General features: G+C 62.2%; 48 protein-coding genes and 1 pseudogene (2 of these 49 only partly in view). 32 read left to right on the forward strand and 17 right to left on the reverse strand.

The genetic code is table 11. The features are described from left to right. Window positions 1-337: the end of a substrate-binding periplasmic protein gene (locus AC1RTP_RS24085; RefSeq protein WP_498611174.1), read on the forward strand. 422 nt of this gene lie to the left of the window's left edge; the window shows 337 of its 759 coding nt (coding positions 423-759); its start codon lies beyond the left edge, outside the window; the stop codon is at window positions 335-337. Window positions 338-490: 153 nt separating this feature from the next. Next, a complete protein-coding gene (locus AC1RTP_RS24090) occupies window positions 491-952 on the forward strand; it encodes a hypothetical protein (RefSeq protein ID WP_498611175.1) in 462 nt (153 codons plus the stop codon). A gap of 95 nt (window positions 953-1,047) precedes the next feature. Here the strand turns inward: AC1RTP_RS24090 and AC1RTP_RS24095 are convergent. Beyond that, window positions 1,048-1,347, reverse strand: a pseudogene (locus AC1RTP_RS24095) (sensor histidine kinase); the annotation flags it as partial. Window positions 1,348-1,499: 152 nt separating this feature from the next. Between AC1RTP_RS24095 and lhpI the strand changes: the two are divergent. The 7 genes from lhpI (at window position 1,500) to AC1RTP_RS24130 (ending at window position 9,979) form a co-directional block, all read left to right on the forward strand. Further along, a complete protein-coding gene (lhpI, locus tag AC1RTP_RS24100; RefSeq protein WP_498611176.1) occupies window positions 1,500-2,417 on the forward strand; it encodes a bifunctional Delta(1)-pyrroline-2-carboxylate/Delta(1)-piperideine-2-carboxylate reductase in 918 nt (305 codons plus the stop codon). A 20-nt stretch (window positions 2,418-2,437) separates the two neighbouring features. Continuing rightward, the gene (gene lhpH / locus AC1RTP_RS24105) at window positions 2,438-3,445 is read left to right on the forward strand and encodes a trans-3-hydroxy-L-proline dehydratase (RefSeq protein ID WP_498611177.1); all 1,008 of its coding nucleotides are present in this window, start codon (window positions 2,438-2,440) and stop codon (window positions 3,443-3,445) included. Between the two features lie 93 nt (window positions 3,446-3,538). Beyond that, a complete protein-coding gene (zwf, locus tag AC1RTP_RS24110) occupies window positions 3,539-5,002 on the forward strand; it encodes a glucose-6-phosphate dehydrogenase (RefSeq protein WP_498611178.1) in 1,464 nt (487 codons plus the stop codon). 32 nt (window positions 5,003-5,034) lie between these two features. Then, window positions 5,035-5,499, forward strand: a complete 465-nt coding sequence (locus tag AC1RTP_RS24115; protein WP_498611179.1) for a thermonuclease family protein — start codon at window positions 5,035-5,037, stop codon at window positions 5,497-5,499. After that, window positions 5,496-6,128, forward strand: a complete 633-nt coding sequence (locus AC1RTP_RS24120; protein WP_498611180.1) for a glutathione S-transferase family protein — start codon at window positions 5,496-5,498, stop codon at window positions 6,126-6,128. Before AC1RTP_RS24115 ends, AC1RTP_RS24120 begins: the two co-directional genes overlap by 4 nt. Window positions 6,129-6,183: 55 nt before the next feature. Next, window positions 6,184-9,426, forward strand: a complete 3,243-nt coding sequence (locus AC1RTP_RS24125; RefSeq protein WP_498611181.1) for a PAS domain S-box protein — start codon at window positions 6,184-6,186, stop codon at window positions 9,424-9,426. Window positions 9,427-9,433: 7 nt separating this feature from the next. After that, on the forward strand, window positions 9,434-9,979 hold the full coding sequence (locus AC1RTP_RS24130) for a DUF4256 domain-containing protein (RefSeq protein ID WP_498611182.1): 546 nt from the start codon (window positions 9,434-9,436) through the stop codon (window positions 9,977-9,979). Here AC1RTP_RS24130 and AC1RTP_RS24135 read toward each other — a convergent pair whose 3' ends face one another. Both AC1RTP_RS24135 and AC1RTP_RS24140 read right to left on the reverse strand, forming a co-directional pair. Continuing rightward, a complete protein-coding gene (locus tag AC1RTP_RS24135; RefSeq protein ID WP_498611183.1) occupies window positions 9,980-10,204 on the reverse strand; it encodes a hypothetical protein in 225 nt (74 codons plus the stop codon). It abuts the gene before it with no gap. Window positions 10,205-10,258: 54 nt separating this feature from the next. Then, entirely contained in the window at window positions 10,259-12,052 is a 1,794-nt protein-coding gene (locus AC1RTP_RS24140) for a glycoside hydrolase family 28 protein (protein WP_498611225.1), read from the reverse strand. Between the two features lie 270 nt (window positions 12,053-12,322). On the opposite strand from AC1RTP_RS24140, the gene AC1RTP_RS24145 reads away from it, so the two are divergent. From AC1RTP_RS24145 to AC1RTP_RS24185, 9 genes are all read left to right on the forward strand, one after another. After that, window positions 12,323-15,235 (forward strand): TonB-dependent receptor domain-containing protein, encoded by a 2,913-nt coding sequence (locus tag AC1RTP_RS24145; protein WP_498611184.1) that lies wholly within the window; start codon window positions 12,323-12,325, stop codon window positions 15,233-15,235. Between the two features lies 1 nt (window position 15,236). Beyond that, window positions 15,237-18,980, forward strand: coding sequence for a pectinesterase family protein (locus tag AC1RTP_RS24150; RefSeq protein ID WP_498611185.1), 3,744 nt, complete (start codon window positions 15,237-15,239; stop codon window positions 18,978-18,980). Continuing rightward, window positions 18,977-20,794, forward strand: coding sequence for a glycoside hydrolase family 28 protein (locus AC1RTP_RS24155; RefSeq protein ID WP_498611186.1), 1,818 nt, complete (start codon window positions 18,977-18,979; stop codon window positions 20,792-20,794). Before AC1RTP_RS24150 ends, AC1RTP_RS24155 begins: the two co-directional genes overlap by 4 nt. After that, window positions 20,791-22,347 (forward strand): DUF5060 domain-containing protein, encoded by a 1,557-nt coding sequence (locus AC1RTP_RS24160; protein ID WP_498611187.1) that lies wholly within the window; start codon window positions 20,791-20,793, stop codon window positions 22,345-22,347. Before AC1RTP_RS24155 ends, AC1RTP_RS24160 begins: the two co-directional genes overlap by 4 nt. After that, window positions 22,344-23,552 (forward strand): pectate lyase, encoded by a 1,209-nt coding sequence (gene pelA, locus AC1RTP_RS24165; protein ID WP_498611188.1) that lies wholly within the window; start codon window positions 22,344-22,346, stop codon window positions 23,550-23,552. Before AC1RTP_RS24160 ends, pelA begins: the two co-directional genes overlap by 4 nt. Window positions 23,553-23,597: 45 nt before the next feature. Then, complete coding sequence (locus AC1RTP_RS24170; protein ID WP_498611189.1) at window positions 23,598-24,689, forward strand: SMP-30/gluconolactonase/LRE family protein; 1,092 nt, start codon at window positions 23,598-23,600, stop codon at window positions 24,687-24,689. Between the two features lie 265 nt (window positions 24,690-24,954). Beyond that, complete coding sequence (locus tag AC1RTP_RS24175) at window positions 24,955-26,880, forward strand: TOL_0244 family TonB-dependent receptor (RefSeq protein ID WP_498611190.1); 1,926 nt, start codon at window positions 24,955-24,957, stop codon at window positions 26,878-26,880. 4 nt (window positions 26,881-26,884) lie between these two features. Next, entirely contained in the window at window positions 26,885-27,484 is a 600-nt protein-coding gene (locus AC1RTP_RS24180; protein WP_498611191.1) for a TOL_0243 family YfiR-like periplasmic protein, read from the forward strand. Next, a complete protein-coding gene (locus AC1RTP_RS24185; protein WP_498611192.1) occupies window positions 27,484-29,361 on the forward strand; it encodes a sensor histidine kinase, YfiR-like protein-associated in 1,878 nt (625 codons plus the stop codon). Before AC1RTP_RS24180 ends, AC1RTP_RS24185 begins: the two co-directional genes overlap by 1 nt. A 159-nt stretch (window positions 29,362-29,520) precedes the next feature. Here the strand turns inward: AC1RTP_RS24185 and AC1RTP_RS24190 are convergent, their stop codons facing one another. Continuing rightward, window positions 29,521-29,706 (reverse strand): hypothetical protein, encoded by a 186-nt coding sequence (locus AC1RTP_RS24190; RefSeq protein ID WP_498611193.1) that lies wholly within the window; start codon window positions 29,704-29,706, stop codon window positions 29,521-29,523. A 378-nt stretch (window positions 29,707-30,084) separates the two neighbouring features. On the opposite strand from AC1RTP_RS24190, the gene AC1RTP_RS24195 reads away from it, so the two are divergent. Further along, a complete protein-coding gene (locus AC1RTP_RS24195; protein WP_498611194.1) occupies window positions 30,085-30,444 on the forward strand; it encodes a hypothetical protein in 360 nt (119 codons plus the stop codon). A gap of 51 nt (window positions 30,445-30,495) precedes the next feature. Here the strand turns inward: AC1RTP_RS24195 and AC1RTP_RS24200 are convergent, their stop codons facing one another. Next, entirely contained in the window at window positions 30,496-31,890 is a 1,395-nt protein-coding gene (locus tag AC1RTP_RS24200; protein ID WP_498611195.1) for a M16 family metallopeptidase, read from the reverse strand. Between the two features lie 4 nt (window positions 31,891-31,894). Next, window positions 31,895-33,211 carry a M16 family metallopeptidase gene (locus AC1RTP_RS24205; RefSeq protein ID WP_498611196.1) on the reverse strand — a complete coding sequence of 439 codons (1,317 nt, stop codon included), beginning with the start codon at window positions 33,209-33,211 and terminating at the stop codon, window positions 31,895-31,897. A gap of 104 nt (window positions 33,212-33,315) precedes the next feature. Between AC1RTP_RS24205 and AC1RTP_RS24210 the strand changes: the two genes are divergently transcribed. The 3 genes from AC1RTP_RS24210 to AC1RTP_RS24220 are packed head-to-tail and all read left to right on the forward strand — an operon-like array spanning window position 33,316 to window position 36,675. Beyond that, window positions 33,316-33,891: a chemotaxis protein CheB gene (locus AC1RTP_RS24210; RefSeq protein WP_498611197.1), complete on the forward strand. Its 576-nt coding sequence runs from the start codon at window positions 33,316-33,318 to the stop codon at window positions 33,889-33,891. Continuing rightward, on the forward strand, window positions 33,779-36,166 hold the full coding sequence (locus AC1RTP_RS24215) for a CheR family methyltransferase (RefSeq protein WP_498611226.1): 2,388 nt from the start codon (window positions 33,779-33,781) through the stop codon (window positions 36,164-36,166). Before AC1RTP_RS24210 ends, AC1RTP_RS24215 begins: the two co-directional genes overlap by 113 nt. A 26-nt stretch (window positions 36,167-36,192) precedes the next feature. After that, complete coding sequence (locus AC1RTP_RS24220) at window positions 36,193-36,675, forward strand: acyl-CoA thioesterase (protein WP_498611198.1); 483 nt, start codon at window positions 36,193-36,195, stop codon at window positions 36,673-36,675. Window positions 36,676-36,718: 43 nt separating this feature from the next. Here the strand turns inward: AC1RTP_RS24220 and AC1RTP_RS24225 are convergent, their stop codons facing one another. The 3 genes from AC1RTP_RS24225 to AC1RTP_RS24235 all read right to left on the reverse strand — a co-directional run bounded on the left by AC1RTP_RS24225 (window position 36,719) and on the right by AC1RTP_RS24235 (window position 40,643). Next, window positions 36,719-36,910, reverse strand: coding sequence for a hypothetical protein (locus AC1RTP_RS24225; protein ID WP_498611199.1), 192 nt, complete (start codon window positions 36,908-36,910; stop codon window positions 36,719-36,721). 17 nt (window positions 36,911-36,927) lie between these two features. Continuing rightward, entirely contained in the window at window positions 36,928-39,810 is a 2,883-nt protein-coding gene (locus AC1RTP_RS24230) for a bifunctional diguanylate cyclase/phosphodiesterase (protein ID WP_498611200.1), read from the reverse strand. A gap of 62 nt (window positions 39,811-39,872) precedes the next feature. Continuing rightward, on the reverse strand, window positions 39,873-40,643 hold the full coding sequence (locus tag AC1RTP_RS24235) for a spermine/spermidine synthase domain-containing protein (protein ID WP_498611201.1): 771 nt from the start codon (window positions 40,641-40,643) through the stop codon (window positions 39,873-39,875). A gap of 148 nt (window positions 40,644-40,791) precedes the next feature. Here AC1RTP_RS24235 and AC1RTP_RS24240 point away from each other — a divergent pair, with 148 nt between their 5' ends. The 7 genes from AC1RTP_RS24240 to moaB all read left to right on the forward strand — a co-directional run bounded on the left by AC1RTP_RS24240 (window position 40,792) and on the right by moaB (window position 46,584). Continuing rightward, the gene (locus tag AC1RTP_RS24240; protein ID WP_498611202.1) at window positions 40,792-41,067 is read left to right on the forward strand and encodes a hypothetical protein; all 276 of its coding nucleotides are present in this window, start codon (window positions 40,792-40,794) and stop codon (window positions 41,065-41,067) included. Between the two features lie 21 nt (window positions 41,068-41,088). Further along, window positions 41,089-42,258 (forward strand): GGDEF domain-containing protein, encoded by a 1,170-nt coding sequence (locus AC1RTP_RS24245; RefSeq protein ID WP_498611203.1) that lies wholly within the window; start codon window positions 41,089-41,091, stop codon window positions 42,256-42,258. 65 nt (window positions 42,259-42,323) lie between these two features. Beyond that, complete coding sequence (locus tag AC1RTP_RS24250) at window positions 42,324-43,778, forward strand: Ppx/GppA phosphatase family protein (protein WP_498611227.1); 1,455 nt, start codon at window positions 42,324-42,326, stop codon at window positions 43,776-43,778. A 39-nt stretch (window positions 43,779-43,817) separates the two neighbouring features. After that, entirely contained in the window at window positions 43,818-44,363 is a 546-nt protein-coding gene (locus AC1RTP_RS24255) for a hypothetical protein (RefSeq protein WP_498611204.1), read from the forward strand. A gap of 84 nt (window positions 44,364-44,447) precedes the next feature. Next, window positions 44,448-45,206 (forward strand): GNAT family N-acetyltransferase, encoded by a 759-nt coding sequence (locus tag AC1RTP_RS24260; protein WP_498611205.1) that lies wholly within the window; start codon window positions 44,448-44,450, stop codon window positions 45,204-45,206. A gap of 83 nt (window positions 45,207-45,289) precedes the next feature. Then, window positions 45,290-46,102 (forward strand): formate dehydrogenase accessory sulfurtransferase FdhD, encoded by an 813-nt coding sequence (gene fdhD / locus AC1RTP_RS24265; protein WP_498611206.1) that lies wholly within the window; start codon window positions 45,290-45,292, stop codon window positions 46,100-46,102. Continuing rightward, window positions 46,099-46,584: a molybdenum cofactor biosynthesis protein B gene (gene moaB, locus AC1RTP_RS24270; RefSeq protein WP_498611207.1), complete on the forward strand. Its 486-nt coding sequence runs from the start codon at window positions 46,099-46,101 to the stop codon at window positions 46,582-46,584. The genes fdhD and moaB overlap by 4 nt, the downstream gene beginning before the upstream one ends. Here moaB and AC1RTP_RS24275 read toward each other — a convergent pair. From AC1RTP_RS24275 to AC1RTP_RS24290, 4 genes are read right to left on the reverse strand one after another with little or no spacing between them, the layout of a single operon-like run. After that, window positions 46,577-47,461 (reverse strand): bestrophin family protein, encoded by an 885-nt coding sequence (locus tag AC1RTP_RS24275; protein WP_498611208.1) that lies wholly within the window; start codon window positions 47,459-47,461, stop codon window positions 46,577-46,579. The genes moaB and AC1RTP_RS24275 overlap by 8 nt on opposite strands. Window positions 47,462-47,464: 3 nt before the next feature. Next, window positions 47,465-48,427 (reverse strand): cytochrome d ubiquinol oxidase subunit II, encoded by a 963-nt coding sequence (locus tag AC1RTP_RS24280; protein WP_498611209.1) that lies wholly within the window; start codon window positions 48,425-48,427, stop codon window positions 47,465-47,467. Window positions 48,428-48,430: 3 nt separating this feature from the next. Further along, a complete protein-coding gene (locus tag AC1RTP_RS24285; protein ID WP_498611210.1) occupies window positions 48,431-49,789 on the reverse strand; it encodes a cytochrome ubiquinol oxidase subunit I in 1,359 nt (452 codons plus the stop codon). After that, complete coding sequence (locus AC1RTP_RS24290; protein WP_498611211.1) at window positions 49,782-52,100, reverse strand: FdhF/YdeP family oxidoreductase; 2,319 nt, start codon at window positions 52,098-52,100, stop codon at window positions 49,782-49,784. The genes AC1RTP_RS24285 and AC1RTP_RS24290 overlap by 8 nt, the downstream gene beginning before the upstream one ends. A gap of 112 nt (window positions 52,101-52,212) precedes the next feature. Here AC1RTP_RS24290 and AC1RTP_RS24295 point away from each other — a divergent pair, with 112 nt between their 5' ends. Next, on the forward strand, window positions 52,213-53,640 hold the full coding sequence (locus tag AC1RTP_RS24295; protein WP_498611212.1) for an aminotransferase-like domain-containing protein: 1,428 nt from the start codon (window positions 52,213-52,215) through the stop codon (window positions 53,638-53,640). On the opposite strand, the gene moaA is transcribed toward AC1RTP_RS24295, so the two are convergent. After that, window positions 53,623-54,645, reverse strand: coding sequence for a GTP 3',8-cyclase MoaA (gene moaA, locus AC1RTP_RS24300; protein WP_498611213.1), 1,023 nt, complete (start codon window positions 54,643-54,645; stop codon window positions 53,623-53,625). The genes AC1RTP_RS24295 and moaA overlap by 18 nt on opposite strands. 133 nt (window positions 54,646-54,778) lie before the next feature. Here moaA and AC1RTP_RS24305 point away from each other — a divergent pair, with 133 nt between their 5' ends. Next, window positions 54,779-55,249 (forward strand): nuclear transport factor 2 family protein, encoded by a 471-nt coding sequence (locus AC1RTP_RS24305; RefSeq protein WP_498611214.1) that lies wholly within the window; start codon window positions 54,779-54,781, stop codon window positions 55,247-55,249. 3 nt (window positions 55,250-55,252) lie between these two features. Continuing rightward, complete coding sequence (locus AC1RTP_RS24310) at window positions 55,253-55,810, forward strand: TetR/AcrR family transcriptional regulator (RefSeq protein ID WP_498611215.1); 558 nt, start codon at window positions 55,253-55,255, stop codon at window positions 55,808-55,810. Window positions 55,811-55,875: 65 nt separating this feature from the next. On the opposite strand, the gene AC1RTP_RS24315 is transcribed toward AC1RTP_RS24310, so the two are convergent. The 3 genes from AC1RTP_RS24315 to phnE all read right to left on the reverse strand — a co-directional run. Then, on the reverse strand, window positions 55,876-56,163 hold the full coding sequence (locus AC1RTP_RS24315) for a hypothetical protein (RefSeq protein ID WP_055934583.1): 288 nt from the start codon (window positions 56,161-56,163) through the stop codon (window positions 55,876-55,878). Between the two features lie 135 nt (window positions 56,164-56,298). After that, a complete protein-coding gene (locus AC1RTP_RS24320) occupies window positions 56,299-56,979 on the reverse strand; it encodes an ABC transporter ATP-binding protein (RefSeq protein WP_498611216.1) in 681 nt (226 codons plus the stop codon). 3 nt (window positions 56,980-56,982) lie between these two features. Beyond that, window positions 56,983-57,412: the 3' portion of a phosphonate ABC transporter, permease protein PhnE gene (gene phnE / locus AC1RTP_RS24325; RefSeq protein ID WP_498611217.1), read on the reverse strand. Its footprint extends 359 nt past the window's final position; 430 of the gene's 789 nt are visible here — the last part of the coding sequence; its start codon lies off the right edge, out of view; it ends in the stop codon at window positions 56,983-56,985.

The following is a 57,412-nucleotide window of genomic DNA, read 5'->3' on the forward strand; positions in this document are numbered from 1 at the left end:
CAACTTTCTGGCGCAATACAGTCAGTTGCTCAAGCCAGTAGACCGACTGGAACAAAACCTGTTGAAGCTGCAGGTGGGGCGCGTTGATTTTGTCCTGGAAGATCCACTCATCGTTCACCATGCCTTGCAACATGGGCCAAAAGGGTTTGACCAGCCTCCGCCCCAGCAATGCGCTGGTAAACCTTTGCTCACCCTGCCGTTGCACTTTGGCCTGCGCCGAGACTTCCCGAATGCCGCCGCTATCGTCGCGGCATTTAATCTGCAGCTGAAGGCCATGAAAAAGGATGGCACCTTGGATGCCGCATTGCGGCGGCTGGCGGAAGGCAACCATGGCTGAAATCGAGGGCATTGTGGCATTCGTCATTCGGTGCCGGAAGATAGAATCGCTTATGCATAGCGCTCTCACCAACGAGACCAGGCGGGGAAGCACGGCGTTATATCCATGCTGTCGCTTGCTATGGCAGTGGAAAACTGTTCTTGGAGGGATGCCATGATGGTCGAACTTTTCTTCGTGAGGCGAGCAGATGTCCCCGCATTTCCTCTGCGCCCTGATTGGCGCGCGCCGTTTCTGACCCATCCACACTTCGACCAGCTGCAGCGGTCCGTATTCAGCTATCTTGGTCAGCCCTGGAATGTCTTTGACGAATGGCTCGTTTTTGGGCCTGAACATGGCAGCCGGATCGATATCGGTTTCGAAACGCTGGTGTCGGCGGTTGTTGTATTCCGCTTTGATGTGAGATGCGGCGGCGTGCAGTTCGAGATTTGGGCCTGTGGTCTTGTCCAAGAGTTGGATGGCTTGTTCTTTTCACCCAACACGCGCACGTTTATTGAGCCAGAATTGAATGCATTACGCGCATCTATCGAGAGCGAACGAACAGCCTCCCTACTTAGGCAGTCCACTTCCAGCGGAGCAGCTGATAAAGGCAGGTTCCGTACCACTTTCGGACAATGAGCGCTTAATGCCGTTTCACGGGGGGGCTTTGAAGGTGGATAGGTCGCGAATACGAAAAGACGGCCTCGGAAACGAGGCCGTTTTTTTCGTCCGCACTATCGGGAGCGTGGTATCGAAACCCTGAAAGTCGTCCCATGGTCCGGACATGAAGTAACACTTATATGTCCGCCATGGGCATTGGCAATTTCGCGTGCGATATAAAGCCCCATGCCAAGACTGGTGCGCTCTATGCCGTCCGCCTTGGTGTGCGTGCCGATGCGTACCATGGGGTCGAAAATGCATGACAGCTTGTCGGCCGGGATTGGCGTCCCGCGGTTATTGATCGTGACGAGAATGATCTCGTCGGTGCAGCTTGCGGACACGAGTACGGGAAAGATTTCGCTGCCGTATTGGAGCGCATTACCAACGCCACGGTAATTGCCCTTCGACTTTGCATTGCCGCGTTTTGCTCGAGTTTCATCACTATTTCAGCCGAATTGATTCTGTTTCTGACTAAGTGATCGTGACCTGGTTTATATTTTGAGCCGCATTTTGGGAGGAGCGAGATATGAGTAATGCCAGCCTGACGATTTGCGACCGTGAGCGCACAGCCAGCCTGCTTGATTTTCACGAACTGGTGGATGCAATCGCCAGGGCCGCCACAGAACTGGCGGCTGGCGCTATCCTCAGTCCGGAACGAATGGTAGTCCCTCTGGGCGAGGGCGGCGTGTTACTGAGCATGCCGGCAACGGCGCAAGATATTGCGATCCACAAGCTGGTTAACGTTCAGCCGCGAAACCGCGAGCGCCAACTTCCGACGATCCATGGTGCGGTCACTGTTTGCGAAGCGGATACCGGCAGGATTTTGTGCCTGCTGGATGGTCCTGAAGTGACCGGCCGCCGCACCGCTGCGGCGACGATGCTGGCGATCCGCAGTTTCTCGCAAGAGGAACCAAAACGGATCCTCCTGATTGGCACCGGTGCACAGGCAATGTTCCACGTACAGGCAATTGCTGCGCTTTATCCGCGCTGCCAAGTATTGGTGCGGGGGCGTGGCCAGCAAGCATCGGAGGAATTCTGCGCGAAGGGCCGTGGCATTCACGCGCACCTGGAACCCTGCGGTGCGAGCCTGCCTGACGTCGATGTCGTGATCACCGTGACGACCAGCACACAGCCAGTCTTTGATGAAGTTGCGCGTGCGGGACGGCTTGTCATCGGCGTCGGCGCGTTCAAGCCTGCGATGGCGGAAATCGGTTCAGCCACGTTGAATGGCAGCGAAATTTACGCAGACGATCCTGCCGGCGCGCGGCACGAGGCAGGAGACCTGCTGCGCGCCGGTGTTGACTGGACCCGCGTCAAATCGTTGGCAGCGGCGTTGCGCGGGCCGGTCGACAAATCGAGGCCTACGGTGTTCAAGAGTGTTGGAACCGCTGCGTGGGACCTGGCAGCTGCGCGTGTGGCCCTGCGCTCGCTCGGACACCGTTAAGCCAAGCAAGGAACTGAACCATGCAAGCATCACGCACCATCAGCACCGTTGAAGTGCATACCGGCGGCGAACCATTCCGCATTGTGACTTCGGGACTGCCACGGCTACCAGGGAAGACCATCGTCGAGCGGCGCGCGTGGTTGAAGGATAACGCCGACGAAATCCGCCAGGCCCTGATGTTCGAACCGCGCGGCCACGCCGATATGTATGGCGGCTATCTGACGGAGCCGGTTTCGCCGAACGCGGACTTCGGCATCATCTTCCTGCATAACGAAGGCTATAGCGACCACTGCGGACATGGCGTCATTGCCCTGGCAACGGCTGCCGTGGAGCTGGGCTGGGTTGAGCGCCAGTCGCCGGAAACAAGGGTAGGCATCGACGCGCCTTGCGGTTTCATCGAGGCTTACGTCAATTGGGATGGCAATCACGCCAATGGGGTGCGCTTTATCAATGTCCCGTCCTTCATCTTCAAGCGTGGTGTGACGGTGCAGACGCCCAGCTATGGCGCTGTTACCGGCGATATCGCCTATGGTGGCGCCTTCTACTTTTACACCAGTGGCGAGCCGCATGGGCTGGCAATTCGTGAATCTTCTATCGATGCGCTGAAGCAGTTCGGCGCCGAAGTGAAGGCAGCTGCGAACCTGGCATTCCTGGTTGAGCACCCCGATATCCCGGAGATCAACCATATTTACGGGACCATCATCAATGGAGCGCCGCGCCATTCGGGCTCGACCCAGGCCAACTGCTGCATTTTCGCGGACCGCGAAGTCGATCGTTCTCCTACCGGCTCCGGGACCGCTGGCCGCGTGGCGCAGCTCTATTTGAAGGGCGAGCTGGCACGCGGCGAGGTCCTGGTCAATGAGTCGGTGATCGGCTCCGTATTCAGCGCCAGGGTTATTGGCGATGCGCGCGTTGGCGACTTCCCGGCAGCCATTCCCGAGGTATCCGGTTCAGCTTTCGTCTACGGCTTCTGCAATTGGATCATCAATAGCCGCGACCCGCAAAAATACGGGTTCCTGGTCCGCTGATCAGTTGTTCGAAATCGCAAAACACTGAGGTCGGATACGTCATTTCATTGTTGAGGGTATTATTATCGTTCTGACTGACCAGAACGCCTCGATATGACCTCTACACCTCAAGCTGACAATAGCCTTCCCCTCGATATGATTATCTTCGGCGGGGTAGGCGACCTGGCCATGCGCAAGCTGCTGCCGGCGCTGTACATGGCCCACCTTCACGGCAACCTGCCGCCGGCCACGCGCATTATCTCCACCGGGCGCCAGGAATTCGACCGCAACGCCTACCTGGCGTTTGTCGAGGAGCATTCGAGGTCCTTCATCGATGGCGCCAATTTCACCGAAGAGGCGTGGCGCAGCTTCCTGCAACTGCTGGAGTTCGTGCGTATCGATGTGCAGCAGGACAGCATGGCGGCCTTGGCCAAGGCTTCCCGCCCTGGCGCCGAACGCGTTTTCTACCTGTCCACCGCGCCTTCGCTGTTCACCACCATTTGCGACAAGCTGGCCGAGGCCGGTCTGGTCGACCGCAATGCCCGCGTGGTGCTGGAAAAGCCACTGGGCCGCGACCTGGCATCCGCTGTGGAGATCAACGAGGCGGTTGGCAAGCATTTCGAAGAATCCCAGATTTACCGTATCGACCACTACCTGGGCAAGGAGACCGTGCAAAACCTGATGGTCCTGCGCTTCGGTAACTCGATCCTGGAACCGCTGTGGCGTGCGCCGAATATCACCAGCGTGCAGATCACTGTGGCCGAAGAATTGGGCGTGGGCAGCCGCGCCGGCTTCTATGACAGCGCCGGCGCCATGCGCGATATGGTGCAGAACCACTTGCTGCAGCTGTTGTGCATCGTTGCCATGGAGCCGCCGGCCTCGCTGGCGCCCGATGCGGTGCGTGACGAAAAGCTGAAAGTCCTGCGCTCGCTGCGCCGCATGAGCCTTGCCAATATCGCCCGCGACACTGTGCGCGGCCAGTACATTCGCGGCGTGAGCGGCAACCAGGAGGTTCCAGGCTATTTGGAAGAGCGCAATGTTCCCGCCGACAGCAGCACCGAGACCTTCGTGGCGCTGCGGGCGTACGTGGATACGTGGCGCTGGTCGAAGGTGCCGTTCTACCTGCGCACCGGCAAACGCATGCAGCGCCGTTCCTCGAAAATCGTGATCGAGTTTGCCAACCCGCCATTCCCGCTGTTCCCTGAGAATCCGGCCGGTGTCGCCAACCGCCTGGTGATCGAACTGCAGCCGGAAGAGGCGATCAAGCTGCAGCTCATGGCCAAGCAGCCTGGCAGCGGCATGCAGATGCAGCAGGTAGCGCTGAACCTGGACTTGCAGTCCGCCTTCTCCCAGCGCCGCGCCGAGGCCTATGAACGCCTGCTGATCGACGTGGTGCGCGGCCGCCTGACCCACTTCATGCGCCGCGACGAATTGGAAGCGGCGTGGGAATGGGCCGAGCCGATCATCAACGGCTGGGGCGCGCTGGCGGAGAAACCGAATCCTTATGCGGCCGGTACCTGGGGCCCGTCGGAGTCGTTCGCACTGTTGGCACGGGACGGATTCAGCTGGGTAGAGTAAGATGCCGCTCCCGATTTTTGGAGCGGAACCCTATGAAGAAATTCGCGCTCGCGCTTGCGCTGGTTTGTACGCAAACGACTGCAGCAACTGTCATTGGCATCTCGGATGGCGACACATTGACTGTATTGAGCAATGGCCATCCAATGAAAGTCCGCCTGGCCAATATTGATGCGCCCGAAAAGAAGCAGCCGTTCGGTGCGCGTTCCAAGCAATCGCTTTCCGACCTGTGTTTCGGCCGGGACGCGACGTTGGATTCGGACAAGAAGGACCGCTATGGGCGCACCGTGGCGGTTGTCCACTGCGGCAGTGTCAACGCCAACGTGGCGCAAGTGCGCAAAGGCATGGCCTGGGTCTACCCTCAGTACAACCATGATCCGTCTTTACCTGCGGTCGAAACGGCGGCACGTTCTTCCAGGGTTGGTCTCTGGTCCGACCCTGATCCATTGGAGCCCTGGCTGTTCCGGAAGGAGCGCAAGGGCCAAACGAAAGGAGCATGATGGCGGAATACAAATTGCACTGCTTTGCAGCTTCCGGCAACTCTTACAAGGCCGCGCTGTTCCTGGCGCTGGCCAATGCGGACTGGGAGCCGGTGGTGGTGGACTATTTCGGCGGCGAGACCCGCGGCGAAGCCTGGCGCGAGAGCCTCAATGAAATGGGGGAAATCCCGGTGCTGGAACATGCGGGCCTGAAGATCAGCCAGTCGGGCGTGATTCTCGACTACCTGGCCAGCCAGACCGGCAAATTCGGTGGGCGCGACGAACAGGAGAGGCGCGATATCTGGCGCTGGATCCTGTTCGATAATCACAAGTTCACCAGTTATTACGCCACCCTGCGATTCATGTTCGGCCTGCAGAAGACCGGCGAAACGCCCGTTACCCAATTCTTGCGCGAGCGCGCGAAAACGGCCTTCGGTATCGTGGACAAGCATCTGGCCGGCACGCCGTTCCTTGTTGGCGGCCGCTTGACCATTGCGGACCTGTCGCTGATCGGCTATCTGTATCTGCCCGAGGAAACCGGCATCGACATGGCCGAATTCCCCAATATCGAGGCCTGGAAGAAGCGGATCAGTGAAATCCCGGGTTGGCGCCATCCCCACGAATTAATGCCGGGTCGCAAGGCTTTTTAATGTATATTTGGTAACTTGCAGCATCTGACTGTAGGGACCAAATATGGATCAGCTCATGAGCGCGTTCGTGGCGTTGCTCGAGACGATGTTTGCCGCGCTGCCCTTCGAATTCCTGGAGGCGTGGGGGCGCGTCGCTTATGTCGTGGGCATTGCGCTGCTGATCCTGGCCTACGGCGGCTTCACCTTCATGCCTGCCGGCCGCTGGGGTTTTGGGCGCGAACGCCAGGCCTGGGGCGCTGCCGCGTTCAAGGCCATGGCGGCGACGGCCATCCTGATCATCGGCAGCGGCTATATCGGCTCCTTCATTGTGCTGGTGCCAGGCGCCCAGACTTTCGAGTCGCTCAAGGACTGCGCCGTCTTCCTGTGCATCGTCCTGTTTGGCCGCCCAGCGCTGCTGATCACCCCAATTGCCTACGGTATCTCGGACCTGATTGAAGGCGTCCAGCCAGCCTATGAGCTGGATTGGGCGCTTGGCTACTGGATCAATCCCGCGCTTTTCTGGATGGCCTACCAGCTGATTGGCCGCATGCCGGATTTTCGGCGCGGCCGCACCTGGGGCAAATACCTGTTGTTTGTGGCGCTGTTCATGAGTACCGAGCCGCAGCTGTGGGGCTATATCTGCGCTGACAAATTCACGCCGCAGATCTCCTATCACGAGATTACGCCGGCGCTGTTCTTTACTACCTCAATTACCTGGCTGGTTTCGCCGCTGCTGATGCTGGCGGCTTACCCGTTTGCGCGCCGCATCGGCTGGTACTGGATGGAGATTCCGGGCCATGTCAAAGAGCGCTTGTTTGGCCATAAGGAGTGGCTGTGGGAGAGCGGCAAGGCCGAGCAGGGTCCGGCGGACAAAGGGCAGGGCGTGCCGCTGGTGCTGCTGCTTGTTGGCCCCTTCCTGTCGCTGACATTGGTCATGGTGATGGCCACGGCCTACGTTGGCTTTCGCAGTGCGGAGAATGCTGCGACCAAATTGGTGGGCCGGCTGCATGAAGAAGTGGCGGAGAACATCAATATCCAGCTGGACGAATTCCTCGAGCGCTCGCGGGCGTTCGACCATTCGCTGCTTTCCAATTTGCCGATCGCCGAGCATGGATTTGCTGTGGCGATTGACGCGTCGGGGCGCGTGGTTCTCAGCTCGGTCAAACCACAGCCGCCGGGCGTTGGCGCGGCAGTCGCCACCGACGGCGTGGTCAGGACCGCGATTGGCGAGCTGTATCGAACCGTTGGAAGCCTGGACAAGCTGCATGCCAGCCGGCAATTCCGCTTCACGATCGTGACGGCGACCCCGCTTTCGCGCGAGATTTGGCTGGCGCAGGCGACGGCTTATTCAGACCGCAGCGGCAAAACGCGCTGGACCCTTGTGACCGCCATGCCGGAGGCCTATTACCTTTCCGAGATCCGCTCCGGTAACAGCCATGCTGCCATGATTTATGCGGTGGCCCTGGTGCTGTCGCTTGTCACCGTGATTGTGCTGGCTGCGATCGTGTCGAACCCGGTGCGGCGCATTGCGCAGGCCAGCTCCGACCTGGCGGCAGGTAATTGGGCGCTGCGCGTTCCCGATAGCCGGATCGAAGAACTCAGCTTCCTTTCCCGCTCCTTCAATGCCATGACGAGCCAGCTGCGCGATGCTTTCCGCAGGGTGAAGATGGGCGAGGCCATTGTCGAATCGAGCGAGGATGCGATTATCGGCAAAACGCTGGACGGCATCGTGAGCCGCTGGAACCATGGCGCGGAAGCGATTTTTGGCTATACCGCCGATGAAATGGTCGGCCAGCCTATGCTCAAGCTGATTCCCCCGTCGCGCCAGGAGGAGGAAAGGCGCCTGCTGGCGGCGATCAGCAATGGGACGTCGGTACAGCACTTCCAGACCGAGCGTCTTTGCAAGGATGGACGCACTATCCAGGTTTCCGTGTCGTTCTCGCCGATCCGCAATGAAACGATGCAGGTGATCGGCGCATCGGCCATTGCGCGCGACATCACCGCCCATAAGCAGGCGGAAGCCGCCATCGTCAACCTGAACGCACGCTTGCAGGCCTTGTTCGATGCGGCGCAGGAGGTGGCGATTATCGCGACAGATGCCGCCGGCAAGATCGTGGTGTTCAACCATGGCGCCGAACGGATGCTGGGTTATCAGGCCAAAGCCATGTTCGGGCAAAGCCTGACCGCTCTTTACCGTGAAAGCGAGTTGAGGCAGCGCGAAGAGGACCTGGGGGTGAATGGCTTCGAGGCGCTGGTGGCGATGACTCGTGCCGGCAAGTCGGAGATCCGCAGCTGGACTTGCGTGCGGCATGATGGTACTGCGCTTCAGGTGTCGCAGGCGGTGAGTCCGGTGTACGACGAGAGCGGCCAGATTACCGGCTTCCTCGCGATTGCCCGCGATATCACCCAGCAGCTGGCGGCGGAGGAAAACCTGCGCATCCTTAACCAGCAGCTCGACCTGCGCGTGCAGGAACGCACCCGCGAATTGCGCCGCACGCAGGATCAGCTGGTGCAGTCGGAAAAACTGGCGGCACTGGGATCGATTGTCGCAGCCGTTTCGCATGAACTGAATACGCCGATCGGCAATTGCGTGTGCGTGGCGTCGACCATCAAGGAGAAGACGGACGACTTTGAGGCGGAAGTCGCCACCGGAAAAGTCTCGCGCAAGAACCTGCAAGCGTATATGGAGTCCTCCCGTACCGCCATGGAGCTGCTGGACCGGGGACTTAAACGTGCTTCCGACCTGATTTCCAATTTCAAGCAGGTTGCCGTCGACCAGAGCACGGAACAGCGGCGGGTGTTCCAGTTAAGTGCTGCAATCGGCGGTGTAGTCGAACTGCTGCGCGTAACGCTGCGCAAGGCGCCGTACCGCATTGAGATGGACATCGATGAATCCATCCAGATGGACAGCTACCCCGGAGCCATCGAACAATTGATCTCCAACCTGGTCAACAATGCGGTGCTGCATGGTTTCGCGGGCCGCGAGCACGGCGTAATGCGCATCAGGGCGAGTTCCCTTGGGGCGGACGTCAAACTGGTATTCAGCGACGACGGCGTGGGCATGGCCGAAGACGTGCTGCGCCATATTTTCGATCCGTTCTTCACCACGCGCCTGGGAACTGGCGGCAGCGGGCTTGGCCTGAACATCTGCTACAACTTGCTCACCAACCTGCTAGGCGGACAGGTGAAGGTCGAAAGCCGTCCGGGAGAAGGAGCGACGTTTGCCATTTCCATGCCGCGCGTAGCGCCGGAAAACACCGGCTCGGCGGAGGACGTGGCGAACGCGGAAACGCGATTCCTGCTAGGCTTGGAGGAATGAAAATACCTTGTCTGCTTATCCCCCTCGCGCCATGATCGAGATCCTCGAGCAGCGCTTCCACAAGAATATGGCACGGCATGCAGGGCTGGCGTGGGATGCGGTGCGGGCTCGCCTCGATGCGAACCCGGGCAAGCTGTGCGTGCTGGAGGAAATGGAACGCACCGCCGGCGAGCCGGACGTGGTTGGCGTGGACCCGTCAAGCGGAGAGGTTGTCTTCTGCGACTGCTCGCCAGAGAGTCCGTCGGGACGGCGAAGCCTGTGCTATGACAAGGCTGCGCTGGATGCGCGCAAGGAGAACAAACCTTCCGGCAGCGCGTTGGAAACGGTTGCCGCAATGGGCGTAACCCTGCTGACTGAAGACGAGTACCGTCACCTGCAAACGCTGGGTGAGTTCGACCGCAAGACATCCAGTTGGGTCCAGACGCCTGCCTCGATCCGGAAAATGGGCGGTGCGTTGTTCTGCGACCGCCGCTACGGGCAGGTTTTCGTCTATCACAACGACGCCGAATCTTACTACGCCGCGCGCGGCTTCCGCGGGCTGCTCAAGGTCTGATCAGCGGCGCCAGCCGAGGATGCATTCCTCAACCAGTGAATGACCTTCAATCATGGCGGCGCGTGCATTGGAAAACGGCGGCGTGGTTTGTTCGGGGGGCTGGTGCTGCCAGCTCAAGTGCGCCCGGTAGCCGTCGCCGTCGTTCGCCACTCTTACCGTGTATGTGAAGCCATCTACGGAAACGGTGCTTTCCGCTTCCGTATCGGCAGGGACGATCTCATCCATCGGTCCCTCCTTCTATAACAGGCTGATCTACTTTGCGCCTGCTTGGGCCTCCGGTCAAGCAGGCAGTACCGTATCGAGTCGCTTGCCTCCGATGCGTACGTTGTCGAGTTTGAGGTCGGCCACGTTGTACAGCCAGATAGGCTGGGCGGCGTTGACCGGATTGCCGAAGTCGCAGTTGCTGACCGTGATGCGGCGGACCGGCAGTACCGGCGGCGCGGGCTGTGGGCCGTTGTAGTCGCTGGCTACTGGGCCGAGGATGGCGATAGCCTGGTAGCAGGAGCCGCTTACGCCGCCTTTCGTCACATTTCCAACGCTGACGTTTTCGATATGGACGTCGGAGACTTCCGGCGGCCGGATGCGGACGCTGTCGGCGCCTGGCTGGTAGTCGCAGTCAAAGGAAATTACCGCGCCCGCAGCAGTGGCAAGGCCTTTGGTGTCGATCGGCGAACCTGGCAGCAGGGCGTAGTGCGAAGCGCTAAGCTGCACGCCATTCGGCACCTTCACGTTCTTGACGTAGAAGTGGCGCAGGTAACCGCCCCGGTTCATATTCGTCTTGAGGCGGATCGCGATGTTCAGCGGGTCGGTTTGCCAGTGCACGTTTTCAAATACCAGGTCGCGCGCGTAGACGTGCTCAATGCCGCCGGACATTTCGGAACCCAGGGTAACGGCGCCGTGCCCGCTGTGCATGGTGCAGCGCTGGATCACGATATTGCGGGTTGGCCCGTACTGGATGTCGCGGTTCTTGCCGGCCTTGATGGCGATGCAGTCGTCGCCCGAATCGAATACGCAGTCCTCCACCAGCACGTGGTCGCAGGCTTCCGGATCGAAGCCGTCGCTGTTTGGCCCCCGGCTTTCGGCGTGGACTTTGCGGATCACGAGCTTGCGGCAGTTAACCGGGTGGTGCTGCCAGAACGGCGTGTTCTGTACATGGTAGCCTTGCAGCAGCACATTGCTGCAGTTGATGAAGTGGATCATCGGAGGGCGCAGGTAGTGGCCTTGGCCGAACACGCGCTGCTCGGCGGGCACGCCGGCCTCGGACAGGGCGGGGAGATAGCGCTCATCGCTTTGCCACTTGTCGTCATCGCCTTCAATCAGCTTGCGCTGCGCCGCGTCCAGGCCTGGGACGCGTTCGGACAGCGGCTTGTTGAGCGGATTGGGAACGACTTGCGTGGGCTGGCCTTCCTTGTAGCCGGGGGCCGTGGTTTGCGAGACGGCGTTCTTGGTGCGGTTGCGGCCTTTCCAGGACCACCAGCAATCGCCGGTTTCGTTGAAGGCGACGCCGCCCTGGCCGTCCAGTTTCGAAGTCCAGTCTTCGCCGGTCAGCGCGAAGTTGCTGGCGTCGCGGGCGTAGACCATGGGCGAGTAGTTAAGACAGTCGTTGCTTTGCCAGCGCGAGAGCGTGAGTTTGCCATTGGCGCCGCAATCGAAATCGCCGTCGCGGGCGTAATGCTCCGGATATTGCGAAAACAGGATGTGGGCGCCGGCTTGCAGGTGCACATGCACGTTGGAGCGCAGCACGAGCGGGCCGGCGCAGTACCAATAGCCTTTTGGGATGACGACGCGGCCTCCGCCGGCTGCGGCGCAGGCCTCAATGGCGGCTTTGAAATTGGGGTAGCAGTCGTGGGCGTCATCGGCCTGTGTCGGCACCAGCTCCTGGTCATCGTGGGTGACCCAGGCCTTGACTTGCTTTGTGGCGCAAGGTTGCGCGCCAAATTTAGTTACTTGGAAATCCTGTTTGCGGAAGCGGACGGGCGACTTCAGCGCAGCGACGATGGCGTCGGCCCGGCGCCAGGCGGTGGCACGTGCGGCAGCCGCATTGGCAGGCGACGAAGCGGCGAATGCGGACATCCATTGAGGTGCGAAGAGGGCGGCGACGCCGGCTTGCAGCAGGCTGCGGCGGAGCAGTTGAGGGGCATTCTTCAATTCTTGTCTCCTTGTTTGACTGCGCACGATTTTAAAGTGGTCAGGCCAAAACGGCAATCTGGACAGGCCAAAAGTGGCTTTTTTGCACATTCCTTCAATTTTTGCTTGTGAAATTGGCCTAACCACTTTAGTCTCTGGTTATACCAAATTCGAAAATAGATCAAACCAATTTGATCGCAAACATGGAGGAGACTCATGAATTACGTTCCAGGCCCTCAAACTAAACGCGCCGTGCTGGCAACAGCAGTTGGTATGGCCGTTCTGCAGATGGCTAACCAGGCGGTTGCACAAACCGCCCCAGCGCCGGCGGATGAGCAAATGGCATCGGTGGTCGTCACCGGTTCCCTTATCCGGCGCGTTGCCAACGAGGGCGCAACCCCGCTGGTCACCACCAAGGCTACCGAACTTCTGGCGCGCGGCAATACCGAATTGAAGGACTTGGTCCTGGAGATGCCGCAATCGCTGTCGCTCGGCACCAATAGCGGCGCGGCCGGCCCGATGATCAACCTGCGCGGCCTGGGCCCAATGCGCACCCTGACCCTGTTGAACGGCCGCCGCCTGGCGAATGAGCCGCTGCAGGACCAGTATGTCTCCGTCAACGTGATCCCGCGCATAGCGCTGGACCGCGTGGAAACCCTGAACGGCGGTGCCGCATCTATTTACGGCGCGGACGCCATCGGCGGCGTGCAGAACTTCTGGACCAAGCGCGGTTTCGAGGGCGCGGATGTGAAGGTTGAATATGCGCCGACCCAAAAGGGTGGTGCGGACGGCAAGAGCTTTGGCATGATGCTGGGCGCCGGCAACCTGTCGCAAGACGGCTGGAATGCCTACGTGGCAATCGATTACCAGAAAAAGGATGCGCTGTTCCAGGCCGACCGTCCGGACCAGCACGACCCTGCAATCCTGCGTACGCTGGGCCTGGGCATCACGCCTGACGCCCGCAACGGTGTGCCGAACGCCAACTTCGGCTTCGCCCGTAACGCCAACACCAACTACAACCCGACTTTCGCGAGCGGCTGCCTGTCGCCATATTCCACGCCGACCCTGGGCAACAACAGCACCGCCGCAACGCCGGTCTATGCTCCGGGCTGCGCGCGTAATCCGCTGTTCTGGAACGCTGTCACCGACGGCAGCGAGATCATGAACATCAGCGGCCGCGCGAGCCTGAACCTGCCGGGCGGCCATAAGCTGGACCTGGATATCCTGCATTCCGAATTCACCGTGAAGAAGTACCGCGGCATGCAGGTGCCGGGCACCACCAACCCGTTCACCACCTATTCGCTGCCGGCTAACAGTAAATATTACCCGGGCAATGGCATCACCCCGGCCGTGCAGGTTGTGGGTAGCAACACCGGCAGCAATACGCCAGCCATGTTCATCGACCAGGCCAAGACGCCTGGCACGGTCAGCGACCTGAAAATGAACAACCGGACCATCTACTTCCAGTGGGGTCCCGCCGAACTTGGCTCGGCATACCGTAACGACGAACAGACCAACGACCGCATCGTGTTGACCGCCGAAGGCGAGGTTCTGGGTTGGGACTACCGCGCTGGCGTCAACGTCGGCGAATCGAAGCGCGACACCCGCGCCGGCGGTGGCTACATCCTTTACTCCAAGGCGCAGGAAGGCTTCAACAATGGCACGCTGAATCCGTTCGGCCTGCAGGACGCAGCCGGCAAGGCCTACCTGGAAAGCATCCAGGCGGATGACTACACCTACCGCCTGAACAAGGCCTTCAACCGCAGCGTGGACGTCACCCTGACCAAGGGCGTGTATGACCTGAAAGGCGGTCCACTGACCCTGGCGCTGGCGGCAGAACTGCGCCGCGACGGCGCGCAAACCTTCAATGCACCGCTGGACTATGTGCTGAAAAAGGCCAACGGCAGCTACAACATCGACGCAGCCGGCAACGTGGTGCAGTCCGACCTGGTGGGCGAAACCCCGCAAGGCGTGGCAAAGAACCTGCACCGCACCATCGCTTCGGCGCTGATGGAGGTGGATGCACCGATCACCGACACCTTCCTGCTGAATGGCGCGGTGCGTGCGGACCGCTACTACGACTTGAAACAGACCACCGTCAATCCAAAGCTGGCAGCCCGCTGGCAGCCGATGAAGCAGCTGGTATTGCGCGGTAATGTGAACACCGGCTTCCGGGCACCGTCGATCATCGACATCCAGAACCCGACGCCGGAAGTGCGTAACCAGGTAATGGACGATCCGGTCCTGTGCCCAAGCTCGCAGCCGCTGGTGGCCGGCACCGGTACGCCGAAGCAGGGCTACACCTATGACCAGGTGTGTAACGTCGCCACCAACTACTGGACCAAGTCGCCTAACAACGACTTCCTGAAACCGGAAAAATCGCGCGGCTTCTCCTTCGGCTTCGCAGTGGAACCGATGAAAGACCTGTCGATCACCGTCGACTACTGGGGCCTGAAACTGAAGGACGTGCTGGGCGCGGTCACCATCGCCGAGATCCAGCAGAACCCCGCCAAGTACGACGTGAACTTTGTGCGTAATGCCGACGGCACCATCGACCATATCGTGGCAAGCCAGGCGAATCGTGGCCAGACCCGTATTCGCGGCCTGGACGTGTCGGCCAGCTACCGCTTCCCGAAAACCAGCTTCGGCACCTTTGACGCGAAACTGGATGGTACTTATATGGACAAGTACGAGTTCCAGTCCGAAAAAGACGGTCCTTGGCTGAGCAACGTGGGCATCATCACCAATGATGGCCGCTACGGTGGCGCGGGCCCGAACTCCGGCCTGGCCGGTATGCCGCAGATTAACCCGCGCTGGAAACACACGGCGTCGGTGACCTACACCTACGGCAAGTGGGCCACGACCCTGTCGCAGCGTTATAACTCCGGCGTGACCGACATCACCCCGCGTGCAGGTTCGACCCTGACCGAGGTGGAAGCCTACAAGCAGTACAACCTGAACGTGAACTACACCGGCATCAAGAACACGACCATCAGCTTTGGTATCAACAACCTGACGCAAGAATGGCCGCCACTGACCTCCAACAGCACTTATAACGGTGGTTATGTGACTTCGCTGGCTGATATGCTGGGCCGTGTTTATCGTCTCTCGGTGGAGTACAAGTTCTAAAATGCTGCTACGCTGCCTGCTGCTGGCCTGCACCTTGCTGCTGACGGCAGCAGGAGTGCACGCCGAACCTGTTGAACAGTGGGGCACGGCCGAGATTGAGCTGGCCGGCCCCCAAGATGGCAATCCTTTCGTGGACGTGGAGTTGTCGGCTACGTTCAGGCAGGGAACGCGCAGCCTGCAGGTGGCAGGCTTCTATGATGGCGACGGCAAGTACAAGATCCGCTTCATGCCGGACGCCATCGGTACCTGGGACTACGAAACACGCAGCAACCGCAGCGCCTTGTCCGGCAAGACCGGCAAGGTGCAGGCGGTGGCGCCGAAACCGGGCAACCGGGGACCGGTGGGCGTACGCAACACCTGGCATTTCGCCTATGCCGACGGCACGCCGTTCTGGCAGGTCGGCACCACCTCTTATTCATGGACCAACCAGCCGGCCGCACTGCAGGAGCAGACCCTGCGCACCCTGGCGGCCGCACCATTCAACAAGCTGCGCATGGGCGTCTTCCCCAAGCGCTATGAATTCAACAAGAATGAACCGCCGCTGTATCCGTTCGAGGGCAAGGCGCCTTTGCAGTGGGACTTCAGCCGCTTCAACCTGGCCTTCTTCCGCAATTTCGAGCAGCGGGTAGGGCAGTTGCGCGCACTCGGCATCGAGGCGGACATCATTCTCTTCCATCCTTACGACAAGGGCGCCTGGGGCTTTGACGCCATGCCGGCTGAAGCCAATGAGCGCTACCTGCGCTACATCGTGGCGCGCCTGGCGGCCTACCGAAATGTGTGGTGGTCGATGGCGAACGAATTCGATTTCATCAAGTCCAAGTCCATGGAGGACTGGGATCGCTATTTCCAGATCGTCCAGTCCAGCGACCCATACCAGCACCTGCGTTCGATCCACAACGCCTTCGTTTTCTATAACCATAGCAAGCCATGGGTGACGCACGTCAGTGTGCAAAGCGGCTCGCTTACCACTGATTACGAACGGGCCGTGCTGCTGCGGGACGTTTACAACAAGCCCGTGGTCTATGACGAAGTCAAATACGAGGGCAATTTCCCCCAGCGCTGGGGCAACCTGACGCCTCAGGAAATGGTGCTGCGCTTCTGGGAAGGCGCTATTGCCGGCACATACGTCGGCCACAGCGAAACCTACATCTCGTCGGACGAAGTAGTGTGGTGGGCCAAGGGCGGTGTATTGCGCGGACAGAGCCCGGCGCGGCTGGAGTTCTTCCGCAAGATCCTGGCGGAGAGTCCTGCGAAGGGACTGGAACCAATCGACAAATGGCAGGGCCACCCGTTTGCGGGACAGCACGGCCAGTACTACCTGGGCTATTTCGGCACGGAAGCGCCTGCGAGCTGGCCGGTGGTGCTGCATAACAAAGGCCTGACCGAAGGCATGAAGTTCAGGGCCGAGGTCATCGACACCTGGAATATGACGGTCACGCCGGTGCCGGGCGTGTTCGAGATGCGCAAGCGTGATGCCTACAATTTTGCGGATAAGGATGGCCGCAGCATCGCCTTGCCGGGACGTCCTTACATGGCGCTGCGCCTGGTGCGTGTCGGCGACGGCGCGGCATGCGCTGGCGGGGCGGCGTGGTGCGGCAGCGCACCGGCGGCGGACGCGCAGGCCCTTGCACTGATTCCTGCTTCTGCGACCTCCGTTGCCACCTCCGGCGCTTATTTCGTCGAGGCCCGTATGCGCCCGGTGCGCGGCGCGGCCGGCGCTGCATACGTCATTGCCCGCTATACGGACGAGCGCAATTGGCTAGGCTTTGGCTTGGAGTCCTCGCCGGACGGCCGCAAGCTGGCGGTCAACATCACACGCATGATCGACGGCCAGCCTAAATTCCTGAAGCAGGTACGCATCTCGCCGGACGCCGACCAGGCCGCCTACACGCTGCGCCTGGACGTAGACGGTGCGGCGCTTACTGCCTACCTGAACGGCAACCGCCTGATCGGCGTCGACGAACCGAACCCGCTTCCGCCGCGAATCGGCGTGCTCTCTCCCGGCGGCCAATATGAGGTCGATGGCCTGCGCGCTGGCTCGATGGCGCAGCCGGCGACCAGCATTGGCCTGGTCCACCAGCACAAGCAGATCGCCATGCAGGCTGGCGACGCAGCGCAGCGCTTCGCAGTGCGTGCGGCCAGCCGTGGCGGCCTTCGTGCGTTGCGATTCTCCGCCGTTTCGAGCGATCCCGCGATCGCCGAAGCCAGCACCGAGGGCGACGCGCTGGTGCTGGCGCCTCGCAGCGCGGGCACAGCAGCCGTTACGCTGACCAGCGCCGAGGATCCGAATGTGGCGGTGATCCTGGCGGTCCGCGTCGGCCCGGCATTCACCGCATCGGCGCGCAAATACAAGCTGTCCGGCCGCGCGCTGCCCGCTGCAGGCGAGCTCAATGTGCCTGTCGACACCCGCCTGCAACTGCGCCTGGACCAGGTGACAACCCTGGGCGAAACCGGCTCGATCCGCATCGTGCGTGCGGCGGACGAAGTCACCGTCGACGTGATCCGCCCCGGCATGGAGCTCGACGAGATCGGCGCCACGCAGGACGGCGTAAAACGCGTCGTTCGCTACAAGGCGATCACCGCCGATGGCGCGACCGTGACGATCCGTCCGCATGACGGTAAGCTGGCCTACGGCACCGACTATTACGTCCTGGTGGACGGAAATCTGTTCGGTGCCGCCACGTTGGCCGGCGCCTCGTTCGACGGCATCGGCAAAACCGTCGGCTGGACGTTCCGCACCCGCGAACGCGCCCCGAACGGCACGGCGCTGCGCGTGGCGGCTACCGGCAAGGCCGACTTCCGCACTGTGCAGGGCGCGTTGAACCACGCCATGCAAAACATCCCGCGCTCGCAGCCGGTAACGATCAGCCTCGCCAACGGCCGCCATGAGGGCCTGCTTTACTTGCGCGGCAAGGACAACGTAACCCTGAAAGGCGAGAGCCGCAGCGGCGCCATTATCGCAGCCGAGAACAGCGACGGCGTGAACCCCGGCAGTGGCGTAGGCCAGGCTCCGATGGCCCCCGGCGCCAGCGGCGGCCGCTCAGTATTCCTCGTTGAAGATTCCGACCTGCTGCGCCTCGACACCCTCACGCTTGCCAACACCACCTGGCGCAGCAAAACCATCGGCGCGCAGGCCGAGGCGCTGAACTTCAACAGCGAAGGCCGGTTCATCGCCACCCGCGTCGACTTCCTCAGCGAACAGGATACCGTCCAAGTCAAAGGCTACGCCTGGTTCTATCGCAGCCTGGTCGCGGGAAATGTCGATTTCATCTGGGGCTACAACCGCGCAGCCCTGTTCGAAGAATCCGAAATCCGCTCCGTCGGCGACAGCGCCAACCCGCAAAGCGGCGGTTACCTGGTGCAAGCTCGCACCGTCGCAGAAGACGACCCCGGCTTCGTGTTCCTGAACAGCCGCCTCACGCACGGCCCTGGCCCGGCGGGCAACGACGTGCCGCCCGGCGCCAGCTTCCTCGCACGGCCAGGCGTGGTCAACGCGTGGGACAACGTCCGCTACATCAATTGCAGCGTCGGTCCCCACATCAACTCCAAAGGCTGGCACGAAAGCCCGCGTGCAGGCAAAGGCTGGGAAGAGGGCGGCAGCACCGACCTCGCCGGCAAGCCGCTCGACCTGTCGCAGCGCACCGCAGGCCGCGTGCTTGCCCCCGCAGATACCGCCCGCTACGACAGCCGCGCCAAAGTATTCGCACAATACGCAAACGGAAAAGGATGGAACCCGCAGCTATGAGTAAAGTCGTCCCGTATTCCCCGCACCGCCGCACGTTGTTGAAAGGAGCCGCCACGATGGGCGCTTTCGCCGCCGTCGGCGCCTCCGCCTTCGCCGCGGCAACGCGCGACCCATGGGCTCGCGCGCAGGACATCCAACGCCGCTTTGCCACGCCGCTCGCATTCCCGCCACGCGACTTCCCGATCACGGCATTTGGCGCCAAGCCATGCGAGCTGGTGAAAGTGCAGGGCTACCCAACGATCCGCAAGAAAGGCGAGCTGGAATCGCAAGCCCCAGGCTCGCACGACAGCCATCCCGCACTGAAGGCCGCCATCGCCGCCGCGCACAAGGCCGGCGGCGGCCGTGTGCTGATCCCCGCCGGGAACTGGTATCTGAAAGGCCCGATCACGCTGCTCTCCAATGTGCACGTCCATCTGCAGGCTGGCGCGCATGTCCTGTTCAGCGCCAACCCCGAAGATTTCGCACGCGACGGCGATTACAACTGCGGCAAGAACGGCAAGCTCGTGATCTCGCGCTGGCAAGGCAACGATTGCCTGAATTTCAGCCCCATGGTCTACGCCTGCGGCCAGAAAAATATCGCCATCACCGGCGAGGACTGGACCAGTATCCTGAACGGCCAGGCCGGCGTGCCGTTTGAAGACGGCAGCGGTAGCTGCTGGTGGGGCATGAATCCAAAAGGCGCCTTGCCCGGCGCCGTGCACCAGGGCGTTCCCAACCCCGCGAATCCAGCCTCGCTGGCCGAAGTGGCGCCGCAGCTGGACGAAGCCGCACGCATCCGCATCCAGGGCGCGGGCGAAGGCTGGCGCGCCGACGCGAACTACCTGCCTGTACTCTCCGAGGCCGGCATCGCGCTGGAAAAGCGCGTGTTCGGCCTTGGCCACACGCTGCGTCCCTCGATGATCCAGTTCGTCGACTGCACCAATGTGCTGATGCAGGGCTATTTGGTCGTCAACACGCCGATGTGGATTCATCACCCGCTCAACTCGCGCAACGTCCACATCAAGCATGTGCGCATGGATAGTATCGGTCCAAATTCCGACGGCATCGACCCCGAATCCTGCGACACGGTGCTGGTCGAAGGCTGCGACTTCAACACCGGCGACGATTGCATGGCTATCAAATCGGGCAAGAACCGCGACACGCAATTCGGCCCGACGCGCGATATGCTGATCCAGAATTGCGTGATGAACAGCGGCCATGGCGGCATCACGCTGGGCAGCGAAATGGCAGGTGGTATCGAACATATCTACGCGCAGAACATCGAATTCCGCAACGCGCACTGGGCCACGGACCCGCTGTGGACTGCGATCCGCCTGAAGACCAATATGAATCGCGGCGGCTACCTGCGCCACCTCTACGTGCGCGACATCACGCTGCCGAACGGCGTACAAACCACGGCCCGCCCATATAAACCGCTCCCCGGCACAAAGCTGGGCGACAAGCTGCCTTCGACCGGCGGTGGCGCCGTGCTGACCATCGACTGCGACTACGCGCCATCCGACGATATCGTGCGCACCCGGCCGCCAGCGGTGTCGGACGTCCACATCAGCCGTGTCCGCGCCAGCAATGTCAGCGGCCCTGATGGCGCCTACTCCTGTAACCAGATCATGGTGGTGCTTGGCCCGGTGGCGAGCAGCTTTAACGGTCCGTCCGGCACGCCAATCCTGCCGCTGACCGATATATCGATCACTGACGCCGATTTTGGCACGCCGCGCAACGCCGCCGATCCCTGGTTCGTGCACAACGTCAAACGCCTGAAGCTGTCCAACGTCCGCATCGCAGGCAAGATCATTAACACGGAGATCAACGCATGAAGAGGCTCCTCGCGCTGTTAGCGGCGGCGCTGTTCGCAGCGGCAGCACATGCGCAGGACGCCGACACCGTCGAGCGCTGGGGCAGTAAGGAAGTCACGCTGGCCGGTCCGCGCGATGGCAATCCGTTCATGGACGTGGAGCTCTCCGCCACCTTCCGTCAGGGCGCGCGCACTGTCGCCATCGACGGTTTCTACGACGGTGAAGGCAAGTACAAGCTGCGCTTCATGCCGGACGCTGTTGGCGATTGGGAGTATGAAACCCGCAGCAATCGCGCTGCGCTGGATGGCAAGCGAGGCAAGTTCACGGTAACAGCGGCGAAGGCCGGGAACCACGGCCCGGTGCGGGTAAAAGCCGTGCACCATTTCGCCTACGAAGACGGCACGCCGTTCTGGCAAGTCGGCACCACCAGCTACGGCTGGACGCACCAGCCCGAGTCCATCGAGCGCCAGACGCTAGCCACGCTCGCAGCGGGGCCTTTCAACAAGATCCGCATGCTGGTCTTCCCGAACCAGGACGTCAAACACCAGCCGCCGCGTTTCCCATTCGAAGGCGCACCGCCGCACGGTTGGGACTTCGCCCGATTCAATCCCGAATTCTTCCGTCACCTGGAGCAGCGCGTGGGCGATTTGCGCGCGCTGGGGATCGAGGCCGACGTGATCCTGTTCCACCCTTACGACAAGGGTTACTGGGGCTTTGACGAGCTGCCGGCCGAAGTCAATGAACGCTACCTGCGCTACGTCGTCGCCCGCCTGGCCTCCTACCGCAACGTCTGGTGGTCGATGGCGAACGAATTCGACTACCTGACGAAGAAGCAGATGCCTGAATGGGACCGCTACTTCGAGATCGTGCAGGCCCGCGATCCATACCAGCACCTGCGCTCGATCCATAACGCAATGGTGCTGTACAACCACACCAAGCCGTGGGTAACCCATGTAAGCGTGCAAAGCGGCGCCATCGCCGAGGACTTCGAACGGGCGGTGCTGTTCCGCGACGTGTATTCGAAGCCCGTGATCTACGATGAAGTGAAATACGAAGGCAATATTGAGCGGCGCTGGGGCCAGTTGTCGGCGCAGGAGATGGTGTTGCGATTCTGGATGGGAGCGATTGCCGGCACCTACGTCGGCCACAGCGAAATCTTTAAGGACCCGGACGATATGAGCTGGCTGGGCAAGGGCGGCACGATGCGCGGCGAGAGCCCGCCACGGCTGGCATTCTTCCGCAAGATCCTGTCCGGCAACCCTGCAGAAGGGCTGGAGCCGATCGACAAATGGCAGGAACATCCCTTCGCGGGCAAGCAAGGCCAGTACTACCTGGGCTACTTCGGCAAGCAGGCTCCCGCAAGCTGGCCCTTTGTCCTCGCCAAACCGGGCCTGGCGGATGGCATGCGGTTCAAGGCCGAAGTGATCGATACCTGGAACATGACCATCACCCCGGTCGAAGGCGTGTTCGAAATCCGCAAGCGCGACAATTACAGCTTCGCCGACAAGAACGGCCGCTGCATCGCGCTTCCAGGCCGTCCCTACATGGCCCTGCGCATCACGAGGCTGCCATGAAGCACCCGTCGCAACTCGCACCCGCCGCCCGCAGCGCCCTTGCCGCAGCGCTCCTTGCTGCCTCAACCGCCTGGCCAATGCCGGCCAGCGCCGGCGTGATCGGCCACATGACACCCGCCGAGCCGCTGACAGAACCCCGCATCGCCGCCATCGCCGATCCGGGCCAGCGCCAGTCCTGGCAATCCTATTACACAAGTTCGCGGGCCGCGATGGCCGCGGATAAAGCCGCGCTGTCTGCCGAACGCCAGCCCGGTGAGACGCCGCCGCCAGCACCCGGCGAGGGCAGCGCGAAGAGTATGCCCCTCAAAAACACCGCAAGCTGGTACGCCACGCCTGAAGCTCGCCGCATCGCGGACAACATCGTCAGCTTCCAGACCCCAAGCGGCGGCTGGGGCAAGAACGCCGATCGTTCCGGCCCGCCACGCAAGCGCGGCCAGGCCTACGTCGCAGCCGAGGGCAAGGAAGCCTGGAATTTTGTCGGTACCATCGACAACGACGCCACCACCACCGAGCTGCAATTCCTGGCCCGCGTGCAGGCAGCCATGCCGGGCGAGGCGGGTGCAGCCTACCGCGCCGCCGCTTTGAAGGGCATCCAGTACCTGCTCAACGCGCAATACCCCAACGGCGGCTGGCCGCAGGTCTATCCCCTGCAAGGCGGCTATCACGATGCCGTCACCTTCAATGACGACGCCATGGTGTCGGCAATCGAGCTGCTGCAGCGCGCAGCTGCCCGCAAAGACGATTTTGCATTCGTACCGGAAGCGTTTGCGGCATCGGCGCGAGCAGCCACGCAGCGCGGCGTCGCCGCCATCCTTGCAAGCCAGATCACCATCAGCGGCAAGCGCACCGCCTGGAGCCAGCAGCACGACGCCATCACGCTCGCCCCAGTGGGGGCCCGCAACTTTGAACCGGCTGCGCTGACCAGCGCCGAAAGCGTCCATATCCTGCAACTGCTCAAGCGCGAACAATCGGCGGAGGCGGCGGCCGCCGTCAGTGCAGGAACCGCCTGGCTGCGCAGCACCGCGCTCCCCGCACCGGGCGGAGGCAAACGCTGGGCGCGTCTGGTCGACATGTCCACCATGAAGCCCATCTTCGGCGACCGCGATCGAAGCATCCACGACAACCTCGACGACCTCACACCAGAACGCCGTAATGGTTACGCCTGGTACGTCACAACGCCCGCGAAATTCCTCGACGAGAATTAATATTTAGATAAAAATACCGGCTGATTTCGTCGTGGGGAGATTGGCTTGGAAAGTTCGAAGGGACATAAAGTAGCCGCAGGCGCCGTCCTGACGGTGGCCGGCTTGCTGGCATACCTGCTTCTGTGGCCGGTGCCGGCCGAACCGGTAACGTGGTCACCGCAACAGGCGCCGGGCTACGTGGGCGAGCACGCGCCGAACACCAGACTGGCCGGCTTGCAGAAGATCGACATCGGCGCCGAGCAGGGGCCGGAGCATATCGCCATGGGCCCGGACGGCAAGCTGTACGCCGCCGTCGCCAGTGGGAATATCCTGCGCATGGCGCCCGACGGCAGCCAGCGCGAGGTGTTCGCCAATACCGGCGGCCGCGTGCTGGGCTTCGACTTCGACGCCAACGGGCGCATGATCGCAGCAGATGCGATGAAAGGCCTGCTCGCCATCACGTCCGACGGCAAAATCACCCCGCTGACTGCAAAAGTCGCGGACAACGATCCAATCCGCTATGCAGACGGCGTGGTCGTGGCGCCAGGTGGAATGATTTACTTCACCGATGCCTCGACCCGTTTTGCGCCCGCTGAATGGGGCGGCACCTTTGAAGCCAGCGTGCTCGATATCCTCGAACAGTCCTCCACCGGCCGCGTGCTGGCCTACAACCCGGCCACCGGCAAGACCAGCATCCTCGCCAGCGGCCTGTCCTTCGCCAACGGCATCGCCTTGTCCGGCGACGGCCGCACGCTCTTCGTCAACGAGACTGGCCGCTACCGCATCTGGAAAATCGATGCCGCCAGCGGCAAGCGCTCCATCCTGCTCGACAACCTGCCGGGCTACCCGGATAACCTGATGCGCGGACGCGATGGCAAGATCTGGGTCGGCTTGGTCAAGCCGCGCAACCCGACCATCGACAAGCTGGCCGGCAAGCCTTTCATGCGCAAGCTGACGTTGCGCCTGCCGCGCGCCATGTGGCCGGTGCCGAAAGCATACGGCCATGTGTTCGCCTTCAGCGAAGACGGCAAAGTGCTGGCCGACCTGCAGGACCCGACCGGCGCCTATCCGGAAACCACGGCGGTGTTAGAGACTCCGGACCGGCTCTACATCCAGAGCCTGCACGCCGGTTACATCGGCTGGATGCAGCACCCCTGAATCAGTAGCGGGCGTGGGCACGACGATCAGGTTCGTGTCCACCGCGCCAGTTACGCGCTGCTGAATAATCTGCATGGCGACCGCCTTGCGTGGCGGCTCCGGGCGGGGCGGTTTGGGGAACATGGCATCTCCAGTGTGGTCAATTCCGCTCCAGATTGGCCCGGATGGCAATTTTTCAACGGTCTAATGTTGTCAAAACACACAATGTGAATCGTGCGATCAATAGTTGTGTTTATAATTCCTTACGACAACTTGCCAACTGACCATGACTCGGAAAACTAGCCCTGTATTGTTGCTGGCCCTGCTGTCCCTGGCGCCTGGTGCGCACGCCGCGGGAGCGGCGCCGGATGGCGACATCGCCGACCTCACGCTGGAACAGCTCAACGAAATTGTCGTCACCTCGGTCTCGCGGCAAGAGGAAAAGCTGGGCAATGCCGCCGCCTCCCTCTTTGTGATCAGCGCCACCGATATCAGCCGCAGCGGCGCGCGCAGCCTGCCCGAAGCGCTGCGCCTCGCGCCGAACCTGGAAGTGGCGCGCGTCGATGCCCGGAATTACGCCATCAGCGCGCGTGGCTTCAACAACCCCTTCGCCAATAAGCTGCTGGTGCTGATCGACGGCCGCAGCGTGTATTCGCCATTCTTCTCCGCCGTGTTCTGGGATGCGCAATCGGTGGTGATGGAGGATATCGACCGTATTGAAGTCATCAGCGGCCCCGGCTCCACCATCTGGGGCGTGAACGCGGTGAATGGCGTCATCAACATCATCACGCGCAATGCCAAGGACACGCAGGGCGCCTTGCTGTCGGTGGCCGGATCGAGCGGGCAGGGCGATGCCAGCCTGCGCTTCGGCGGCAAGCTGTCCGGCAACGGCTACTACCGCGCCTACGTCCAGGCAATGGCGGCGGAGGACACCGACAACGAGAAGGGCGCCAATACCTTCACCGGCATGCAGCGCCGCCAGGCTGGCTTCCGTGCCGACTGGGGGCTGATGGGCGGCAGCCTGACGGTGTCGGGCGATGCCTACGAGGCGAACCTGGGCCAGTTCATGACCCGCGATATCCGCCTGTCCGGCGCCAACCTGGTTGCGCGCTATATGCGCCAGCTGGCCGACAACAGCGACATGCGCCTGCAACTGATGCTGGACCACACGGAACGCAACCAGCCCACGGCTTATGTCGACCGGCTTGATACCGTGGAGCTCGAGGGCCAGCATGACGTAAAGCTTGGCGACCATAAGCTGTCCTGGGGCGGCGGCTACCGCCACTCGCGCGACGACAATACGCCAGGCCCGGGCTTCGGTTTCTGGCCCTACCAGCGCTCCATGCACTGGGGGAACCTGTTCGCGCAGGACGAATTCGCACTTAGCCCGAACCTGCGCGTCACTGGCGGCTTGAAAGTGGAGCACAACACTTACACTGGCGCCGAAGTTCTGCCTACGCTGCGCCTGGCCTGGAACCCTGACAGCAAGCGCACCGTTTGGGGAGCGCTGTCGCGCACCGTGCGCGCACCGGCACGCAGCGACCGCGATTTTGTGGCGCCGCCGTCGCCCCTCATGAATGGCGGCACACCGCGCTTCGCCATCGGCACCAGCCCCGAGTTCGAATCCGAAGTGGCCAAAGTGCTGGAGCTGGGCTACCGCGCGCAGCCAGTGCAGAATTTCTCCTACTCGGTCACGGCCTGGTATGGCGACTACGACAAGCTGCGTACGCTGGAACCGAACACCACGCCCGGCCCATACCGCGGCATATTTGAATTCCGCAACCTGGCCGAAGGGCGCACGCGCGGCATCGAGTTCTGGGCGCGCTGGCAGCCCATGCTGCGCTGGCGCCTGAATGCCGGCCTGGTGGTGCAGGATATCGATACCGGCCTCAAGCCCGGCAGCAAGGACTCTACCGCCGCTGGACTCGTGATTAATGACCCCAGCAGTTATTGGCAGTTGCGTTCCTCCCACGAATTGAGCGAACACATCCAGCTCGATTGGACATTACGTTACAACGGCAGCATGCCTAAGCCCTATGTTCCGTCGTATCATGAACTGGATGCGAACCTGGTGTGGAAAGTGCAGCCGCATATCGATGTCGCGCTCGCTGGAGAAAACCTGCTGCATGCGCGCCACGCCGAATGGGGAGCATATCCCGGCCGCAGCGTGTTCGAGCGGCGCGCAGTCCTGAAACTGACAATGCGATACTAAACGTATGGTAAGCGCAAGCCTTACGACATATGCCGCGCCGCCATTGGCGGCTGCCGGCTGGCGAGCTCGCCTGCTTTTGCTGCTGGCGATGTCGCTCTTCGCCCTGAGCTGCCTGTCGGTTGGCGCGCAGCAAGGCGGACCTGCGCCTGTAACGGAACGCAGCGTCAAAGCCGCCTTCCTGTATAAATTCCTCGCCTACATGGAATTTCCCTCCGATCCAGGCCCCAGCCTGGCGGTGGGCGTGCTCGGCGCGGACGACGTGGCGGCCGAACTGGCGCAGATCACCAGCGGCCGCAGTGTCGGCAGCCGCAGCATTACCGTGCGCAAACTGGCCGAAGGCGAAGCGATGACCGGCCTGACCCTGCTGTTCGTCGGCGCCGAAGCCTCGCTGCCTGCGGCATCGCTGCGCGCGGCCGAGAAGAACGGTACGGTCACCGTCACCGAACAGGAAAATGGTTTGCAGATCGGCAGCGTCATCAACTTCCGCCTGGTCGACGAGCGCGTGCGCTTTGAAGTGTCGCTGCCGGCGGCGGAACGCTGCAATGTACGTTTGAGTTCACGCCTGTTATCGGTGGCCTACCACGTGCAGAAAGGCGGGCAGTAATGATTGCAAATGCGGCGGGATCAGTTCGCATCAAACTGATCCTGACGGCACTGACAACGACCTTTGTGGCATTGGTGGTGACCACGGTGGCGATGCTGGTGTACGACTTGAAAAGCTTCCAGCGCGGCTGGGTCGATGACTTGACCACGCAAGCCGTGCTGATGGCCACCGCCTCGACGCCGGCGGTCTCCTTCAATGACCCGCGCGCCGCGCGCCAGAACCTAGGTTTGCTGCGTGTGCGGCCCGAAATCCAGGCCGGCGCCATTTACACCGCCAACGGCGCGCTGTTTGCTTCCTACGTCCAGTCGCCACAGGAATTGCCGGCCTTGCCACAGCACCCGGGCCAGTTGGGCTACTCCATCGAAGCCGGGCGCATGGTGGTGACCCACCCCATCATGGACGAGGGCGAACGCATCGGCACCGTCTACCTGAGCGCGACGTACCGCCTGCTGGACCGAGTGCAAAGCTACGCCCTTATCCTGCTGGGCGTGATGCTGGGCAGCCTGTTGCTGGCGGCCGTCGTGGCGAACAAGCTGCAGCAGACCATTACGCGGCCGCTACAGGCGGTGACCGATGTGGCGCGCACCGTGATGCAAAGGCGCGATTATTCGCTGCGCGTGAACGAGCGCGCCACCGGAGAAATCGGCACCCTGGTCGATGCCTTCAACGACATGCTGGCGGAAATCGCGCGCCGCTCCAACGCGCTGCAGGACGCCAACCTCACGCTGGAACATGAGATGACCGTGCGCCAGGGCGCAGAGCGCGCGCTGCTGCTGGCGGACCGGCGCAAGGACGAATTCCTGGCCACGCTGGCGCACGAGCTGCGCAATCCGCTGGCGCCGATCCGCACAGGCCTTGACATCATGCGCATCAATGCCAGCGACCCCGTGTCCTGCGAACGTGCGCGCGCCATCATGGAGCGTCAGCTGAAACAGATGGTGCGCCTGGTGGACGACTTGCTGGATGTCTCGCGCATCAACACCGGCAAGCTGACCATCCGCCGCGAGCAGCTCATGCTGCAGGATGTGGTGAACGATGCGCTGGAACTGGCGCGGCCCTTTATCGGCGCACAGGGCCACACCCTGCACGTGCAGGTGCCGGACCACGCAGTCTACCTGGTGGGCGATGCCGCGCGGCTGGCGCAGGTGCTGTCCAACCTGCTGCATAACGCCGCCAAGTACACGGCGCGAGGCGGCAGCATTTCGCTTTTGGCGGAAGCCGACACAGGCCAGGTGCAGCTGCGGGTGAAAGACAACGGCATCGGCATTTCTCCGGCCCTGCTGGACGATATCTTTGAGATGTTCATCCAGGCTGACTCTTCGCTCGAGCGCAGCACGGCGGGCCTGGGCGTTGGCCTGTCGCTGGCGCGCAAGCTGGTGGAGCTGCACGGCGGCAGCATCCGTGCCGAAAGCGCGGGCGAAGGGCAGGGCAGTACCTTCACCGTGACACTTCCGGTGCTGGCCGAAACCAGCGTTGCCAAGCCGCAGGCCGAAGTGCTGCCGGCCGATGCGCAGCTGCACCGCATCTTGCTGGCGGACGATAATGTGGATTTCGTCAACGGCATCGGCGGTTTGCTGCGCTCGCTCGGCCACCAGGTGCATATTGCGCACGACGGCCCCCAGGCGCTGGCGGCGGCGGAGAGCTTTGCCCCTGAGTTTGCCTTCCTCGATATCGGCTTGCCCGGCTTGAATGGCTATGACTTGGCGCGGGCGCTGAAACGCTTGCCTGCGCTCAAGCATACGGTGATGGTGGCGGTGACGGGCTGGGGCCAGCAGAAAGACCGCCAGCAAGCGTTCGAAGCCGGTTTCCACCATCATCTGGTGAAACCGGTCAGTATTGATCAGTTCCAGGAAATTCTGGCCCAGGTTGGCCCTTGATATATCGCGAATGCGCCCGATCTGCCTTATATGGCAATGTTGATCGAGGAGTAATGACCATGCGAGCGCATATCACACCCGACCCCGAAACACCTCCGTCGCAACCGGAAAAAGATCCGCCGCTCGACGATACGCCACTGCCGAGCGATCCGCCCACACCTATCGAGGAGCCTGTGCCGAAGCCGCCGCCGATGCAGGCTTGACCTTCGGTTCGGGCAGGGGCGGGATCTGGCGGATCTGTTCGTCGGTATCCTGTTCGCCCGGAGTCTTCTCGCCGCTGCCGATGTCGGCTTCCTCAATGAAATGGCGGCCTTTTTCAGGCTGCGCTATTGTTGGCTGTTCCATAGTGGACCCTCCTTGCTGGCCATGCTACCAGCGCCCCCGGCGTACTGTCGCTTGTTTGCCGAAAAGCTAATGACTGTTGCGCGAGTTGAATATTTTTGAAGGCTGTCATCGGGCCGTCACTATCCCCTATCTATAATAGGTCATCGACAAACGCTTTTCTCGTCGGAGGCCACCATGGGCAATTCCTTGCACAACAAGATTTACCTCAAACCTCGTATCGACATGCATAGCCGCCGTGTTCAGGCGCTGATGTGTGCGAGTGCCGTAACAGGGGTGGCGCTAGTCTGGCTGGCACTCCGCGTACTCAAGTAAGCTTGCCGCGCCCGCCTTGGGCGCGTACCATGATGGGTTGGTTTTGCCCATCATGGAATTCAAGCAATGAAGAACGAAAAACTGAGTATTGACGAATTTAACGCACTGCTGGAGATTGCCCGCGGCATCCAGGGCAGGCCGAGCGCTTGCGTCGGCCGCAACAGCAAGCGGCTGTCGGGCATCAAACTGATCAAGTTTGAGCGTACGGGGCGGATTATTCTCACTGATTTGGGTAAGGAACGCTTGTTCCTGCGCCGCTGCGTGCTGGCGCTGAAGTCGCTGGTGGATCAGACTGGTGATGCGATTGATGCGGATGTGGCGATGTTTCTGGGGAAGAAGTCGCACATTGCGGAGGTGGATGGGGTGGTTGCTATCACCGATAAAGGCCGTGAGTCGCTGGCGGATATTGAGGCGCAGGGGCTTTAAAACCCGGTAATTCGGGGTCAGACCCAAGGGTCTGACCCTGGTTTACCGGGTTTAAGGCTGGAAGCCGTCAGCAGTAATCTCGAGGTTCGTCACCTCGCCATACTTCCCAGCAATCTTGCCAATGTCGGCAGCCTTCCCCACCAACACCATCTGCAAATTCTTGCGTGGGAAATGCTTCTCCACCAGCTGCTTCGCGCGTTCCGGCGTCAAGCTATCGACGTCCTTCATGAAGTTATCGATCTGCCCGCGCGAAACATCGTTCGCATACATATCGCCCAGCAAGGAAGCCAGCTGCTCGCTGGTCTCAAACCGCGGCGGGAATTGCCCCTTCACATACGCCTTGGCCGAATCCAGCGTCGCCTTGTCGATGCCCTTGCTCCACAGGCGGTCGTAAGTCTTGAGCGCCAGGTCCAGCGCCGCTTCCGTCTTCGGCAGCGCGGTGAAGCTGGAGATCGAGAACGAACCCGATTGCGACAGCGTCGAGAAGCTTGAATTCGCGCCATAAGTCAGGCCGGAATTCACGCGCAGCTCATCGTTCAGCCAGGACGTGAAGCGGCCGCCCAGCACCGTATTCAGCACCTGCAGCGGCACGTAATCTGGATCATTGCGCGCAATGCCAGGACCGCCGATCATGAAGGTGGTCTCGATCGCATCGGACTTGTTCACCACCCATACGCGAGCTTTATCTGCCTGCACCTTGCCGTAATCGGCGCGCTGCGGTGCAGGGCCTTCGGCTTTCCACTGACCGAACAGCGCTTCGACTTTCCTGCGCATTTCAGCTGGGTCGAAATCGCCCACTACGACCAGGGCGGCGTTGTCCGGGCGGAAGTAGCGATGATGGAAGGCCTTCACGTCTTCCTGCTTCAGCGCGGTCAGGCTGTTGACGGTACCGGACGCCGGGTTGGCGTAGGCCGAATTCCCGAACAGCATGGCGCGGTAATACGTGCCGACCACCTGGCGCGGGCTTTCCTTGGCCTGCTTCAGGCCATTGACCTTGCGCGAGCGCAGTTTATCAAGCTCAGCCGCATCGAAGCTTGGCTCCTGCACCAGTTCCGCGAACAGCGGTAGTAGGGTGTCGGTGTCCTTGCGGGCGAAGTTGGCGGCAACAGTCGATTGCTCGCTGCCGCCACCACCGGCCAGCACGGCGCCGCGGAAGTCGAAAGCCTGGTCGATCTGGGCCTTGCTATGCTTGGCGGAGCCCAGCAGCACGCCGTCACCGGTCAGGTTGGCCAGGCCGGCTTGCTTGCCGTCGTTGACGGCGCCGGCTTTGACGACGGCGCGCACGGCCACCAGCGGCACGTCGTGGCGCTCCATCATGTAGACGGTCAGGCCGTTTGACAGCTTGGCGGTTTCGAAAGCGGGCAGCTTGAATTCGGCAGCTTGCGCGGAGGTTGCCGCGGTCGCTGCGACGGCGCCGGTCAGCGCGATAGAAAACAGTTTCTTCATCTGATTAGTCCTCCTTCGCGGCCAGCACGCCAACGGTGCGCTGCGATTTCTTCAGGTACTTGGCGGCGACGGCCTGGATATCGGCCGTGGTCAGTTTCTCGTAAGCGGCAGGGGCGTCGAAGGCCTTCTGGTAGCCACCGTAGAAGACTTCATAGTTGCCCAGCATTTGCGCCTTGCCGTTGATGGTTTCCTGCATGCGGTAGATGCCCAGCAGCTTGGCGTTCTTCACCTTCTGCAGTTCTTCATCGCTCACGCCGTCCTTGGCGACCTTGTCGATGGCTTCCAGCATGGCTTTTTCCAGCTTGGCCGGTTCCACGCCGGCGGCGGCCACCGAGAACATGTACAGCAGGCCAGGATCGAAACCGTCGGTGCTGTGCGAGCCGACGCTGGTTGCCAGTTGGGTTTCCACCAGGGCTTTGTACAGGCGGGAGGTTTTGCCTTCAGTGAGCAGGGCTTGCAGCACGTCCAGCGCGTAGTTGTCGGCGGAACCGGCTTCCGGCACCTTGTACGCCACCATCAGGTTGGCGGAGGTCGCGGACGGCTTGGCCACGAACAGGCGGCGCTCGCCCTTCTGTTCAGGCTCCACGGTGCGTACGGCAGGCGGCGCGGCGCGTTTCGGGATGCTGCCGAAGTACTTGGTGGCCAGCGCTTTGACGTTGTCGACTTTCACGTCGCCCACGATCACGGACACCGCATTGTTCGGCGCGTAGTAGGTGCGGAAATAGTTCTCCAGGTCCTTCTGGGTCCAGGCCTTGATGTCCGATTCCCAGCCGATGGTCGGAATCGCGTAAGGGTGGGCCACGTAGGCTACGCTGTCCAGGTCCTGCATCAGCATGCGCACATTGGAGTTTTCCAGGCCGGTGCTGCGCTCGGACAGCACCACGCCACGCTCGCTGTCCACCATCTTCGGATCGATCGACAGGTGGGCGATGCGGTCGCCTTCCAGCTTGAAGATGGTTTCCAGCGCCGATGCCGGGAACCAGTCCTGGTACACGGTCACATCGCTATTGGTGTAGGCGTTATTGGCGCCGCCATTGGCTTCCATGGTACGGTCGAACATTTTCGGACCGTAGTTTTTGGAGCCGTTGAACATCATGTGTTCGAAGAAGTGCGACAGGCCGGTGATACCTGGCGCCTCATTGCGCGAACCGACCTTGTAGAAGGTGTACATGTTCGCGTTCGGGATCGAAGAGCTTTCCAGCACGATGAACTTCATGCCGTTGTTCAGCGTGAAGGTCTTGACCTGGTCGGCGGTCAGCGCCGCCTGGGCAAACGAGGCGGCCGTGTAGGCCAGCATCGCTGCCATCAATTTCAACTTCATTGGTATTTCCTTTCGATGAAAGAAGTTGCCAGAAGAATACTTGATCCCTACCGAAAACGCTAATTTATTCAGCGTAGCTACAATGGGTCAGGAGGCATCAAACGATGAACTCGCCAATCTCGCAAGCGAAGGCTGAACTGGGCATGGCCAGCGTGAAGTTCCCGCTAATTGGCATCGGTGCGTCGGCTGGAGGACTGGCCGCGCTGGAGCGTGTTTTGCCGGGTTTGCCGGAGAAACCCGGCTTCTCCATCGTCGTTATCCTGCACATGCTGCCTTACCACCCGAGCAAATGCGCCGAGGTTTTGCAGCGCTTTTGCAAAATGCCGGTGTCGCAAGTGACGGAACATCCGACCGAGGTGCAGGTCAATCATGTCTACGTGATTGCGCCAGGCACGCTGCTGAAAGTCGAGGACAGTTTTCTCTTTATCGATGAGGCTAATGCGGGCCACAGCACGCTTGGCGCCATCGATTACTTCTTCCATTCCCTGGCCCTGTCGCATCGGCAGGTGGCCACCGGCGTGCTGTTATCAGGCATGGGGCAGGATGGCTGCGGCGGGGCTGGCAGCTTTGCGCGAGCAGGGCGGCACGACGATCGTCCAACTGCCCCAGGACGCTCAGTTTGGCGCCTTGCCTGGTGCGGCCATCAAGGCCAACCAGGCCGATATCGTCCTGCCGGCTGACGATATTGCCGCCCGCCTGCTCATGCTGTACAAAAGCGACGACGCATTCCTGGCTGAAGGCCCGGATACCGAGGACGCGGCCTTGCAGGATGTTCTCGAAATCCTCCATGGAAGCACCGGACACGATTTCCGCCACTATAAGCGCCCGACCATCCTGCGCCGGCTGGAGCGGCGTTTGCACCTGCGCGGGGTTCCGAACATCGTCTCCTATCGAACGCTCCTGGTGAACGACGGCGGCGAGGCGCGCAAGTTGATGAAGGACCTGTTGATCGGCGTGACCGGATTCTTCCGCGACCGGGCGTCGTTCGAACAACTGCGCGGCATGGTCCTGCCATCCTTGCTGGAAGGGCGCGCCAAAGGCGAATTGCGGGTCTGGGCCGCTGCCTGCTCCACCGGCCAGGAGGCCTATTCGCTGGCGATGCTGCTGTCCGACGCCGTGCGCGATATGAGCGAGCCACCGAGCATTCACATCTTTGCATCCGATATCGATGAACAGGCGCTGGGCGTCGCGCGTGCAGGCATCTATCCCGAATCCATCCAGGACGAGGTTCCGCCGCACAGCCTTGAGCGCAATTTTGTGCGAACCGGCAAGCAATATCGCGTGCGCCAGTCGTTGCGGGAAATGATTACCTTCGCCAGCCACAACCTGCTGCGCGACCCGCCGTTCTCGGGCCTTGACCTGGTCACCTGCCGCAACTTCATGATTTATCTTGACCGCGCCATGCAAAGGCATGTGCTGCAGCGCTTCCATTTCAGCCTCAGTCGCGGCGGCTACCTTTTCCTCGGCGGGGCGGAAACCGCGGCCGCCGTGCCGGAACTGTTCTCGGTGGTCGACCAGGAGCACAGGATTTATCTGGCGCGCATTGTCGCTGGCAATAGCAAGCGAGCGCCGGCGCAGGCCACGCCGCGCCACGTCAATTTCTCGCACGCGCCGGCAGGCGCCGGCATAGCATTGCCGCAATTGCTGTCTCCGGACGAACTATGCACCCGGCTGGCGCAGGCGGAAAACGGCTGCGAGGCGCTACAGTCGCACAACGAGGAACTCACCACCGTCAACGCCGAACTGACGGCCCGCCTTCACGATACCGGAAGGGCGAACGACGACCTGGTCAACTTAATTGCTGCGGCCGACCTGGCAACCATTTTCGTCGGCTCCAACCTGACGGTGAAGCGTTTTACCCCGCGTGCGGCCGGCATCTTCAACCTGATTCCGCGCGACGTTGGCCGCCATCTTCTCGACATCACGCACCGCCTGGATTACCCGCAATTGAAGTCTGACGTGGATGCGACGCTTGGCAGCCTGCAGCCGCAGGAGCGGGAGGTAAGGGCGCGCGACGGCAGGCATTACATTGTTCGCGTGCGGCCTTACCGCACCAGCGAAGACCAGGTTGCCGGCGCGGTCCTGACTTTTGTTGACATCAGCCGCCGCCGCCTCGCTGAAGACGAGGTGCGCGCCAGGGTCGCCGACCAGGAATTCCTGCTGCGTCTGGGCGACAGCCTGCGGCCTTTGGCAGATCCAAAAGCCTTGCTGGTGCTGGGCTGCGGCATGCTGGGCAAGCGGCTCGACGTGCCGCAGCTGGCTTACGGCGTTATCCACGGCAACTATTACGAGATGCTGCCCGGGCATGCCGACGACTCGCCGGAACTGCAAGGGCGGGGCGAAGTGGAGGCCATCGGCGCCCCGGTGCTGGCACGTTGGCGTGCCGGCGAGCCCGCAGTGCAGGGCGATATCAAACGCGCCGCGGGCAACGATGGGCTGTCCCAGCTCGCAGGCGGCTCAGGTGCGCTGATGGGGGCTGTCTGCCATAAGGGCGACGCCTGGCTGGGCTTCTTCCTCGCATGCCAGCCCGAGGCGCGCGAATGGGAGCCAGCGGAAGTGGCCTTGTTTGCCGAATCCGCAGCGCGCATCGGCGTGGAGTTCGAGCGTGCGCGGTCCCAGGCTGCCTTGCGTGCGAGCGAATCGCGCCTGCATCATCTGCTGCGCGGCATAGCGCGGGTTTGCTGGGAGACAGATGCCGGCGGCACCAGCGGCGAGGAATGGCTGGAGGCGATCCATCCCGATGACCGGGCGCGTGCGCGCGGCATGTGGCGCGATGCCGTACGTTCGGCGACGGGCCGCGAAACCGAGGTGCGCTTGCAGGATCCCGAAGGTGACTGGCTGCGCGTCAACGTGGTCGCCACCCCGCTGCTCAACGACCAGGGCGGCATACGCGAATGGAGCGGCTGTATTATCGATGTCGATGAGCGCGTTGCGGCGCCATCGGGTAGCATATAGCCATCTATAACTACCCTGGCATGGCAATGGAAAACACGATGCACTGGTCGGCGCACGAGCTGTCGATGACGGTTTTGATGACGCCCGATATGGCCAATTTCTCCGGCAACGTCCATGGGGGCGCTATTTTGAAATTGCTGGACGGGGTGGCCTATGCCTGTGCCAGCCGCTATTCAGGCAGCTATGTGGTGACGCTGTCGGTCGACCAGGTGATGTTCCTGCAGCCTATCCACGTGGGTGAACTGGTGACTTTCCTGGCCTCGGTCAATTACACCGGCAGCAGCTCGATGGAGGTGGGGATTCGGGTGGTGGCGGAAGACATCCAGAAGCGCCATGTGCGCCATGCAAACAGCTGCTACTTTACGATGGTGGCGGTGAGCCAGGACCGCAAGCCGCAAGCCGTGCCGCCATTGGTGCCGCAGACACCGGAGCAGATCGCTCGCTGGGAAAAAGCCAAGCTCCGAAAGGCAGCGCGCCAACAAGTTGCCGCCGCTGCCAAGCAAGCTTGAGCAGGCGGGTCTGACCCTTGGGTCGGACCCAGGTTTACCGGGTTTACATCGGGCGGCGCTGGGTCGGATAAACCAAAGTCCGCATCGCAATCGGATGCGGCACACCCATCGCGAACAGGAATTCCGCGGCGCGCCTTAAACCAACTTCCGGCAGGGCGGCAACGGCCTGGTTGACGATGTCACGCGTACGGTGGTCGGTGCGAACTTGCTGGCGATGCAGGTCGACGCTGTTCATGTTCACTCTCCTCTCCTTCAGGCGCGAAGGCGGCTTGGTTCGCCGCTGTTTAATTGCGTGCTGAGTTGCTTGCCGTCATGCAACATCTGGCGAATTTCGGAAGCGTCCACCGGACGGCTGAAATAAAAACCCTGGATCTCGTTGCAGCCATGGCGGCTCAGGAATCCCAGCTGCTCTTCAGATTCTACCCCTTCCGCAATTACACGCAAGCCAAGGTTGTGTGCGAGCGCGATCACGGACACCACGATGGCCGCATCATCGGCATCGGTGGCGATATCGTTCACGAAGGAGCGGTCGATTTTCAGCACGTCGATCGGGAAATTACGCAGGTAGGACAGGCTGGAATAGCCCGTGCCGAAATCGTCGATCGACAGCGCCACGCCCAGGGACTTCAGTTCGTGCAGCAGGTGGACGCCCTGCGCCACGTCGTGCATGAACAGGCTTTCGGTCAGTTCCAGTTCCAGGGCGGCGGGCAGCAGGCCGGTTTCTTCCAGCACGGCGGCGATGATCGATACCAGCTCCGGCTGCGCGAACTGGCGCGCCGAGAGGTTGACCGCCATGCGCAGGCCGGCAAAACCCGCATCCTGCAGGGCGCGCGCCTGTTGGCAGGCGGTGCGCAGAACCCAGGCGCCGATCGGCACGATCAAGCCGGTTTCCTCCGCCAGGCTGATAAAGCGGGCAGGCGGCACCATGCCCAATTCCGGATGCTGCCAGCGCAGCAGGGCTTCCATGCCGACGATGGCGCCGGATTCAAGGTCGACCTGCGGCTGGTAGTGCAGCACGAATTCGTTGCGTTCCAGTGCGTTGCGCAGGGCGGATTCGATGCGCAGCCGTTCCTGGGCCTCGTCGTTCATCGCCGGCTGGTAAAACTGGAAGGTGTTGCGGCCCAGCTTTTTGGCCGAATACATGGCGATGTCGGCGTGTTCGATCAGGTGCTGCGCCGGGATGCCGTCGGCATCGTAGACCGCCACGCCGATGGAGCAGGTGACGAAGAACTCTTTCCCTTCCAGCATGACCGGCTGCGCCAGCGCCTTCATCACACGTTCGATGATGGCTGGCGACAGCTGCTCGTCCGGGTACTGGCTCAGGATGGCCACGAACTCGTCGCCCGACAGGCGGGCCACCGTATCGCTTTCGCGTACGCTCGCTTGCAGGCGGGCCGCCACGGTTTGCAGCAGCTGGTCGCCGGCCTTATGTCCCAGGCTGTCGTTGACGAATTTGAAGCGGTCAAGGTCGATCAGCACCACCCACATCGGCAGGCCGCTGCGGTTGGCGTAGGCGATGGCTTGCTGCAGGCGGTCCTGCAGCAGTACGCGGTTCGGCAGGCCGGTCAGCACGTCGTGGTGCGCAATATGGTGGATGCGCTGCTCCGCTTCCTTGCGCTCCGTGATTTCGGTGCCGGTGCCGCGGTAGCCCTTGAATTCGCCCTGGGCGTCGTACACCGGTTCGCCGCTGGTGTTGAACCAGCGCGTCACACCGTCGGAGCCAACGATGGCGTATTCGAAATTCGAAAAGGGCAGGCGTGCCTGCACCTTGTTGATATGGTCGCGGCCCGAGCTGCTGGTGTACAGCTCCGGCGTGCATTCCCAGCGCGTGCGCCCGAGGAAATTCTCCTTTGACACATGGCCTTTTTCAAAGAATCCGCCGGTGATGTGGGTGAAGCGGAATTGCGTGTCCTGTTCCCAGTACCAGTCGGACGAAAGGGCCAGCAGGCGGCGGAAGCGGTGTTCGGATTCCTGCAGCGCGCGTTCAGTGCGTTTGCGCGCCGCCACGTCTTCGGCCAGGCGCTGGTTGGAACGCTGCAAGTCGGCGGTGCGCGCATCGACCAGCAACTGCACGCGGCGCGAACGTTGCACCAGGGTGTGCACCAGGGCCGTGGCCAGGGCGCTGAACAGCAGGCCGCCCAGCAGGGTGCCGAGCGAGCCAAGGTGATCGGCCAGGAAGGGGCGCGGCAGGTCGTCGCTGCGGATATGCCAGGAGCGGCCCAGCACATCGAAGCTGCGCATTTCTGTGCTGCGGTATTCGAAATCAAACCAGCGGTGCAGCCAGTGCTCCTTGCGCTTGGTGGGCGCCGGCCCCAGGCGGTAGGCCAGGCTGCTGCTCTCGGCCGGGTCGCCGGCGTAGACGCTCAGGCCCAGGTCCGGGTCGTCCAGCAGGCCGTCGCGCTGCAGGATGGTGTGCACCAGGTAAGGCGTTCGGATCACAGCCGCGGTGTCGCCTACCCATGCGGTATGGCGTTCGTTGCGGGTGCCGGTCGGCATGCCGGGGCGGTACACCGGCATGATCATGATGAAGCTGTTGCGCTGGGCGGGATCTTGCGCCAGCTGCAGCTGTTCGGTGGCGGCGGGACGGCCCGTGTTCAGGATGCGGTCGATGGCGTTACGCACCTGCACATTGCGGCCGGTGTTCAGGCCCAGGGCCGGCTCGTTGCCCAGCATCGGCTCCAGGTATTCGACCACGTTGTAGTAAGGGCGTTCCGGCGCGGGGAAAGCGCTGCCGTCCGGCGCCAGTTCGGTGATCTGGAAGCCGGGCGTGCGCGCCTGCATTGCTGCCTCAAAGGCCGCACGCTCGTCATTGGTCAGCACTCGGTGGTAGTTGAACGCCTGGATGAAGGGGTAGCGCTGCAGCAGCGGTTCGGAGAAACTGTGGAACTGTTCGCGGCTGACCGGTTGCACGGTGCGGAACAGCTCATTGATCACATTCAGCACTTCCACCGCATCGGACAGTCCGCGCTTGATGGCGGTCACACGCACGTTGGCGCGCTGCTGGAAGGCCAGTTCCATCTTGCCGAATTCGAGGGCGCTGACAGAGACAAAGAGAACGGCGGTCGCCGCCAGGCCTGCGCCCAGCGTCAGTGCAGCTGCACCGTAGTGCGATAGTCTCCTGCGCCGACCTGCCATGGTTTCCTTCGCTTTAAAAAAGCTAGTTTGTCACAGTTCTTCTGTCTGTAGAGCAAGAATGCTTAAATTCCTTGCAAATTCCCCTTGCGCAGGCGGGCAACGGTGTAAATTGCCAACAGCCGGTTCGCCAGGCCAAAACCCAGACCCGGCGTCGGGCTGCCCCAGGCGGCTACGCGGCGCTGCATGGCGCTGGCGGGGGCTCCGGGAGAGCGTCCTGGACGAATCGCAAACAGGATGTGGTTGTTGCCGGCGATGCCGGTGAACTGGCAGATGCGGTCGTGGAAGGCATTTGCCAGCCGCACCAGCACGCTGCGGTATTTCGGATCGTAGCTGAAAACATTCGCGGCCAGCACACCGTCCGGGCGCAGGGCGCGCCGGCAGTCGGCATAGAAATGGTCGCTGGACAGCGCGTTCGGCAGGCCGTCGGCGTCAAAGCCGTCCACCAGCAGCACGTCGGCGCTGTCCTTCAACTCTTTCATGTACTGTGAGGCATCGCACTGGATGACGCGGAAGCGCTCGTTGTCCGGCGGGATGGCGAAACGTTCGCGCAGGGCGATCACGTCGGCGCGCAATTCGAGCACGGTGATGCGCGTCTTCGGCAAGTAGCGGTAGCAGAATTTGGCCAGCGAGCCGCCGCCCAGGCCCACCATCACGATATGTTCGGGATGTGGTTTGAACAGGACAAAGCACATCATCGCCCGGGCATAGGCCAGCACCAGCGCATCCGGGTCGGCCGGGTCCATCTGGCTCTGGACTTCACCGGGCGTGAATTCCAGCGACAGCCGGCCGCGGCGACGGCGAACCTGGGGGCGGCGGTCTGGGATGGAAGTCATTTTGTCAACTTGTTATGAAGAGTGATGATCTGATAAGCTGCCGGGCTCCGGGTTCCAGTGTACCGGATGAGCAGCGCTACGGGCGTTCGCATTTACATCGGCAACTTTTATAGGTACATTGCCAACATAGGCAGCTTGGAGACGATAAATGTTCTTAGACCATCCAACCATTACCGCGACCAACAGCTTCACGGAACCGGACCGTATCGAGCGCCTGACCCGCGTGTACGGCTATGTTGCGGCATTGGCCGACCATGCAGGCAAGCAGCAATTTATCGAAAAGGTCAGCCAGCTGCATGACCACAAAGGCACACTGATCGTGTTCTGGCACGACATGCCGACCGAAGACGAAAAAGACTTCTTCGCCAAAGCCTGGGCCAGCAAGATCGGCGACGGCAGCAGCAACGTCGAACACGAAGTCTGAGCGCGGCCCGGCCGCTGAACGATGGATATCCATACCCTGGTTCTCGCCCTCGCGCTGGGCAATCTCAGTTTATGCGCGGCGCTGTTTTTTTTCGAGTATGAAAGCAAGAAATCCCTGACCCTGTCGACCTGGGCGATTGCCAAGCAATGCCAGGCGATCGGTTGGTTCCTGTTGTATTTCCGCGGCGTGGTGCCGGAGCTGCTGGCCGGTCCGCTCGCCAATATCGTGCTGCTGGCTGGATTTGCACTCGATGCCGGCGCGCTGTGGCAGGGCTTTGGCCGCCCGCGCTGGCGCGGCTACCTCTATCCGGCCCTGTCCGTGGCAGCCGGCACGCTGCTGGCCTTCCATATTCTTGACGCCTCGCCTGCGGTCCGCATCGCGGTCGGTTCGCTGTTCGTTGGCTTCTTTTTCCTGGCGGGCGTGCTGGCGCTGGCGCGCGCCTGGCAGGGCGGCAGCATGTTGCGCCGCTACCTGGTGGTGGCCATGTTCGTGCTGGCGCTGGTGGTGGTGGGGCGCGGCCTGCTGACGGCGGCTTATCCGGATGGCTTGTCCTGGGTTGGCCCGAACCTGATGCAGGTGATCGGCTTTGGCGGCTTCTATCTCATGATGCTGGTGAACGCCTTCGGCTACCTCTTGCTGTCGCGCGAACACCTGCAGGCGGAAATGGCGCGGCTGGAAACCACCGATGCACTGACTGACGTGCCGAACCGGCGCGGCTTCTATCAGGCCCTGGCGCCATGGATGGCGCTGGCGCGCCGCCCCGGCCAGCCGACGGCCATGATCATCCTCTCCCTGGACCAGTTCAAGCGCGTCAACGACAGCTATGGCCATGCGGCGGGCGACGCGGCCTTGAAAAACATGGTCGAAACCTGCAAGAAACAGTTGCGTGATTCCGACCTGATGGGCCGCCTGGGCGGCGCCGAATTCGCCATCCAGCTGCCGCGCACGGGGCTGGAAGACGCGCTGATGGTGGCCGAGCGTATCCGCAAAGCCATCGAAGTCATGCCGGTAAAGACCGAGCGTGCGGTAATCAAACTGACGGCCAGCATGGGTGTCACCACCATCCGCGCCGACGACAGCACCGTGAGCCTGTTCAAGCGCGCCGACGAGGCCCTGCAGGCGGCCAAGGTGCGCGGCGAAAACCAGGTGGCGCAGCCGCCGGAACCCCTGTCTGCCGAGGCTTTGTCATGACGGCGTAACACTGATGGCGTACTGTGCTACCATTTTCGTTATAAACGATATAAATGGAATCCTCGATGTACGCCGCAGTGGACCTGGGCTCCAACAGTTTCAGACTCTCCATCGGCCAGTACGATGGCGAGAAAATCCGCGTGCTGAACAGCATGCGCGAACCAATCCGCCTCGCCGCCGGCCTTGACGTCAACGGCAACCTTACCGATGAAGCCTTGCAGCGTGCGCTGCTTTGCCTGAAGGATTTCCGCGTTGCACTGGCTGCCTACAAGTTCGAGGCCGTGCGCGTGGTCGCCACCGCCATCCTGCGCCAGGCGCGCAATGCGGGGGACTTCCTGCCGCAGCTGGAACAGGCCATCGGCTACCCGATCGAGATCATCTCCGGCGAGGAAGAGGGGCGGCTGATTTACATGGGCGTGGCCAATGCGCTGGGCCAGCCGAACGAAAGCCGCCTGGTTGTGGATATTGGGGGCGGTTCGACGGAATTGATTTTGGGCCGTGGGCTGGATATCGAACGGGTTGAGTCTTTCAGCGTGGGCAGCGTTAAGCAAAGCCTGTCCTTTTTCGTGGGCGGGCGGATCGATGCGCGCTCCTTCGAAGCGGCTGTGCTGTCGGCGCGCTCGCATTTCGAGGATGGGGCGCCGCCTTACCATCCCGAGTACTGGAAGCGGGCTTACGGCTCTTCCGGCACCATTCGCGCCATTGGCGAAATCATTGAAAAGAACAAGCTGGGCGACGGCATCACGCTGGCGGCCTTGAATGCGGTGCGCAAGCGCTTTATCGAATTCGGGCAGGTTTCCAAGATCGATATGCCGGGCTTGCGGCCGGATCGCGCAAGTACCGTGATCGGCGGCCTGGCGATCCTGATCGGCGTCGTACAGGAGCTGGGTATCGAGAAGCTGGAGCCTATCGATGCGGGCCTGCGCATGGGCGTGATGTGGGACTTGCTCCTGCGGTCGACCCGGCGCGACCGGCGCGAACAATCGGTGAGCGATTTCCTGGCGCGTTTCCATATCGACGCCGCGCGTGGCGGGCGTGTGGCGGAATCGGCTTCCGCGCTGTTTGCGCAAATGAAGCCTGCTGCCGATGCCTTGCAGCGCCACTTGCTGTGGAGTGCGCAGCTGCACGAAGTAGGGCTGGTGGTGTCGCAGACCGGCTACCACAAGCACGCGGCTTATATGGTCGAAAATGCCGACCTGCCGGGCTTCACCACCCGCGAGCAGAAGCTGATGGGGCGCCTGGTGCTGGCGCAGAAGGGCAACCTGCGCAAGGTCAGCGAATACCTGTCGGACAGCGATTTCGCCAAGGCGGTGGTGGCGCTGCGGCTGGCGATCCTGTTCATGCATTGCCGGATCGAGGTTGATGACCGTGCCGTGCGGCTGCGCATGAAGAACCGCATCGACCTTGAGCTGAAGCGCGACTGCGTGACCAGCCACCCGACCTTGTCCTATTGGATGGAGAAAGAGCAGGAGTTCTGGGACGAGGTGGGCGTGGATTTCAGTGTCCGAACGGTTGCATAATCGTATATACTGTTTATATTATTCAGCTATGGAGTGTCCATGAACGCAACGAAAGCCAAAACCACCGCCGCCAAACCGGCCGCCGCGAAGACTGCCGCCAAGCCGGCCGCGAAGCCAGCTGCAAAAGCAGTCGCCAAGCCTGCCGCGAAGCGCGCGCCTGCCGCCAAGCCTGCCGCCGCAGCCAAGCCTGCCGCCGCAGCCAAGCCAGCTGCCGCTGCGAAGCCGGTCGCACCGAAGCCCGCCGCCAAACCTGCCGCCAAGCCAGCGGCCAAGCGCGTCGCCGCAAAGCCAGCCGCCGCTCCAGCCCCGACTCCTGCCGCCAAGCCAGCCAAAGTCGCCAAAGCTGAAAAGCCAGCCAAGCCGCACAAGGAAAAACTGGTGCGCGACAGCTTCACCATGCCTGAATCCGAGTACGCGGTCCTGGGCCAGGTGAAAAAGGCCTGCCTGAAGAACGGGGTGGAAGTCAAAAAGTCCGAACTGCTGCGCATCGGCGTCGCCCTGATCAGCCGCCTGGACATGGCCACGCTGAAGCAAGTCCTGGCCTCCCTGCCACAGCTGAAAACTGGTCGTCCGAAGAAGGCTTAATGTCACGCTTTTGACACAAAACTGTCATGTTCATGCAGCAATAGGGCAGCAAACTGGCTTCGTCACTACAAGAAAGGACGAAGCATGCAAACCACGATTGCTACCGCCGAACAACGGGCTCCAGCCCCGCGACTGGTACTGAGCATGGCAGCCACTCCGGAAGAAGTGCGCGAAGTCCAACGCCTGCGCTATAAAGTCTTTATCGAAAACCAGGGACTGACCGCCCTGGCGACACCCGATGGCCTGGATTGCGACGAATTCGACGCCGCCTGCGATCACCTGATCGTGCGCGATTCCGCCACCCTGAAAGTGGTCGGCACCTACCGTCTGCTGAACCCCGCCGGCGCCCGCAAGCTGGGCCGACACTACTCTGAAAACGAATTCGACCTCGGTCGCCTGAAGCACCTGCGCGGCCGTATCGTGGAAGCGGGCCGCGCCTGCATCCACCCGGATTACCGCGGCGGCAGCGTGATCATGCTGCTGTGGTCCGGCCTGGCCGAATACATGCGCCGCCACCAGTGCGAATACCTGATCGGCTGCGCCAGCATCAGCCTGGCCGATGGCGGCCACAATGCCGTCGCCGTCTATGAACAGCTGCGCCACAAGCACCTGGCCCCGATGGAATACCGCGTCACTCCGCACCTGCCTTTCCCAGTGGAGAAGGTGGAAGCGGCGCGTGCGCCCCAAGTGCCGGCCCTGCTGAAAGGCTACCTGCGTTCCGGCGCCTGGATTTGCGGCGCACCGGCCTGGGATCCTGATTTCGAGAGCGCCGACCTGTTCGTGATGATGCCGCTGGCGAACCTGGATGGCCGCTACGCCCGTCACTACAATATGGCCGCCTAACTGTACCCCTCCCGCGCGTGCCTGACTGTGCACGCGCGCGGTGCACCTCCTTTCCTACCATGTGGGGGAAAGTGAGGTGAACCATGCTGGACGAAATTGCAATCCCCCGCGTTGGGTATCAAGAGCGCGCCATTGTGCGCCACCGGAAGACTGCGCAAATCGCAGCGACCGACCATGTGGCGGAAGAAGTGCCGGTGGCACTGGTTTTCAACGGCATATCCCATGCCGTGATGATGGCCACGCCCTGCGACCTGGAAGAACTTGCCGTTGGCTTCGCGCTGACGGAAGGCATCGTGCGCTCCTGCGCCGAAATCTACGATATCGACGTCCATGTGCTGCCCGGCGCGGCGGAAGTCCAGATGACGATCGCCCAGGGCGCCTTCATGCAGCTTAAGGAGCGCCGCCGTTCGCTGGCGGGCCGCACAGGCTGCGGCGTCTGCGGCATTGAAAGCCTGGAGCTGCTCGACCTGGAGCCTGAGCGGTTCGAGCGTCCTGCGCATGCCATTTCCCCCCTGGCCATCGCCCGTGCTGCGCGCGAACTTGGCCAGCACCAGGCGTTGATGCGCCAGACCGGCGGTGTCCACGCAGCCGCATGGTGCGCCCCGGACGGCGCCGTGCAATACGTCTTTGAAGACGTGGGGCGCCACAACGCCATGGACAAGCTGGTCGGCCATCTCGCCATGCTGCGCGCAGACCTGGGGGAGGGCTTTGTTTTCCTCTCCAGCCGCGCCAGTTACGAGCTGGTACGCAAGGCGGCTCGCGTCGGCATTCCCATGCTGGCGACGATTTCCGCGCCAACCTCGCTGGCCATCGATATTGCACGTAAAGCGGGCCTGAAGCTGGCCAGTTTCTGCCGCGCCGACGGTTTTGTTGAATATACGGGAGGTGTGGAATGAGCCTGCGTTGCGCTGTTTTCACAGTCAGCAACCGCCGTACGGCGGCCGACGACACTTCCGGCGACCTGCTGGCGGAGCGCCTGCTCGGCGCCGGCCACCAGCTGGTGCGGCGCGCCATCATCCCCGATGGGCGTTATGAAATCCGCCGCGTGCTAAGCGACTGTATCGCCGACGCGGAAGTGCAGGTGGTGATCATGAACGGCGGCACCGGCTTCGCTGCCAATAATGAGGTGCCGGAAGCGGTGACGCCCCTGCTGGACCGCGAAGTCCCGGGCTTTGGCGAGTTGCTGCGCCAGCTGTCATATGACGACATCGGCAGCTCGTCGCTGCAAGCCCGCTCGCTGGCGGGTTTCGCCAACGGCACCTTGATCTTCTGCCTGCCCGGTTCCACGGGCGCTTGCAAGCTGGCTTGGGACGGCATCCTTGCCGAACAGCTGGACCACCGCCACAAGCCTTGCAACTTCGTTTCCCACCTCAATTGATACGGAAATCCTTGCCGACCGGGAGTTCGGGCGGTAAGGGTTCACCGCACAGGTCGAGCACCGAGCGTTCGATGGTGCGGCACATCGCCTCCAGCGCGAGGCTGTTCGGTGCATCGCCGAATGGATCGCCGATCTCCTGCGCAATCGCTTCCAGCGCAAACAGCGTGTAAGCCACGAAGACCGAAATCACCGGCGTCGCAGCGCCAATGGCATGCACCAGGCCGAAAGGCAGCAGGAAGCAGTACACGTATATGGTCCGGTGCAGCAGCACGGCGTACGGGTAGGGGATGGGTGTACTGGCAATGCGTTCGCAGCCGCCAACCGCTTCGGCCAGGCCGTTCACCTGTGCATCCAGCATCCACAGGGTTTGCGCCGGCGCTTCGGCGTCGCGTAGTGCGCAGCGCATATCGTGCAATATGGCGACAGGACGGTATGTGTGCTGCTGCAGGGCCGACGCGGCCTGCGCACCGAGCAGGCGTTCGACATCGGCCTGCGGCGAGCTGCCGCGTAGCTGGTGGCGCAGCAGGTGGGCGAAGGTGATGACGCGCCGCGCGCACAGCAGGCTGTCGTGACGCGTGGCGGGCAGGTAGGCCTGCACCTGCGAAACCAGGTTGCGGCCGGCAATGAGGATGTGACCCCAATGCTGGCGCGCTTCCAGGTAGCGCTGGTAGCTGGCGTTGTTGCGGAAGGCGAGGAAAATCGCCAGGCTCACGCCAAGCAGGGAGAACGGCGCCGTTTCGAGAGGCACGCGCTTCCCGAGCAGGGCCACCATGCTGACCGCCAGCATCAGCCCCAGTTGGGGCAGGATGGCGGGCAGCACGGAGCCATGCCACGTGAGCAGCATGCGAAACCAGTTATCGCTTGGTCGTATGATCATCGTTCAATGGTGGCCCACCCGGCCACGGAAGACGTAATACTGATACAGATTGTAGCCCACCATGATGGGGAAAATCAGCGCTATCCCGCACAGCATGAAGGCCATGGTGGCGCTGTCCGAAGCTGCCTGCGCCAGCGTCAGGCGTCCCGGCACGACATTCGGGAACAGGCTGACCGCCAGGCCGGCGAAGGAGGCGAGGAACAGGCCAATGGCGCCGCGGAAGGGGCCGTAGCTGGCGCCAATGTGGAGCGCATACAACACATAGGCCGCCGCAAACGCTGCCAGCAGGGCCAGGGGTGCCAGGATAGCCAGCACGCCAGGTTCCATCCAGCGGTCATGCCCGATCTCGCTGGAGAACAGGGTGCCGGCCGACAGGACGATGGCCGCGCCGACCGTCGCAAGCAGGCTGGTGACGGCATGGCGGCGCGCCGTGACCACCAGCCGGCCGTGCGCCTTCTTAACCAGGTAGGTCGCGCCCAGCAGGACATAGCCTGCCACCACGCCAGCCGCGCACAGGGCCGTGAAGCCAGCCGCCGTGCCGCCCGGAGCCAGGCCTGTAATGACCTTGCCCAGCACAACGCCCTGGCAAATGGCGCAGCCAAGACTGCCAAGGCCAAACGCCACGTCCCAGCCGCGCTTACGGTCGGCGGCGTGGCGGAACTCGATGGACGCGCCGCGCATGATCAGGCAGGCCACCAGCAGCATAATGAAGGGATACAGCTGCTCCATCAGCATGGCGTAGGCCAGGGGGAAGGCGCCGAACATGGCGCCGCCGAGAACTACCAGCCAGGTTTCGTTGGCGTCCCACACGTGGCCGATGGAAGTGTAGATCTGGTCGCGGTCCTCTTCGCGTTCGGTGATCAGGCTTAGGATGCCTACGCCCAGGTCGAAGCCGTCGGTCACGACATAAATGGCCAGCATCAGGCCCATAAGCCCAAACCAGGCCGTCGTCAGGATGTCATGCATGATTTACTCCTTTGGAGGCTGTTGCAGCAGGTCGGGACCCGCAAGCAGCCATTTACGGACAAAGATCGTGAACGCGGCCAGCAGCACCGTGTAGAACAGTAGGAACATCGCAATGCTCGACCACACTGCGCCAGCAGCCACCGAGGAAGCAGCGTCGCCCGTGCGCAGCATGCCGTACACGGCCCATGGCTGGCGGCCCACTTCGCGCACGATCCAGCCGCATTCGACGGCAATGTAAGGCAGGGGGATGCACAGAGCCCAGGCCAGCAGCAGCTTCCGGCGGGACAGCAGCGCCGTCAGGCGGCCAGCGGTGCCGCGCAGCGACCACACGGTCCAGATGCCCAGCGCTGCCAGCAGCACGCCGATACCAGCCATCACGCGGAAGGCGTAATACAGCAGCGGAATTGCAGGCGGCTGGTTTTCTTGCGGGATGTCGCGCAAGCCGGTGACCTTGCCGTTGGTGTTGTGCGTGGCAAGCACGCTCAATACCGCAGGCACTTCGATGGACCAGTCATTGCGCTGCTCCTTGGCATTCGGCCAGGCAAGCAGCGACCATGGCGCTCCGGCGCCGTCTGCATTGGTTTCCCAGTGGCCCTCGATGGCTGCGCCCTTGGCCGGTTGCAGCTCGAACAGGGCGGCGCCGCTGGCGTCACCCACCAGCACTTGCAGCGGTGCCACCACCAGCAGGGCAGAGAGCGCGACGCGGAAGGAGCGGGCAAAGAAGTCTGGATTGCGGCGGCGGTACAGGTGCCAGGCCGAGATGCCCGCCACCACGCACAAGCCGGTCTCCATGGCGCCGAGCCACATATGGGCCACGCTCTGGAACATCGACGGGTTGAAGATGGCGGCCACGTAGTTAATTACGACAGCGCGGCCGTTTTCAATGATAATGCCGGCCGGAGTCTGCATCCAGGAATTGGCGACCATGATCCAGAAAGAGGAAACGGTCGATCCGAGCGCCACCATGGCGGTTGCAAAGAGGTGCATCTTGCGCGGCACCTTGCCCCAGCCCCACAGCATCACGCCGATGAAGCCGGCCTCCAGCATGAAGGCCATGGCGCCCTCGAAACCGAGGATATTGCCGATAAAGGAGCCGGTGAAGCGGGAGAAGGGCGCCCAGTTGGTGCCGAACTGGAATTCCATCGGCAGGCCGCTGACCACGCCGACCGCGAAGTTCAGCACCAGCAGCTTGCTCCAGTAGCGCACGTGGTGGTAGTAGATCACTTCGCCCCGGCGCAGCCACATCACCTCCATGGTCAGGATGAAGGCTGACAAGCTGATGGTCAGGATGGGCCACAAGATGTGGAAGATGGCCGTCAACGCGAACTGCGCGCGCGACAGCAATAGAGTCGCTTCATGCATGATGTTCCCCTTTGGCCGGATGCAGCAGCACCGGGATCGATTTCGAGGTTGGCGTGCCTGCACCGTCGGCTACGCTGGACAAAGGCACCAGCGGATTGGTCTCCGGGTAGTAGGCGCCGACGCAGCCGCGCGGAATGTCGTAAGCCACCAGCAGGAAGTCGTCGGCGCGGCGTTCGATGCCGTCGTCCCACACGCTGGTAATGTCGACGCGCTGGCCGTCCTTCAGGCCGAGCATTTCCAGGTCCTGCGCATTGATGAACACCACGCGGCGCAGGCCGAATACGCCGCGGTAGCGGTCGTCCAGGCCGTAGATGGTGGTGTTGTACTGGTCGTGCGAGCGCGTAGTCATCATCGTCAGCAGGCGCTTGCCGTGCGTGGCGCGGGCACGGTGGATCGGCGTGTCGCGGTCCACGGCGTGCGGGATGAACTGGGCCTTGGCACTTGGCGTTGCCCACTCTCGCTCACGCGAGGCAACCTTCAGGTGGAAGCCACCCGGCACGGCAACGCGTGCGTTGTAGTCGTAGAAGTCATCGAAGACTTTTTCGATGTCGTCGCGGATAGCGGCATAGTTGGCGGTGCGGCCCGGCCAGTCATAGCCTGCCTTGCCCAGGGTTGCTTCGGCCATGCCGGCCACGATGGCGATTTCCGACCGCAGCTGCGGCGATGCGGGCTCGTTGATACCGAAGGAAATGTGCACCATGCTCATGGAATCTTCCACGGTGACGCCTTGTGCCACCCCTTGCTGCAGGTCGACTTCGGTGCGGCCCAGTGTCGGCAGGATCAGGGCGTCGCGGCCGTGGATCAGGTGGCTGCGATTAAGCTTGGTGGCGATGTGCACGGTCAGTTCGCACTTGCGCAAGCCTTCCCAGGTGCGCGGCGTATCTGGCGTGGCTTGTGCGAAGTTGCCGCCCAGGCCAATGAATACCTTGACGCGCCCATCGAGCATGGCCTGGATAGTGGACACTACATCGTAGCCATGGTGGCGCGGCGGCTCGAAGCCGAAGACCTGTTGCAGGCGGTCGAGGAAAGCCTGGGTAGGCTGTTCCTCGATGCCGACGGTGCGGTCGCCTTGCACATTGGAGTGGCCGCGCACGGGGCACAGGCCTGCGCCGTCACGGCCGATATTCCCGCGCATCATCATCAGGTTGGACAGCATCTGGATGGTCGGCACAGAGTGCTTGTGCTGCGTCAGGCCCATGCCCCAGCATGCGATCACCCGCTCGCTATGCGCATACAGGAGGGACAGGCGCTCGATCTGCTCGCGTGGCACGCCGGATTCCTCGACCAGCACCGGCCAGCTCTCGTCGCGCAGGTCGCGTGCGAAGTCGTGGAAGCCGAGCGTGTGGCTGGCGATGAAGTCGGTGTCCAGCAGGCGCGGTTGGCCAGCCGCCAGTGCCTCGTCGTCCAGTTCCACCAGGCGTTTGGCCATGGCCTTGATCAGGGCGAAATCGCCGCCCAGGCGCGGCTGCACGAACATGGAGCTGATGCGGGTGGCGGAGTTGGTCGCCATTTCGATCGGGCTTTGCGGATCCTGGAAACACTGCAGGCCGCGTTCCTTCAAAGGATTGATCGACACGATGGCGGCGCCGCGCTTGGCGGCATGGCGCAGTTCACCCATCATGCGCGGGTGGTTGGTGGCCGGGTTCTGGCCGAAGACCAGGATCGTGTCGGCCAGTTCAAAGTCGTCCAGCGTGACCGTGCCCTTGCCGATGCCGACCGTCTGCGGCAGGCCGCGGCTGGTGGCTTCGTGGCACATATTCGAGCAGTCGGGGAAGTTGTTGGTCCCGTACATACGGGCAAACAACTGGTAAAGGAAGGCGGCTTCGTTGCTGGCGCGGCCGGAGGTGTAGAAGGCCGCCTGGTTGGCGTCGGGCAGGGCGTTCAGGTGTTCCGCCACCAGGGCAAAGGCTTCATTCCATTCGACCGGGAAGTACTTGTCGGTGGCGGCGTCGTAGCGCATTGGCTTGGTCAGGCGGCCATGCTGTTCCAGCTCGTAGTCGGTCTGTTCCAGCAGCTCGGTCACGGTATGCGCGGCGAAGAATTCAGGCGTGACGCGCTTGCTGGTTGCCTCCGCCGCCACGGCCTTGACGCCGTTTTCGCAGAATTCGAAGGTGGATGTGTGCTTGCGGTCGGGCCAGGCGCAGCCGGGACAGTCAAAGCCGTCCTGCTGGTTCTGCGCGAACAGGGTGCGCAGGTTGCCCGCGGTGACGCGCTCGCGGTACAGGTTCACGGCCACATATTTCAGCGCGCCCCAGCCGCCGGCGGGATTGGGATAGGGGGCGATGTGGCCTTCGTTCTCTGGTTTTGCCATGTTGATTGACTCCTTTCGAGGGGTAGCACCAGTGTCGTTCCTGGGGCGTCCCTGTGGCGGGTACAGAATTGGCGGTCGTAGAGCAGTACAGTGCTGCGCTATACTGGTTTGCATGAACCTCTATGAAAACCTGGCGGCCGATATCGAATCGCAGGTACAGCGCGGCGTGCTGCTGGAAGGCGAAAAGCTGCCGTCCGTGCGCCAGACCAGCCAGCGGCGCGGCCTGAGCGTGAGCACCGTGCTGCGCGCCTATTCGCTTCTGGAGAGCAAAGGGGTGATCGAAAGCCGCCCGCAATCCGGCCATTTCGTGCGGGCCCGGCCGCGCGCCAACGCCCGCGCGTCCGCCTCGGCACAGGCCGCCCCGCTGGAGTTATCGTCGGAAGTCGATGTGAGCCGGCTGGTGCTGTCCACGCTGCGCACCATCCGCAGCGAGGGCGCGGTGCCGCTTGGCTCGCCTTATCCCGATCCGGCGCCGTTTCCCTGGCCGCGCATCAGCCAGTACGCCAACGCCATTGCGCGACGCAGCCAGCACTGGAGCGTGATCGACGACCTGCCGCCGGGGAATCCTCAGCTGATACGGCAGATCGCGCGCCGCCACATGGAGAATGGACTGGCGGTAGATCCGTCCGAAATCATCATCACCGTCGGCGCCACCGAGGCGATCAACTTGTGCTTGCAAGCAGTTGCCAAGCCGGGCGACGTCATCGCCGTGGAGTCGCCGACCTTCTACGCCATGCTGCACGCCATCGAACGCCTGGGCATGCGTGCGCTGGAGCTGCCGACCGATCCGCGCGATGGCCTCAGCATCGAAGCGCTGCGTGCGGCACTGGCGCAGCAGAAGATCGCGGCTGTCATGGTTATGCCCAACTTCCAGAACCCGCTGGGCTTCCAGATGCCGGACGAGCGCAAACGCGAACTGGTGGATTTGCTGGCGCAGCACGATATCCCGGTGATCGAGAACGACGTGTACAGCGAGCTGTATTACGGCGACAGCCATCCGACGTCGCTGAAGACCTATGACACAAAGGGCCTGGTGCTGTACTGCTCATCGTTTTCCAAGAGCCTGACAGCGAACTACCGCATCGGCTGGGCGCTGCCGGGCCGCTACACGGCACAAGTCGAAAAGCTCAAATTTCTGAACACGCTGACCACGGCCTCGCTGCCGCAGCTGGCCATTGCCGGCTACCTGCAGAACGACGGCTACGACCGCCACCTGCGCAAGGTGCGCAAGGGCTATGAGGAAAGGGCGCGCATGATGGCGTCCGCTGTGCAGCGCTTCTTCCCGGCGGGGACCCGCGTATCGGAACCGCAGGGTGGCTATGTGCTGTGGGTCGAACTGCCGCGCGGGGTGGACGCCATGCAGTTGTACTCAAAAGCGCTGGAACACAAGATCACCGTCGGCCCGGGACATATGTTTTCGGTACGCGGTACGTACGCCAACTGCATACGCCTGAATTTCAGCTATCCCTGGTCGAAGGAAATCGAGGAGTCCTTGCGCACGCTGGGCAAGATCGTCGCCAAACTAGCCACCAACCAGTGACATGCGCACTACGCGGTGCCGCCGTTCGGCGGGACTGCGCTGCTCGGAGTAGCGGTCGCCGCGTGCTTGCCACAATGTGCGGATGCGCTGTGCCAGCGCCGCTTGCTGCCCCGCGCCCAGTACAGGGCGCAAATCGGCGCCATCCTGGGCGAACAGGCAAAGGTACATCTTGCCGTCCGCCGTCACCCGGGCGCGCGTGCAATCGCCGCAGAAAGGTTGCGACACGCTGGCCACGAAGCCCACGCTGCCCGCGCCATCCGCATGGCGCCATATGCCGGCCGTGGCGTGGCCGCGCGGCTCACTGTCCGGCAGCAAAGGGTAACGGTTCTGTACCACGGTGCGCATGGCCGTGGCATCGAGCACCTTCTCAGGATTCCAGTACTGCGCGCCGCCCACATCCATGTATTCGATGAGGCGCAGCTCCACGCCGGTGTGGCGGAAGTGCTCAACGAGTGGCAGGATCTGGCTGTCGTTCACGCCGCGCTCGATCACTGCATTCACTTTCAGCGGCGCCAGGCCGACGCGCTGCGCGGCTGCGATCCCTTCCAGGATGTTCGCCACGGGGAAGCCGACTCCATTCATGCGGCCTGCCAGCTTGTCGTCCAGCGCATCGAGGCTGACGGTAACGCGCCGCAGTCCCGCATCCTTCAGCGCCTGCGCCTTCGCAGCCAGCAGGGCGCCGTTGGTGGTGAGCGCCAGGTCCAGCGGCTGCCCACTGAGCGTGCGCATGGAGGCCAGGCGCTCGATCAGCTGCGGCAAATCCTTGCGCAGCAGCGGTTCGCCGCCAGTCAGCCGGATCTTCTCCACGCCCAATTCCACAAAACCCCGCGCCACGCGTTCCAGCTCGTCGAGCGAAAGGCGCTCGCTGGCGGACAGAAAAGGGTAGTCGGGGCCATAGCTTTCCTTCGGCATGCAGTAAGGGCAGCGGAAGTTGCACTGGTCGATGACGGACAGGCGCAAATCCTTCAGCGGCCTGCCGCGGGTGTCTATGAGATCGGTATCCATAAAGCACAGCTTATCGGCGCAGGGATGGCCTGGGGCAGCACAGTCCTGGACTGGACAAAGGAGTACAGTGTGCTATATTTTCCTGTACCGATCGGTAAATTGTGATCCGATTGGTACACTTAAAGGATAAATCATGTCTATACGACCACCTGTACCACCCTTCACCCGCGAGAGCGCCATTGAAAAAGTCCGCCTGGCCGAAAACGGCTGGAATACCCGCGATCCTGAAAAAGTTTCCCTGGCATACACCGAGGACAGCTGGTGGCGCAACCGCGGCGAGTTTGTGCAAGGCCGCGCCGCCATCGTCGCTTTCCTTCAGCGCAAGTGGACGCGCGAGCTCGATTACCGCCTGATCAAGGAGTTGTGGGCGCATGACGGCAACCGCATCGGCGTGCGCTTCGCCTACGAATACCGCGACGATTCCGGCCAGTGGCACCGTGCTTACGGCAATGAGAACTGGGAGTTCGACGACAACGGCTTGATGCACCACCGCCATGCCAGCATCAACGAGCACACCATCAAGCCGGAAGAGCGTAAATTCTTTTGGGACCGCAGCGGCCCGCGTCCGGACGACCATCCCGGCCTGACTGAGCTGGGGTTCTAAGCCATGGCACGCGTTGTCGCAGAACGGGAAGACGTGATCCCGCTGGTGGGGGAAGTCTTCCGCACTTATGGCTTTGAGGGCGCCAGCCTGTCCCGCATCACCGAAGGGACAAAGTTGGGCAAGGGCAGCATCTACCACTTCTTCCCCGGCGGGAAGGATGAGATGGCGGCCGCCGTGCTGGCCGAAATCGAGCAATGGTTCCGTCTTCACGTGTTCGAGCCGCTGCGTGAAAGTGCGGATGCTGAGCAGGGCATCGCCACCATGTTTGCTGAGGTGGAGCGTTATTTCCTGTCCGGGCAACGCGTGTGTTTGGTGGGCGTGTTCGCGCTAGGCAATGAGCGCGACCGTTTCGCCGTCGCCGTGCGAGATTACTTTGAGGAATGGATCGAGGCGCTGGCCTCAGCGCTGGTGCGCAGCGGCCATAAAGGCAAGCAGGCGACCGCGCTGGCGGAGGAAGTCGTGGGCGGAATCCAGGGCGCACTGGTGCTGGCGCGTGCCTTCGACAGGCCGGCGGTGTTCAGGTCTACGCTGAAGAGATTGCGGGAAAGGCTGGAGGAATAAAGGCGGTAATGGCGCCGGTGAATGCGATGCCGGCGCCAGGCATCTTATCTCAGTGCGAACCGAGCTCAGTGTACTGAGGCATTCGATAGTTCTTTAAGCTCACGGATAGAAAGCTCAGATTTCTCATGCATGCGCAGCAGGATGGTGGCCCCGACTGCCAGCTTGCGGTGACGGATCTTGCTAATAATAGGTGGTTGCACTTCCAGCACCCGGCAAAGCTCCGCGTCATTCTTGAGGTGCATCTTCTCAATTAGCGTGTCTAGCAGCTTGTTTGGTACGAAACTGGATGGTTCCAGTGCTCGTGCCCGGTTCATTGCCTCGATTAGTTCGAGTTTCTTCTGCCTGACGCTCATTTGCTCCTCCTTTACGTTGTTCACTACGTGGATAGAAAAAGCAGACTTGCACGTTGTCTTAATAACCAAGCAAGTTAATTAAATAATACTCCGGTTACAAAAAAATGAAAGAATTTGTGAGAAAAATAATGGGTTTTATTGCGCGGCAGGGTTGACGAGTGTTGTAACTTCGAGGCCACTTTTGGTGAGGCGCAGCACTTTGTCGGCTTGCGCAGCGGCGGCGGGGGAATGGGTGACCATGATGGTCGTTGCGCCGCTCGATTTGAGTTCCTGATGCAACAGTTGCAGTATGGAATTTGCTGTATCGGGATCTAGGTTGCCGGTCGGCTCGTCCGCCAGAACCAGGGCCGGGCGGTGCACCAAGGCACGGGCAATGGCAACCCGTTGCATCTCGCCGCCGGAAAGTTGATGGGGGTAATCGCGGCCGCGGCCGCCAAGGCCAACGGCATCAAGCATTTCAAGCTCGCGCCCTTGTGGCAAGCCATTCAGCAGCAATGGCAGGGCCACGTTCTGCTGCAAGGTGAGATGCGGCAGCACATGGAAGGCTTGAAAAATGAAACCCATGCGCGCGCGGCGCAGGCGGGTGGCGGAATCGTCGTCGAGCGAAGCGAGCGGAGTACCGTTAATGATGATAGTTGGTTGCTCGCTGGGATCTGGCTGGTCAAGGCCGGCAATCAGATTGAGCAAGGTGGACTTGCCCACGCCAGAGTCGCCCATGATGGCGACGAATTCTCCAGGCTCGAAATTCCAGCTCAGGCGGTCCAGGACGCGCCGCTCGTTAGAGTAACTTTTGGTTAAATTATGTAACCGCAGCATGGCTTAACGGGTGAGGGCGCGGCGCAGCGCAAAGCTGAGTGCATCGACCACTGCAACCAGCAGAAGCATGGCGAGGATCACCGTCGCGGCACGTTCCATCTGGAACAGTGACAGGTGGAATTTAAGCATCTGCCCCAAACCGCCGGCGCCCACCACGCCCAGCACGGCGGCGGCGCGGATATTGTTCTCCCAGCGGTACAGCGTGTACGAAAGCATTTGCGGCAGGGTTTGCGGCAGGGTGGCGTAGAAGAAGGCTGCCATCGGTGTGGCGCCGTTCAGGCGCAGGCTTTGCTCAGGCAGCGGCGGCGCGTTTTCCAGCGCATCGGCGAACAGGCGGCCCAGCACACCGGCGGTGTGCGCGGCCAGCGCCATGGTGCCGGCAAATGGACCCAGTCCGGCAGCCACCAGCAGGATCGAAGCCCACACCAGTTCC

The organism is Pseudoduganella sp. GW821-FHT11H04, from assembly GCF_058807935.1.

Excerpts from the sequence above, each read along its gene's own strand:
- AC1RTP_RS24190 (WP_498611193.1), bottom strand. The coding sequence starts at position 29,706 with ATGGAACAGCCAACAATAGCGCAGCCTGAAAAAGGCCGCCATTTCATT.
- zwf (WP_498611178.1), top strand. The coding sequence starts at position 3,539 with ATGACCTCTACACCTCAAGCTGACAATAGCCTTCCCCTCGATATGATT.
- AC1RTP_RS24090 (WP_498611175.1), top strand. The coding sequence starts at position 491 with ATGATGGTCGAACTTTTCTTCGTGAGGCGAGCAGATGTCCCCGCATTT.
- AC1RTP_RS24255 (WP_498611204.1), top strand. The coding sequence starts at position 43,818 with ATGAACGCAACGAAAGCCAAAACCACCGCCGCCAAACCGGCCGCCGCG.
- fdhD (WP_498611206.1), top strand. The coding sequence starts at position 45,290 with ATGCTGGACGAAATTGCAATCCCCCGCGTTGGGTATCAAGAGCGCGCC.
- AC1RTP_RS24320 (WP_498611216.1), bottom strand. The coding sequence starts at position 56,979 with ATGCTGCGGTTACATAATTTAACCAAAAGTTACTCTAACGAGCGGCGC.
- AC1RTP_RS24305 (WP_498611214.1), top strand. The coding sequence starts at position 54,779 with ATGTCTATACGACCACCTGTACCACCCTTCACCCGCGAGAGCGCCATT.
- AC1RTP_RS24295 (WP_498611212.1), top strand. The coding sequence starts at position 52,213 with ATGAACCTCTATGAAAACCTGGCGGCCGATATCGAATCGCAGGTACAG.
- moaA (WP_498611213.1), bottom strand. The coding sequence starts at position 54,645 with ATGGATACCGATCTCATAGACACCCGCGGCAGGCCGCTGAAGGATTTG.
- AC1RTP_RS24285 (WP_498611210.1), bottom strand. The coding sequence starts at position 49,789 with ATGCATGAAGCGACTCTATTGCTGTCGCGCGCGCAGTTCGCGTTGACG.
- AC1RTP_RS24195 (WP_498611194.1), top strand. The coding sequence starts at position 30,085 with ATGAAGAACGAAAAACTGAGTATTGACGAATTTAACGCACTGCTGGAG.
- lhpH (WP_498611177.1), top strand. The coding sequence starts at position 2,438 with ATGCAAGCATCACGCACCATCAGCACCGTTGAAGTGCATACCGGCGGC.
- AC1RTP_RS24220 (WP_498611198.1), top strand. The coding sequence starts at position 36,193 with ATGGAAAACACGATGCACTGGTCGGCGCACGAGCTGTCGATGACGGTT.
- AC1RTP_RS24235 (WP_498611201.1), bottom strand. The coding sequence starts at position 40,643 with ATGACTTCCATCCCAGACCGCCGCCCCCAGGTTCGCCGTCGCCGCGGC.
- moaB (WP_498611207.1), top strand. The coding sequence starts at position 46,099 with ATGAGCCTGCGTTGCGCTGTTTTCACAGTCAGCAACCGCCGTACGGCG.
- AC1RTP_RS24160 (WP_498611187.1), top strand. The coding sequence starts at position 20,791 with ATGAAGAGGCTCCTCGCGCTGTTAGCGGCGGCGCTGTTCGCAGCGGCA.
- AC1RTP_RS24120 (WP_498611180.1), top strand. The coding sequence starts at position 5,496 with ATGATGGCGGAATACAAATTGCACTGCTTTGCAGCTTCCGGCAACTCT.
- AC1RTP_RS24145 (WP_498611184.1), top strand. The coding sequence starts at position 12,323 with ATGAATTACGTTCCAGGCCCTCAAACTAAACGCGCCGTGCTGGCAACA.
- AC1RTP_RS24250 (WP_498611227.1), top strand. The coding sequence starts at position 42,324 with ATGTACGCCGCAGTGGACCTGGGCTCCAACAGTTTCAGACTCTCCATC.
- AC1RTP_RS24150 (WP_498611185.1), top strand. The coding sequence starts at position 15,237 with ATGCTGCTACGCTGCCTGCTGCTGGCCTGCACCTTGCTGCTGACGGCA.
- AC1RTP_RS24275 (WP_498611208.1), bottom strand. The coding sequence starts at position 47,461 with ATGATCATACGACCAAGCGATAACTGGTTTCGCATGCTGCTCACGTGG.
- AC1RTP_RS24155 (WP_498611186.1), top strand. The coding sequence starts at position 18,977 with ATGAGTAAAGTCGTCCCGTATTCCCCGCACCGCCGCACGTTGTTGAAA.
- AC1RTP_RS24260 (WP_498611205.1), top strand. The coding sequence starts at position 44,448 with ATGCAAACCACGATTGCTACCGCCGAACAACGGGCTCCAGCCCCGCGA.
- AC1RTP_RS24245 (WP_498611203.1), top strand. The coding sequence starts at position 41,089 with ATGGATATCCATACCCTGGTTCTCGCCCTCGCGCTGGGCAATCTCAGT.
- AC1RTP_RS24310 (WP_498611215.1), top strand. The coding sequence starts at position 55,253 with ATGGCACGCGTTGTCGCAGAACGGGAAGACGTGATCCCGCTGGTGGGG.
- AC1RTP_RS24210 (WP_498611197.1), top strand. The coding sequence starts at position 33,316 with ATGAACTCGCCAATCTCGCAAGCGAAGGCTGAACTGGGCATGGCCAGC.
- AC1RTP_RS24290 (WP_498611211.1), bottom strand. The coding sequence starts at position 52,100 with ATGGCAAAACCAGAGAACGAAGGCCACATCGCCCCCTATCCCAATCCC.
- AC1RTP_RS24115 (WP_498611179.1), top strand. The coding sequence starts at position 5,035 with ATGAAGAAATTCGCGCTCGCGCTTGCGCTGGTTTGTACGCAAACGACT.
- AC1RTP_RS24125 (WP_498611181.1), top strand. The coding sequence starts at position 6,184 with ATGAGCGCGTTCGTGGCGTTGCTCGAGACGATGTTTGCCGCGCTGCCC.
- AC1RTP_RS24205 (WP_498611196.1), bottom strand. The coding sequence starts at position 33,211 with ATGAAGTTGAAATTGATGGCAGCGATGCTGGCCTACACGGCCGCCTCG.
- AC1RTP_RS24180 (WP_498611191.1), top strand. The coding sequence starts at position 26,885 with ATGGTAAGCGCAAGCCTTACGACATATGCCGCGCCGCCATTGGCGGCT.
- lhpI (WP_498611176.1), top strand. The coding sequence starts at position 1,500 with ATGAGTAATGCCAGCCTGACGATTTGCGACCGTGAGCGCACAGCCAGC.
- AC1RTP_RS24185 (WP_498611192.1), top strand. The coding sequence starts at position 27,484 with ATGATTGCAAATGCGGCGGGATCAGTTCGCATCAAACTGATCCTGACG.
- AC1RTP_RS24225 (WP_498611199.1), bottom strand. The coding sequence starts at position 36,910 with ATGAACAGCGTCGACCTGCATCGCCAGCAAGTTCGCACCGACCACCGT.
- AC1RTP_RS24230 (WP_498611200.1), bottom strand. The coding sequence starts at position 39,810 with ATGGCAGGTCGGCGCAGGAGACTATCGCACTACGGTGCAGCTGCACTG.
- AC1RTP_RS24140 (WP_498611225.1), bottom strand. The coding sequence starts at position 12,052 with ATGTCCGCATTCGCCGCTTCGTCGCCTGCCAATGCGGCTGCCGCACGT.
- AC1RTP_RS24175 (WP_498611190.1), top strand. The coding sequence starts at position 24,955 with ATGACTCGGAAAACTAGCCCTGTATTGTTGCTGGCCCTGCTGTCCCTG.
- AC1RTP_RS24280 (WP_498611209.1), bottom strand. The coding sequence starts at position 48,427 with ATGCATGACATCCTGACGACGGCCTGGTTTGGGCTTATGGGCCTGATG.
- AC1RTP_RS24200 (WP_498611195.1), bottom strand. The coding sequence starts at position 31,890 with ATGAAGAAACTGTTTTCTATCGCGCTGACCGGCGCCGTCGCAGCGACC.
- AC1RTP_RS24135 (WP_498611183.1), bottom strand. The coding sequence starts at position 10,204 with ATGGATGAGATCGTCCCTGCCGATACGGAAGCGGAAAGCACCGTTTCC.
- AC1RTP_RS24240 (WP_498611202.1), top strand. The coding sequence starts at position 40,792 with ATGTTCTTAGACCATCCAACCATTACCGCGACCAACAGCTTCACGGAA.
- AC1RTP_RS24315 (WP_055934583.1), bottom strand. The coding sequence starts at position 56,163 with ATGAGCGTCAGGCAGAAGAAACTCGAACTAATCGAGGCAATGAACCGG.
- pelA (WP_498611188.1), top strand. The coding sequence starts at position 22,344 with ATGAAGCACCCGTCGCAACTCGCACCCGCCGCCCGCAGCGCCCTTGCC.